Source organism: Mastigocoleus testarum BC008 (genome assembly GCF_001456025.1).
In the GTDB taxonomy this organism is placed as follows: Bacteria; Cyanobacteriota; Cyanobacteriia; order Cyanobacteriales; family Nostocaceae; genus Mastigocoleus; species Mastigocoleus testarum.
This window is the reverse complement of sequence record NZ_LMTZ01000035.1, coordinates 115,344-173,014: the sequence shown is the minus strand read 5'-3', so window position 1 is coordinate 173,014 and position 57,671 is coordinate 115,344. Positions and strand designations below refer to the sequence as shown.

At 37.8% G+C, this 57,671-nt stretch carries 41 protein-coding genes (2 of these 41 cut by a window edge); 19 read left to right on the top strand and 22 right to left on the bottom strand.

Annotated features, from left to right (window positions below; translation table 11 throughout):
- Positions 1 to 675, top strand: the 3' portion of a protein-coding gene (locus tag BC008_RS07520) for a WG repeat-containing protein (protein WP_058183386.1). The gene continues 498 nt to the left of window position 1, outside the view; the window shows 675 of its 1,173 coding nt (coding positions 499-1,173); its start codon lies off the left edge, out of view; its stop codon occupies positions 673 to 675.
- A 140-nt stretch (positions 676 to 815) separates the two neighbouring features.
- Here BC008_RS07520 and BC008_RS07515 read toward each other — a convergent pair whose 3' ends face one another.
- Positions 816 to 1,652, bottom strand: coding sequence for a CPBP family intramembrane glutamic endopeptidase (locus BC008_RS07515; protein WP_027840940.1), 837 nt, complete (start codon positions 1,650 to 1,652; stop codon positions 816 to 818).
- Between the two features lie 140 nt (positions 1,653 to 1,792).
- Positions 1,793 to 2,074 carry an ATP-dependent Clp protease adapter ClpS gene (clpS, locus tag BC008_RS07510; protein WP_058183385.1) on the bottom strand — a complete coding sequence of 94 codons (282 nt, stop codon included), beginning with the start codon at positions 2,072 to 2,074 and terminating at the stop codon, positions 1,793 to 1,795.
- 358 nt (positions 2,075 to 2,432) lie between these two features.
- Between clpS and BC008_RS07505 the strand changes: the two genes are divergently transcribed.
- Positions 2,433 to 2,798, top strand: a complete 366-nt coding sequence (locus tag BC008_RS07505) for a hypothetical protein (RefSeq protein ID WP_036264485.1) — start codon at positions 2,433 to 2,435, stop codon at positions 2,796 to 2,798.
- 402 nt (positions 2,799 to 3,200) lie between these two features.
- Here BC008_RS07505 and BC008_RS07500 read toward each other — a convergent pair whose 3' ends face one another.
- A complete protein-coding gene (locus BC008_RS07500; protein ID WP_027840938.1) occupies positions 3,201 to 3,395 on the bottom strand; it encodes a hypothetical protein in 195 nt (64 codons plus the stop codon).
- 430 nt (positions 3,396 to 3,825) lie between these two features.
- Between BC008_RS07500 and BC008_RS07495 the strand changes: the two genes are divergently transcribed.
- From BC008_RS07495 to BC008_RS07480, 4 genes are all read left to right on the top strand, one after another.
- The gene (locus BC008_RS07495; protein WP_027840937.1) at positions 3,826 to 4,155 is read left to right on the top strand and encodes an STAS domain-containing protein; all 330 of its coding nucleotides are present in this window, start codon (positions 3,826 to 3,828) and stop codon (positions 4,153 to 4,155) included.
- Positions 4,156 to 4,312: 157 nt separating this feature from the next.
- Entirely contained in the window at positions 4,313 to 6,916 is a 2,604-nt protein-coding gene (locus BC008_RS07490; protein ID WP_027840936.1) for a TIGR03960 family B12-binding radical SAM protein, read from the top strand.
- 572 nt (positions 6,917 to 7,488) lie between these two features.
- Positions 7,489 to 9,564, top strand: coding sequence for an Rne/Rng family ribonuclease (locus BC008_RS07485; RefSeq protein WP_027840935.1), 2,076 nt, complete (start codon positions 7,489 to 7,491; stop codon positions 9,562 to 9,564).
- 28 nt (positions 9,565 to 9,592) lie between these two features.
- On the top strand, positions 9,593 to 10,282 hold the full coding sequence (locus tag BC008_RS07480) for a ribonuclease HII (protein WP_058183384.1): 690 nt from the start codon (positions 9,593 to 9,595) through the stop codon (positions 10,280 to 10,282).
- A 37-nt stretch (positions 10,283 to 10,319) separates the two neighbouring features.
- On the opposite strand, the gene BC008_RS07475 is transcribed toward BC008_RS07480, so the two are convergent.
- Positions 10,320 to 10,907: a DUF1997 domain-containing protein gene (locus BC008_RS07475; RefSeq protein WP_027840933.1), complete on the bottom strand. Its 588-nt coding sequence runs from the start codon at positions 10,905 to 10,907 to the stop codon at positions 10,320 to 10,322.
- 635 nt (positions 10,908 to 11,542) lie between these two features.
- Between BC008_RS07475 and BC008_RS07470 the strand changes: the two genes are divergently transcribed.
- Together BC008_RS07470 and pheA are read left to right on the top strand one after the other, a co-directional pair.
- Complete coding sequence (locus tag BC008_RS07470) at positions 11,543 to 13,264, top strand: glycosyltransferase family 39 protein (RefSeq protein WP_058183383.1); 1,722 nt, start codon at positions 11,543 to 11,545, stop codon at positions 13,262 to 13,264.
- A 284-nt stretch (positions 13,265 to 13,548) separates the two neighbouring features.
- On the top strand, positions 13,549 to 14,454 hold the full coding sequence (pheA, locus tag BC008_RS07465) for a prephenate dehydratase (RefSeq protein WP_027840931.1): 906 nt from the start codon (positions 13,549 to 13,551) through the stop codon (positions 14,452 to 14,454).
- A gap of 37 nt (positions 14,455 to 14,491) precedes the next feature.
- Here the strand turns inward: pheA and BC008_RS07460 are convergent, their stop codons facing one another.
- The 9 genes from BC008_RS07460 to BC008_RS07420 form a co-directional block, all read right to left on the bottom strand.
- Positions 14,492 to 15,148 (bottom strand): LON peptidase substrate-binding domain-containing protein, encoded by a 657-nt coding sequence (locus tag BC008_RS07460; protein WP_027840930.1) that lies wholly within the window; start codon positions 15,146 to 15,148, stop codon positions 14,492 to 14,494.
- Positions 15,149 to 16,117: 969 nt separating this feature from the next.
- Positions 16,118 to 16,438 carry a 30S ribosomal protein S10 gene (gene rpsJ, locus BC008_RS07455; protein ID WP_027840929.1) on the bottom strand — a complete coding sequence of 107 codons (321 nt, stop codon included), beginning with the start codon at positions 16,436 to 16,438 and terminating at the stop codon, positions 16,118 to 16,120.
- 294 nt (positions 16,439 to 16,732) lie between these two features.
- Positions 16,733 to 17,962 carry an elongation factor Tu gene (gene tuf / locus BC008_RS07450; RefSeq protein WP_027840928.1) on the bottom strand — a complete coding sequence of 410 codons (1,230 nt, stop codon included), beginning with the start codon at positions 17,960 to 17,962 and terminating at the stop codon, positions 16,733 to 16,735.
- A 27-nt stretch (positions 17,963 to 17,989) separates the two neighbouring features.
- A complete protein-coding gene (fusA, locus tag BC008_RS07445) occupies positions 17,990 to 20,068 on the bottom strand; it encodes an elongation factor G (protein ID WP_027840927.1) in 2,079 nt (692 codons plus the stop codon).
- 162 nt (positions 20,069 to 20,230) lie between these two features.
- Entirely contained in the window at positions 20,231 to 20,701 is a 471-nt protein-coding gene (gene rpsG / locus BC008_RS07440) for a 30S ribosomal protein S7 (RefSeq protein WP_027840926.1), read from the bottom strand.
- Between the two features lie 531 nt (positions 20,702 to 21,232).
- Positions 21,233 to 21,607: a 30S ribosomal protein S12 gene (gene rpsL, locus BC008_RS07435; protein WP_027840925.1), complete on the bottom strand. Its 375-nt coding sequence runs from the start codon at positions 21,605 to 21,607 to the stop codon at positions 21,233 to 21,235.
- 243 nt (positions 21,608 to 21,850) lie between these two features.
- Positions 21,851 to 22,177, bottom strand: a complete 327-nt coding sequence (locus BC008_RS07430) for a HesB/IscA family protein (RefSeq protein WP_027840924.1) — start codon at positions 22,175 to 22,177, stop codon at positions 21,851 to 21,853.
- A gap of 251 nt (positions 22,178 to 22,428) precedes the next feature.
- On the bottom strand, positions 22,429 to 22,848 hold the full coding sequence (locus tag BC008_RS07425; protein ID WP_027840923.1) for a phosphomannose isomerase type II C-terminal cupin domain: 420 nt from the start codon (positions 22,846 to 22,848) through the stop codon (positions 22,429 to 22,431).
- 338 nt (positions 22,849 to 23,186) lie between these two features.
- Positions 23,187 to 25,328, bottom strand: coding sequence for a phosphodiester glycosidase family protein (locus tag BC008_RS07420; RefSeq protein ID WP_058183389.1), 2,142 nt, complete (start codon positions 25,326 to 25,328; stop codon positions 23,187 to 23,189).
- Between the two features lie 986 nt (positions 25,329 to 26,314).
- Between BC008_RS07420 and gltB the strand changes: the two genes are divergently transcribed.
- Positions 26,315 to 31,024 carry a glutamate synthase large subunit gene (gene gltB / locus BC008_RS07415; protein WP_027840922.1) on the top strand — a complete coding sequence of 1,570 codons (4,710 nt, stop codon included), beginning with the start codon at positions 26,315 to 26,317 and terminating at the stop codon, positions 31,022 to 31,024.
- 297 nt (positions 31,025 to 31,321) lie between these two features.
- Here the strand turns inward: gltB and BC008_RS07410 are convergent, their stop codons facing one another.
- On the bottom strand, positions 31,322 to 32,236 hold the full coding sequence (locus BC008_RS07410) for a polysaccharide deacetylase family protein (protein WP_027840921.1): 915 nt from the start codon (positions 32,234 to 32,236) through the stop codon (positions 31,322 to 31,324).
- 1,216 nt (positions 32,237 to 33,452) lie between these two features.
- Here BC008_RS07410 and BC008_RS07405 point away from each other — a divergent pair.
- The gene (locus BC008_RS07405) at positions 33,453 to 34,649 is read left to right on the top strand and encodes a 1-deoxy-D-xylulose-5-phosphate reductoisomerase (RefSeq protein ID WP_027840920.1); all 1,197 of its coding nucleotides are present in this window, start codon (positions 33,453 to 33,455) and stop codon (positions 34,647 to 34,649) included.
- 696 nt (positions 34,650 to 35,345) lie between these two features.
- Positions 35,346 to 35,579: a hypothetical protein gene (locus tag BC008_RS07400; RefSeq protein WP_321170070.1), complete on the top strand. Its 234-nt coding sequence runs from the start codon at positions 35,346 to 35,348 to the stop codon at positions 35,577 to 35,579.
- A gap of 457 nt (positions 35,580 to 36,036) precedes the next feature.
- Here the strand turns inward: BC008_RS07400 and BC008_RS07395 are convergent, their stop codons facing one another.
- On the bottom strand, positions 36,037 to 36,534 hold the full coding sequence (locus tag BC008_RS07395; RefSeq protein WP_027840919.1) for an acyl-CoA thioesterase: 498 nt from the start codon (positions 36,532 to 36,534) through the stop codon (positions 36,037 to 36,039).
- A 350-nt stretch (positions 36,535 to 36,884) separates the two neighbouring features.
- Between BC008_RS07395 and BC008_RS07390 the strand changes: the two genes are divergently transcribed.
- The 6 genes from BC008_RS07390 to BC008_RS07365 all read left to right on the top strand — a co-directional run bounded on the left by BC008_RS07390 (position 36,885) and on the right by BC008_RS07365 (position 43,754).
- Positions 36,885 to 37,808: an energy-coupling factor ABC transporter permease gene (locus tag BC008_RS07390; protein WP_027840918.1), complete on the top strand. Its 924-nt coding sequence runs from the start codon at positions 36,885 to 36,887 to the stop codon at positions 37,806 to 37,808.
- Positions 37,801 to 38,460, top strand: coding sequence for an energy-coupling factor transporter transmembrane component T family protein (locus BC008_RS07385; protein WP_036264478.1), 660 nt, complete (start codon positions 37,801 to 37,803; stop codon positions 38,458 to 38,460). The genes BC008_RS07390 and BC008_RS07385 overlap by 8 nt, the downstream gene beginning before the upstream one ends.
- Before the next feature lie 362 nt (positions 38,461 to 38,822).
- Complete coding sequence (locus BC008_RS07380; RefSeq protein ID WP_027840916.1) at positions 38,823 to 39,575, top strand: energy-coupling factor ABC transporter ATP-binding protein; 753 nt, start codon at positions 38,823 to 38,825, stop codon at positions 39,573 to 39,575.
- 303 nt (positions 39,576 to 39,878) lie between these two features.
- Positions 39,879 to 40,355: a hypothetical protein gene (locus BC008_RS07375; RefSeq protein WP_027840915.1), complete on the top strand. Its 477-nt coding sequence runs from the start codon at positions 39,879 to 39,881 to the stop codon at positions 40,353 to 40,355.
- 163 nt (positions 40,356 to 40,518) lie between these two features.
- Entirely contained in the window at positions 40,519 to 42,525 is a 2,007-nt protein-coding gene (locus BC008_RS07370; protein ID WP_027840914.1) for an iron uptake porin, read from the top strand.
- A 119-nt stretch (positions 42,526 to 42,644) separates the two neighbouring features.
- A complete protein-coding gene (locus tag BC008_RS07365; protein ID WP_036264476.1) occupies positions 42,645 to 43,754 on the top strand; it encodes a hypothetical protein in 1,110 nt (369 codons plus the stop codon).
- A 39-nt stretch (positions 43,755 to 43,793) separates the two neighbouring features.
- On the opposite strand, the gene BC008_RS07360 is transcribed toward BC008_RS07365, so the two are convergent.
- The gene (locus BC008_RS07360; RefSeq protein ID WP_058183382.1) at positions 43,794 to 44,006 is read right to left on the bottom strand and encodes a hypothetical protein; all 213 of its coding nucleotides are present in this window, start codon (positions 44,004 to 44,006) and stop codon (positions 43,794 to 43,796) included.
- A 71-nt stretch (positions 44,007 to 44,077) separates the two neighbouring features.
- Positions 44,078 to 45,643 carry a hypothetical protein gene (locus BC008_RS07355; RefSeq protein WP_027840912.1) on the bottom strand — a complete coding sequence of 522 codons (1,566 nt, stop codon included), beginning with the start codon at positions 45,641 to 45,643 and terminating at the stop codon, positions 44,078 to 44,080.
- Positions 45,644 to 45,955: 312 nt separating this feature from the next.
- On the opposite strand from BC008_RS07355, the gene BC008_RS07350 reads away from it, so the two are divergent.
- Positions 45,956 to 46,792: a DUF1361 domain-containing protein gene (locus tag BC008_RS07350; RefSeq protein WP_027840911.1), complete on the top strand. Its 837-nt coding sequence runs from the start codon at positions 45,956 to 45,958 to the stop codon at positions 46,790 to 46,792.
- Between the two features lie 112 nt (positions 46,793 to 46,904).
- Here the strand turns inward: BC008_RS07350 and BC008_RS07345 are convergent, their stop codons facing one another.
- From BC008_RS07345 to BC008_RS07325, 5 genes are all read right to left on the bottom strand, one after another.
- Positions 46,905 to 49,352, bottom strand: a complete 2,448-nt coding sequence (locus BC008_RS07345; protein ID WP_027846325.1) for a putative PEP-binding protein — start codon at positions 49,350 to 49,352, stop codon at positions 46,905 to 46,907.
- A 306-nt stretch (positions 49,353 to 49,658) separates the two neighbouring features.
- The gene (locus BC008_RS07340; protein WP_027846326.1) at positions 49,659 to 50,075 is read right to left on the bottom strand and encodes a hypothetical protein; all 417 of its coding nucleotides are present in this window, start codon (positions 50,073 to 50,075) and stop codon (positions 49,659 to 49,661) included.
- 254 nt (positions 50,076 to 50,329) lie between these two features.
- Positions 50,330 to 51,448, bottom strand: a complete 1,119-nt coding sequence (gene recF, locus BC008_RS07335; RefSeq protein WP_027846327.1) for a DNA replication/repair protein RecF — start codon at positions 51,446 to 51,448, stop codon at positions 50,330 to 50,332.
- Between the two features lie 234 nt (positions 51,449 to 51,682).
- On the bottom strand, positions 51,683 to 54,988 hold the full coding sequence (locus tag BC008_RS07330) for an AAA-like domain-containing protein (protein WP_058183381.1): 3,306 nt from the start codon (positions 54,986 to 54,988) through the stop codon (positions 51,683 to 51,685).
- A complete protein-coding gene (locus BC008_RS07325; RefSeq protein ID WP_027846597.1) occupies positions 54,981 to 57,089 on the bottom strand; it encodes an AAA-like domain-containing protein in 2,109 nt (702 codons plus the stop codon). The genes BC008_RS07330 and BC008_RS07325 overlap by 8 nt, the downstream gene beginning before the upstream one ends.
- Positions 57,090 to 57,347: 258 nt before the next feature.
- On the opposite strand from BC008_RS07325, the gene BC008_RS49315 reads away from it, so the two are divergent.
- Positions 57,348 to 57,671 carry the 5' portion of a transposase gene (locus tag BC008_RS49315; RefSeq protein WP_161938087.1) on the top strand. 105 nt of this gene lie beyond the right edge of the window, so the window shows 324 of its 429 coding nt (coding positions 1-324); the start codon lies at positions 57,348 to 57,350; its stop codon lies beyond the right edge, outside the window.

Below are 57,671 nucleotides of genomic sequence, written 5' to 3'. Positions count from 1 at the left end.
CAAATAGTTATTAAGCCCAAGTTTAAAGCCGTAATGTCTTTTGCTGTAGATAACCAGGCAAAGGCTGTAAACAGACAAGCATTAGCTCCAGTCAAATTAGAACAGAAATGGGGTTACATCGACAAAAGCGGTAAATTTGTTATTCTTCCCAAGTTTAATCAAGCTTCTTACTTCTCTGAAGGCATGGCAGAAGTTAAATTAGGCGATAAATGGGGTTATATTGACCAAAGTGGTAAGTTAATTGTTCAACCTATATTTACTCAAGCATGGAAATTTTCTGAAGGCTTAGCCTTAGCTAGTATCAATCACCACTGGGGTTATATTGATAAAACTGGTAAATTTGCGATCAAGCCAGTATTTCAGGATGCAGGAATATTTTCCGAGGGGTTAGCCTACGTATGGAAAGAAGGCAAATATGGCTACATTACTAAAACAGGTCAAATGGCTATTCCAGCTAAATTTGACGATGTTGGTATTTTCTCCCAAGGATTAGCACGGGTAAACATAAATGATAAATGGGGATACATTGATACTACTGGTCAAATAGTTATCGAACCCCAATTCGATCATGCCACTGATTTTACAGTTGATAGATTGGGTGTTGACCAAAAAGTAAAACTTGCGTGGGTCAAAATTGGTTCCCAATGGGGTTACATTAGTACTTCTACAAATTAAAAATAGCAGAAAAGAAGCTAAAACTAAATTTTGAAGTTTGTATGCAACTATTAAATTGCAGCAAATCTTAATTTACTATTTTGATTACTAAATTAAGACTTTTGGGATTTATCTTAAGAATTTTATACCCAGTTAGGAGCTTAAAGATTTGAGAGTTTTGAGCGATAGCTCATTCTCATCCACAAAGTCAAAATCGTCAGACCTACCAAACCCATGATTCCAGCCAAAGGGTTATTATTAACGCCTGTAAACCATGTTGGTACAGAACCAGAGTATTCGATTAGTTTGCCAACATTAATAATGTAATAACCCCAAACTAAACCTCCATGAATCCCTATTGATAAACCGAGACGTCCTCGAGAACTTCGTTTTGCAAAAGCAGAAGCTAAACTTAATAGAAGTAAACCTAAAAATTGTGGCGAACTTTGGATTACTTCTGGAAGGGGCTTGATAAAATGAGCAACGGCAAATATAAGAGAACTACTCCAAAGCACCACAGAAGGTTTATAGTCTCTTTGGAGTTCATCATATATAAATCCGCGAAAAAATAACTCCTCTGCGAGCGCTACCCCTAAACCAGTAAGCGATCCTTCTAAAATAAGTTTTAGCAAGGAAATAGATGGTTCTTGCCATACTAACCAACCCATTATCCCTTGCAAAGAAAATAAAATTAAAATATTGATTACCCCAATAGCCAAACCCCGTAACAACTCAACACCATTACGGCGACTAAACTCTAAACCGTAATACTCAAATATACGTTTTTGTTGGCAAACGTACTTACCCCAAATAGGCAAAAACAGAAAAAACCAAATTGCCAAGGGTACCATTGTTACAATCGTTTGCAGGTTACTGTCATCAACCAAAAAATAAATTAATGCTGCATATGGTAACCATGGCAAACATAGAAATAAAATAAAACTACCCAGTCTGATCCCAAAAGAGCGCTGGGCTAAAATTGCAAAGTATTTTTTCATGACAAGTTACAGCGATCGCAAAACTAATAATAACGAAATCAATAAACATTAACGCTTATTTATTAATGATTTTTTCTTGGCATGTTTTAGCTTGACGCCAAGGAAGTTATTACAGTTTCACAATCCCAAGCAACTAAATCCTAATCTTCCGGTTCGATCGTACTAGTCAAACCATTTTCTTTTAAAGTCTCACTGTAAAACTCCGCATGCTCCAGTGCGCAAGTAATTACTAATGCTACGCCACTAGTATGAGCTTCCATCATTATGCTTACTGCTTGTGGCTGAGTGAGACTTGGTACTGTCGTTAACAGTACTTGGACCACATATTCCATACTATTAAATGGATCGTTATGAAGCAGAACGCGGTACCGAGGCGCTATCTTTCTCGACGTAGAACGCTTTTCTATAGTTTCGACTGACACGGCTCTTTACTTTTTTTTCAGTAGATGTACGACAAGAAGGCTGATGTTTTATGGTTACTTAACACTTTTTAACTTATCTTATAACATTTTAACCATGAATCTTGTTTTCACAAAATGTATCCACTGTCTTGAAAATTTGTGTTTTCTCAATATAGCGATAAGACTAGAATATTATGACCTCGAAGTTTGCTTCAAACCACATATGCGCAAACAAAAATTTCTAAAACTCAAGGTACAAAAGCAGTTCCCAGCACTAAAACGCTAGCAGATTTTTTTATTTTCACTCAAACACCTTACTTAGCCTATCTAAAATTATTAATATTTCCTCGCGATATTTAGTAATAATACAATTAATAATATGACCCAAAAATTTCAAGCGGGACAAATTGTGTATTTACAGGAAGGTGATACTCGTCTGTATGCAGAGGTCATTCAGGTTGTTGCTTCCCGTCAGTTGTGTTGGGTACGTCCTTTGTTTCTAGAAGTAAAATCTGGTGATGAGGAACCACAGATAACTGGCCTTCAAGAAGCTTTTGACTTATTATGGTCTATCAGTTTATTTTATCCTGCTTTGGATGTAGAAGTAATAAACTCGATCTGTCAAATTTCCCAAGAAGGGTCAAAAAGCGAAATGACTCCCAGCATTTGCAAGCAAAAACTCAACGAATTTATTCATCGTGTTTGGCAAAGCCAGAAAAATGCTAACCTCTCTGACGAAAAATGATTATCGAATTGACCTATCGCTGTAGTTCCAGACTGCTAAATGCAATTACGATGAAAATAGATATTATAAATAAGCCTAAAATCAAATTATTATTTTTGTGTCTATTTAAACCGAAATAATATTTTTAAATTTTATTCAACTCTCTTTCTAAATTAAATGTAGAATGAGTAAATAAAAATGAAACTAGAATAAGTAAAATATCATCTAGCATACAAAAATTATTAGACAGTAAGTATTTAACAATTTTACAAAATATGTTGATAAATATATTTACTGAGAAAATGTCTCATATATTATAACAACTACTACATATCTGATATATATATTATCCCAAAATATAATTTAATAATTGTTCCAGAACTTCAACTAGATTCGGATGATTTAAATTCATCTAAATCTTCCTCAAATACTTCTGCATAGAGCTATTCTACCAGCATCCATCTCTGCCATTAATAGCTCTAAAGCTTCGTAGTCAACGTCAGAAATATAACCCCGAGTAGTCAATTCCAAATTAATCTCATTCTCGATTTCTAGTGTTAATTTTTTGATATCTAGTGCTCTAGCAACTAGTTGACGAATAGCGTATTTAGTTTCCATAAAAAATAAGTAAAGTGTATTTAATACTAATTATCCAAGCATGACTTCAGTATAAAACGCGATCGAGATCTCAGATAAACAGTGACATGAATCACAAACAAGACGAATATACTTGTAATACTTAGGTTTATGCAATTACGATTTATCCTTGACAGCAGCAGATTTTAGGCTTTCTTAATCTTAATTTAGCTATGTGTTTAACTAGAATAATATGTTACACCCAATCATTTAAATTTGTTTCTACTCAATCTAACAAAAAGTATACGGTAATACTTTTGGGGATAGAATTATAACAATCTTTAAACAGAGCCATTAGACTAATAAAGATTCCGCAAAGAGGTGTAAGACGAATGGTCGATGTGAACATAAAAAGATTATGGTCAAATACATCTAACCTGTTTTTTTTTGACGCCTCTGATAGGAATTGACTATGCAAGCAGTACTTAGCCATACCACAGTTGCAATTATTAAACCCCAAGATAATTTAAATGCTGTTAACGCTTTGGAATTTGAGCGTGACTTAACAACAGCTTTAAGACACGAGAACAATCAAATTTTGCTAGTAAATCTAGAAAAAGTGGAACTATTAGATAGCTCTGGATTAATGTCATTGGTATCTGCACTTAAGTTAGCTCAAAACTTGGGAAAGCGTTTGGGTTTATGTTGCGTATCCCCATCTATCAAAATTATTTTTGAACTTACTCAATTAGATCGAGTGTTCGAAATTTTTGAAAACCAAAAAATATTATTCAGTGCATAATTCACAGATATCACAATGATATTTGCGCCGTTGTGTAAACATCAACACCTAAAATAAAAAAAAACTCTGGAATTTAACTGATTTCCATATCTTCAGACACTTAATAAATGCTAAGGTTGGTAGTGATTAGCTGTAAGTTAGCACGCAGATTAGCACAGTGTCTGTTGCAGTAGAAAAATTAATTACACCGGATATTGCGAAGCCAGCTCGCTATTTAGGTAACGAGCTTGGGTCAGTACACAAACCTTGGGATGAAGCTGAAATTCGCTGGGTTTTAACCTACCCAGAAGTTTATGAAGTCGGTGCATCCAATTTGGGTCACATCATCCTCTATAACATCATAAATTCCCAGCCTCGGCAGTTGTGCGATCGCTCTTACCTACCAGGAAAAGACCTGGCGGGTAAATTGCGAAGCACGAATACACCTTTGTTTGCTGTCGAATCGAAACGAGATTTAAAGGAATTTGATATTCTTGGCTTTAGTCTCAGTTATGAACTGGGAGCGACAAACATCTTAGAAATGTTAGATTTAGCGGGAATCCCTTTAACATGGGAGGAACGAAATCAGGGAAATCATTTCCCCTTGATATTTGCAGGTGGACAAACCGCAACATCTAACCCCGAACCCTATGCCGACTTTTTTGATTTCTTTGCCTTGGGAGACGGTGAAGAATTATTACCAGAAATCGGCTTAATTTTAGAAGAAGGTAAAAGAGCTAAAATTAGCCGCAAAGAATTATTATTAGATTTGGCACAAGTCCCTGGCGTCTACGTTCCGCAGTTCTATGAAATGAACCCTGACGGGTCAGTTACTCCTAAGCGCCCCGATGTACCAAAGCGAATTATTCGCCGTGTTGCAACCCCAATACCGGCTTACTCTATTGGACTGGTCCCTTATGTAGAAACAGTCCACGAACGCTTAATAGTTGAAATTCGCCGGGGTTGTACCCGTGGTTGTCGCTTTTGTCAGCCAGGAATGCTTACCCGACCTGCACGGGATGTCGCACCAGATAAAGTGGTTGATGCGATTGAGAAGGGAATGCGCCAAACAGGTCATAGAGAATTTTCCCTACTGTCTCTGAGTTGTTCTGATTATTTGTCCTTACCTGCGGTAGGGACGGAAATTAGAAATCGCCTCAAAGATGAAAATATTTCTCTTTCTCTTCCTTCTCAAAGAGTTGATAGATTTGACGAAAATATTGCTCGTATTCTTGGCGGTACCCGACAAGGAGGACTAACTTTTGCTCCAGAAGCGGGAACCCAAAGAATGCGCGATATCGTTAATAAAGGCTTGACCAACGAAGAATTACTCAGGGGTATCAAAACTGCCAGGGAGCAAGGTTGGGATAAAATTAAGCTTTATTTTATGATTGGTTTACCTGGAGAAACAGATGTTGATGTATTAGGTATAGCCGAAACAGTAAGATGGCTCAGAAGAGAATGCTGGGCTAAGGGTAGAAAAACACTTTCGTTTAATTTGACTGTCTCTAATTTTACTCCTAAACCCCATACGCCATTTCAATGGCATTCGGTTTCTACTTCCGAGTTTAAACGCAAACAAGACATCCTGAGGCAAGAATTTCGCCGCATGAAAGGAGTAAAAGTCAACTTTACCGATGTACGGATTTCAGCGATGGAAGATTTCATTGGTCGAGGTGATCGCTCCTTAGCTCCAGTCTTAAAGCGTGCTTGGGAATTAGGAGCAGGTATGGATTCTTGGTATGAAAGTCTAGATAAAGCTTTTGCTGCTTGGGGAGAAGCCATTGCTGAATCTGGATTGGATTGGAAATATCGCCAAGTTGAAAATGGTGAATGGAATGTAATGGAAGGCGAAGGTAAAGATTCCGACCATCGGCTTGATGCACCTTTACCCTGGGACCACATAGATACAGGAATTGATAAAAGGTGGCTCAAGGAAGATTTGCAACGTGCCTTAGAAGCGATCGTAGTACCCGATTGTTCCTTTGATGGTTGTTCCCATTGCGGTGTTTGCAGTCCCGAATTTGGTCATAATATTGCGATCAAGGCACCACTAATCCCAGAATTTTCCGGTGATTTTGTGCCCAATACAACTAAAGCTCAAAAAATACGAGTTTGGTTTGGCAAGCAAGATGATATGGCGTTGATTGGTCACCTAGATTTAATGCGGTTGCTTGATCGAGCCGTGAGACGTGCCAAATTACCCATATCTTTTACCGGCGGGTATAATCCACAACCTAGAATATCTCCAGCTAATGCTTTACCTTTGGGTGTTACAAGTAGCGGCGAAATTGTTGATTTTGAATTGACTGAGGCAATTGATGTAGAAGTATTTCGTCAAAAACTAACTCAAATACTACCTGTAAATATTCCGGTATATAAAGTTATCCAACTGGATGTAAAATCCGAAAAAGCAGCCCAAGTTCTAGAATCTGCTGAATATCAAATAACAATAGCTGCTCTCAATACACAGCCAAATGTTACACAATGGCAAAATTGGGTTGACATAATTAACAGTAAGGACGAAATATTATGGGAACAAACAACTAAATCAGGCAAAACTTACTTGGTAAATCTGTGCGAACGCTTATTGGAATTAGAATTAATCCCAGAGAATAGTAACTTCTGTGATTCAACAGCAGTTTTACGCTATTTAGGAAAATGGCGTAACGATGGCACAATGTTGCGTCCCAACCAAATCTTGTTTATGCTAGAGCAAGTAGCTTCCGAAGAATTTCAACTGCTACACATTCACCGCAATCGGCTAGTTTTAGCGGTTTAAGGTTTACTGAGGGCAATTGGAACTAAGTTGCCCTCAGGTAGTGCATAAGCAAATAATTGATTTTTGACAAGGTTGCGTTAGAATGATATGAAGAGAAATTTTCTGGCGCTGCATTGAGTAAGCTGATTCACTAACCTGACATTCAGGATACGGAAGCAAAATATTAGAGTGCAAATTCCCGGATTTGACCCCAGGAAACTTGAAGCAGATTGACAAACACTCTTTAAAAATAGCTACGAGTGAATCGGCAACCAAACAAGCGACTGGGTCGGCTTCTCTAATTATTTCTCCGAGTATATGCTTTTTCAAACAACAGTGGAAAGCTCTGGCCAAAGATTGGAAAGAGCATTTAATCAAAAATTAACCACGGACGGGTATTTAATTGCTTAGAAAATTTTATGCAGCCGTTGTGGAATAATCAAGCGTGTGAGCGTCAAGACAACGTCAACCGCTTGCCAAATTTGAGAGCAAAAAAGTGTAATTTTTACTACCAGCAGAACCAGGCTTGTAAGGGCGAACTCGAACAATCAACCCCCATGTCTATTTGTGCTGCCAATTTTTGAGGGAATTGAATGACAAAACAAATTATTATCGCCGAACAGCATCAGATTGCTGCTGTATTTTCTGAAGACCAAATACAAGAATTGGTTGTTGCTACGGGTCATCACCAAATTGGTGATATTTACTTAGGTGTAGTAGAAAATGTATTACCTGGGATAGATGCAGCCTTTGTAAATATAGGTGACCCAGAACGTAACGGTTTTATTCATGTAACCGATCTCGGACCACTCAGACTTAAGCGCAGTTCGGCTGCAATTACGGAATTATTGGCACCACAGCAAAAAGTTCCAGTACAGGTAATGAAAGAGCCAACTGGAACCAAAGGTCCAAGATTGACGGGAAATATTACTTTACCCGGGCGTTACGTTGTTCTCATGCCTTATGGACGCGGTGTAAATTTATCCCGTCGAATCAAAAATGAAAATGAACGCAACCGTTTGCGAGCACTAGCAATTTTGATTAAACCTGCTGGCATGGGTTTGTTAGTACGAACTGAAGCCGAAGGCAAGCCAGAAGAAGCGATTATTGAAGATTTAGAATCTTTGCAAAGACAATGGGAAACCATTCAGCAAGAAGCTCAATCTACCCGCGCACCAGCATTACTCAATCGAGATGATGATTTCATCCAAAGGGTACTACGAGATATGTACGGTGCCGATGTTAACCGAATTGTGGTTGATTCAAGTACTGGGTTAAAACGAGTCAAACAATACTTACAAAATTGGAGTGGCGGACAAACACCACAAGGTTTATTAATCGATCACCACCGCGATCGCAGCGATATTTTGGAATATTTCCGCATTAATGCTGCAGTTAAAGAAGCTCTGAGACCGAGAGTAGATTTACCATCTGGAGGTTATGTAATTATTGAACCGACAGAAGCACTAACCGTAATCGATGTTAACTCGGGTTCCTTTACACGTTCTGCAACAGCAAGAGAAACAGTTTTGTGGACTAATTGTGAAGCTGCAACGGAAATTGCCCGTCAATTACGCTTGCGTAATATCGCCGGTGTAATTGTTGTTGATTTTATTGATATGGAATCGCGGCGCGACCAACTGCATGTCCTAGAGCATTTTAATAAGGCACTCAAAGCAGACAAAGCCCGTCCCCAAATCGCTCAGCTTACAGAACTGGGTCTAGTAGAGCTTACGCGTAAGCGTCAAGGACAAAATATTTATGAATTATTTGGTAAGACTTGTTCCACATGTGGTGGTTTAGGTCATATTGTCAGACTACCTGGTGAAACTGAAACTCCAGAAGTTGTAGCTCCAACCGAAGTACCGCCAGAACGTTTTGTTTCCTTACCCCATAAAGAACCCCGCTTACCTGCTGCTCGCATTAATGAACCACGGGAATCTTACGAAGGATTTAATGACGGATTTGATAACGAATCTGAGTTAGCAGCCTTGAATTTGGTTAACCATCCGAGCTATCACGAACTTGGTGATAGTAGTAAACGTCGCGTCCGTCGTCGTCGTAATGGTGTCAATGGGACTAATGGCAAAGAGGAACTACGGCTTAATAATAATTCTCCAATCTTGGCTAATGACCAAGATGGGGACATAGATGCAGAATTAGCTTCAGAAGCTACTTTTGGTAAAGCCGGTTGGGGCGATCGCCTCCCCCCTGCTAATAGAGTAAGTAAAATAGAATCTGTTAAATCAGTCGTCGAACCACCAGAAATTGTTTCTGTGGAGATGTCATCGGAAGAACAAGACGTTTATGCGCTAATGGGAGTATCACCTTTAGTACTTTTAAATCGTGAAGTAAAAAATCCCAAGTCTGTAATTATCAATGTAACCCAGCCCGGACAAGCTTCTACAGCAACATCAGAAAATCCAGAACCTACTATTGCGCCAAAACCTGTAAAAAATTCCGATGAAGTAGAAACCCCAGCACCTACAAAGGTTGAATTGGAAGAAAGTAGTACAGCAGAGGTAACTCCGGTAATTGCTTCAAAACCAAAACCAGAACCAGAACCAGAACCTGAGCCAGAACCAGAACCTGAGGTTATTAGTGCATCTAGCAGTACCGGTATCAAACGTCGCCGTCGCCGTCGTTCATCTGCTACAGAAAGTGAATAAAAATCGGCTTGAAGCATAAATAATTCTTATGGCTGATAGGCAAAAATCTGTTTTTGGCATGGGCTCCCAAACATCCACAAGCGATTCCCAGTGGCTGGAGTTATCCCCTTCATCTAAATTGCCTGAAATTGTTGCAGGCGTTGATGAGGCGGGAAGAGGTGCATTATTTGGACCTGTAGTTGCTGCTGCTGTCGTACTCCCACAAACTGCTTTTCCGGAGTTGATTAGTGCAAAAATCAATGACAGTAAAAAGCTGAGTGCTACTCGTCGAAGTAAATTAGCTGAGCAAATTTATGAGTTGGCATTAGATTGGAAAATTGGCTGTGCTTCTCCCACAGAAATTGACGAAATAAATATTCTGCAGGCATCTTTATTAGCCATGAGACGAGCAATCACGAGGCTCGAAATTCAGCCGGAAATTTGTTTGATTGATGGCAATCAAATGATAAAAGATCTACCCCAACAACAGCAACAAACAATAGTTAAGGGAGATTCTAAATCGCTCCAAATTGCTGCTGCTAGTATTGTGGCGAAAGTTTGGCGCGATGAGATAATGATAAAAATGGCATTGAAATACCCCATGTATGGCTTAGATAAGAATAAGGGATACGGTAGTAAAATTCACCTGATAGCATTAGAGCAACATGGGCCTTCGCCTTGGCACCGTCATTCTTTCAGCCCTTGTCAAAAACAAATGAAGATAAATCTAGAGATATAGCTAATTGCGATGCTTCAAATCAAAAATAAAGTGATAATTATTCCAATTTCAAGCTAGAAAATTCAGTGCTGTCACTGTCAATTCTTTGTCCCTGTGTTTGAGACTTAACCCAGGAATGATAATCATTCAAAAGCTGATTGAGTAATCTTTGCTTGATTGTCATTAAGACGCTTTTGAGCAGGGCATTTCCAGTTTTTTCCATAATCAATTGGGGAGTGAAAGAAAATGGCGGTGGCAGTTCTAATCTAACTTCTAGATTGGCATTGCCCTTAAGGTAAGTAACACCATTGCGCTGTATAGGTAATAAATATCCTTTTAAATTTAGGTTAAAACGCTGGTTAATGTAATCTAAACCAAGGATTTTACAAGCAATTGATTCTAGGTTGATTGTGCCGTTTGATTGTGCCCATACCTTCATGTCTACGGTTGGTTGAATTTTTACAGACATAAAATGTAAAGGACGCATTTTTAAACGAAAAACTTCTCTACTCAGTTGTTCAACCCGCTTTTGATCGACTAAAGCATTAACTAATCTTTGTGGCTGACGCAAGTAATGCTCAACGGGAATAGCTTGCCGGGTAACAGTAATTTCTACTGACTCGGAAGCAAAAAACTTGGTCGCCATAATTTAATAACCATAACTATTTAATTATTCTAATATTTTTTAATACATGATTAATAAAAAATATTTAATGTATTTTTCACTGTTGAAATGTGATGTTTTGCTATACTTTGTCATTAAGTAGATGCTGAGATAGCATTGCTCTAAAAAGCTGCAAATATCTTTATCTTTAAAATTAATACCTCAGAATTAAAATACTAATAAATATCTGGAAATTTTGTCACAAGTAGTAATAAGTGATTTATGTAATGTCTGGATACAGTTAAATGCTCGAGCAAAAAGTTTATATATACTATTTAAATAATGCATGTTTGCAACCTTGATTATATTTACAATTTTCGAAATATATATAAGCAAAAAATACTAAGGAAAAAATAAGTAATAGTGAGTAGGGCGATAATTGTTCATTACACTGGAACTACTTTTCTATAGTTATTTTCATATAAATGGCTAACAATTATTCCATAACCTGTTCACAAACTGAATATGATTGTTGTAATATTCATTTTGAATTTGGGAAAAAAAGTGGAGATTTTGTAATTGAAAACTCAATGAAAATATTTCAAGATCCGAGGTTTGTATCGGCTCCACTCCAAGATAAGTAATCAAAAACTGCTAAACATTTCATAACTATAATAATGAACAAGCGCATTCATCTATTGTTATTGTTGGCATGGATAATTATTGGTAGTTGTCTGCGCTTTATCGGCTTAGAAAAATTACCACCTTGGACTGATGAATGTGCCACCATAGTTTTCAGCTTGGGTAACACATTTCGTCACGTACCCCTCAATCAAATTATTAATGCGGATGTCTTGTTGCAACCATTGCAAGTAATATCCAATACAGAAATTAGTGATGTTACCGAACGCTTATTTAGTGAAAGTACACACCCACCTATATATTTCATTATTAATCACTTGTGGATGAAAATTTTTTCACCACCAGGAGAATTAGCATCTATTTTTGCGGCGCGATCGCTGAGTGCCATATTAGGAATTATATCCATTCCAGCAATGTTTGGTTTCGGATATATAGTTTTTCGTTCGGCTTTAGTAGGACATATAGCGGCTGCGTTAATGGCTGTCTCTCCCTACAATATATTTTTAGCTAGGGAAGCACGTCATTATACCCTAGTTATTTTGTTGCTAATTGCTTCTTTGTCTTGTTTCATGAAAGCAATTGAAGTGACTCGTAATCATCGACGCCTACCAATTTGGGTGGGGTTAACTTGGGTTATAGTCAATGCTTTGGGAATTGCAACCCATTTTTTCTTTAGCTTGGCACTGTGCGTTCAAGGTTGTGTATTGCTCTTATACATTGCAAAGCAAATCAAAAGTAATAAGTGGGTGTCAATACGTTTAAACTGGTTACGTATGTTGGGAGTTGCTTTTGGAACCTTTAGTGCTTCTATAGTATGGTTACCAATTTTAACAAAGATTCGTGGAAATGAGCTTACCACTTGGGTCTCTGATGGAAGTCCGCATTTCATAGAACCGATTTGGCGACTTTTTCTATGGATGATAAGTATATTTGTATTGCCTCCGTCAGCAATTTCTATTGTACCTATTTGGATTGTGGTAATTTCTGGTGTATTTACACTACTGTTTTTAGGTTGGGTAATTTATAACATCAGATGTACTTTACAAGCTCAACAATTAAATTCAACATCTGCCGTTATTAGTAATTCCTTAAAAGAATACATTATCGGGGCAATATTTTTATTTTTAAGCTTTAGTTACTTTCTAGGTATAGATTTAACTTTAGCACCGCGCTTCCAATTTATTTATACACCCACAGTTATACTTGTCTTTGCAGCGGCTTTAGCTATTTGCTGGCAGGAAGGAAAAAACTTTCATTCCCAAAATCATCAATTCTTTTCGGCTATTAACAAGAGAGTGTTGGTGGGAATTATTGCTTTTATGTCCCTTTTGGGAGGAGTAACAGTTGTTGGGAATATTGGCTACTTGCAGCATCATCGTCCCGATATCCTTGCTCCAACGATCTACAAAGCTTCCCAATCCCCAGCTATCATCGCTACCAGTCACAAACATCACGGACAAACTGGAAGAATGATGGGTTTAGCACTAGAATTTAAACGCTTATCTGGTGATAAATTTTCTAGTAATGATTGGCAGTTTTTCTTAGTACACAAAGATTTTCAAACAGACTCTTACAGTGAGGGGATGGAAATACTTAATAAACAACTTACTCAAGTACCTCGCCCTTTGGATTTGTGGTTAGTTAACTTTCGCACAAAAATGGATTTAGAATCTCAAAATTGTTTTCTTGACCCTAAATATAATTCATATGCTGGTGAATACAAATATAAGCTCTACCGTTGTGCTGCCAATAATTAATGCTTTCATATTGTGATATTTAGTAGTTATTTATAGCACCAAAATTGATTAATTATTCGAAAGATTTTTGGCCAATCTGTAACATGAATTTAGGGCTCAAATATATTAGTGCATCTGGCGAACTATTAAACTTTGAATATACCCGAGAAAAACATTCCTGAGAATTGTAAAGTTGAGATGGATTTTAAAAAATTCTTCTTGTGAAAAATTATTTTTAGGAAAACTTGTTTTTATTTGCGACTGCTAACTACTGATAACCACTAATTACTAGCTACCAATTACCCATGATAAGTGACGAACCGAAAACTTTACATATTGCCCATTTAGGACCATTAGGTACATATGCCGAAGCTGTTGCTATTAATTATACTAATTTCCTGAAAGAAAAGGCCGAAGTGAAAACTCAGTTGTGTCCTTATCCCAGCATTGCTGAAACATTATACGCTGTAGATTCTAAGGAAACAGATTTAGCTGTGATACCTGTAGAAAACTCTATTGAGGGAAGCGTGAGAGTCACTATGGATACATTATGGCAATTAGATGATTTACAAATTAATCTAGCCTTAGTTATGCCAATTTGTCATGCTCTTGTCTCAAATGCTAAAAGCTTGGAGACAATTGAAAAAGTTTACTCCCATCCCCAAGCTCTTGCTCAATGTCAGAAATGGCTAAATGCATTCTTACCTAATGCACAGCTAATTCCGACAAAATCTACAACTGAAGCATTAGGAATACTAGATCAAGAATCGACCACAGCAACGATTTCTTCCAAGCGTGCGGCGCAAATATATAATTTACCGATTCTAGCCAGCAGCATTAATGATAGTCCAGAAAACTACACTCGTTTTTGGATAATTAGTAGAGTTGACGTTGACGTACCTGATATTTATCCCCATTCTTCTGTTGCTAAAAGCACTCACACCTCATTAGCCTTTAGTCTACCTGCAAATATTCCTGGCGCTTTGGTTAAACCCTTAGAGGTCTTTTCTCAACTTGGTATAAATCTCAGTCGCATCGAGTCTCGACCTACTAAACGCTCCCTAGGAGAATATTTATTTTTTATAGATTTAGAAGCTGATGATAGCCAATCAGAAATACAATTGGCACTCACCGAACTTAGTAAGCATACAGAAATACTGAAGGTTTTTGGCAGTTACAATGTCCTGCAGATTAGCAAGTCAAGCAACTAACTGCTAACTAGAATAATTAGCCAGTACTTAGTATTAACTAACCCCTATAGTTTTGATTTAATGTGTCTTTAAGAACTGTACGAGCAGCTAAATGATTGCGAGTAGAAGTTAAAATTTCTGCTTCCCGTTCTAAACGAGCAGCAGTATCTTGTATTTCTAAAAGTGCTTGTTGCTCCAAAGGAACACTTCTCAGATTATACGCAACCCAATATGAAAGCTCTAAAGGTAACTCTGGCAAATCGTCTGGTAGTTCAATTGGTTGTTCAGTGAGTTTTGCTGATAAACGAACTACATCTTGCAGCAATTGTTCCACTTCTGTTGCAACTGTTCGCAAGTCTTGACTGGGTGGCTCGTCTTCTATCCATTCTACTAACCCTACGTAATAAGGCTTTTCTCGAATGTACTCCAAGACGCGAAATCTTTGCTGTCCTAAAGTTACCATTTTCATCCGATCGTCTGGATAACGTTGATAGTGAACAATTTCAGCACAGCAACCAACATTCGCAATTGAGCCTTTTACTGGATCTACCATCAGCACACCGAACCTTCGATCGCTTTGCAAGATCGTGTTCATCATCATCCGGTAGCGAAATTCAAATATATGTAGGGGTAAAGGTCTGGAAGGAAATAACACTAACTCCTTTATGGGGAATAGAGGTAATTCGCGAACCGCAATATTAGAAGAAGATGACATTGTAACCTTGGTATAAATTTAATCTTTATAAAGTTATTTTTAGATTCCCCGTATTTTGCTATTCTAGCATTTTATGATTCGGCTATAAAAAACCTTGAGGAAATCTATATCAAACACTAGTAAAGATTGAAACATCATAAATAAGAATATTTTTATAAGAAGATTAAAAATCTTCGTACCTAAATATCAATTCAATATCTACAAATTTAAACCCATGACTTACAATTAAGTATCTTTTATTACTTTATTTTTGTTGGTTGTATGAAGTTATTAACTCAATATTATTTGCCCAATTGAGAATACATAATCAAGTGTGATTAAGATTTTTAGATCTAATGAATTAGCTATCTGTAGACAAAGACAAGTTAATTAATGTTAGATATTAATTAATCTTAGATAGCATTCTTTTATTTCTAGATTTTTAAATTAACAATTATATTTCTGATAGAAATCATAAAAAAAAATTACATATAATTTCCACATATCAAGGACTATATTTTTGCCTCAGGATATTTTTTGCTTCCTATCCCCTTTATAGCAAAATATAATTTTCTGACCCATACACTTACTGCTATAAAAACTTAATTTGCTAAAGCTTAAATCAACTCAATTCATTACATTATTTAGATAAAGATTGAAGATTTTGTATTGAATTTAAACTTATAAAGCGATGATAGAAATTATTGTGAAACAAATTCATATCCAGAATCACAAATATGATTCCTAGTAGACAGGGATTTATTAACAACATTTTTGTTCAAATACAAATTCTGCGGGAGATAATTCCCCGCAGATATGACGTAACAGTGCAATCTTAACTGTTACGTGGTTTATTTATTCGTCTCACTACTCACTTTGATGCGATTGACTATTAGTTGTTATTATTATGTAAGTTTTCAGTATTTAAAATCTTACTCAGCCACAAATAAAACAACAAAGCAAACTAATAACTAGTAAAAATATAACTGATTACAATTTGACTTCAATATCCACACCAGATGGTAAATCCAATTTCATTAGAGCATCAATAGTTTTAGAAGATGGCTGATAAATATCGATGATACGGCGATGAGTACGTGTTTCAAAATGTTCCCTAGAGTCCTTATCAACGTGAGGCGAGCGCAAAACACAGTAAATTCGACGTTTTGTCGGCAGGGGTATAGGACCAATAGCTGTAGCGTTGGTACGGTTTGCTGTATCAACAATCTTCTCGCAAGATGTATCTAGTAAACGACGGTCAAAAGCTTGTAAGCGAATTCTGATTTTTTGCTGTTGTTGTAAAGTGGCCATTTCTTTAGTTTTCCTGGTTCAGATGAAAGAAGCTAGTAAAGCTTATTTGAAAAATTAGAGTATCGTTCGGCTTATTAAAGCAGCTTGTGCTTCTACATATTAATAGACGAACAATAATAATTATGAGCTAGCGGAAATTAAATAATTACTTGAGTAGCAATGTATAGCTCTTCTAGAAAAAGTAAATTTACGATCGCTCATAATATAGTTCGAGAAATACAATTCAAATGATGGGAAAAGAGCAGAGAATAATTTCAGCATCTCTGCTCCTCCTTCATTTAAGGTAAACAGGTGTTACTTTACGATCTTGGAAACAACACCAGCACCAATTGTACGACCACCTTCACGAATAGCAAAACGCATTCCTGTTTCAATCGCAATTGGGTTGATTAATTCCACATTCATTTTAATGCGGTCTCCAGGCATTACCATTTCTGCAACGCTACCATCATCTGCAGTAAAAGATTTGATGGTACCGGTTACGTCAGTGGTTCGCACGTAGAACTGAGGGCGATAACCAGAAAAGAATGGAGTCTTACGACCACCTTCTTTATCAGTTAAAACATACACTTCACCTTCAAATTCAGTGTGTGGTGTAATGCTACCTGGCTTAGCAAGAACCATACCGCGTTCTACGTCAGTTTTTTGCAGACCGCGCAATAATACTCCAGCATTATCCCCAGCCATACCTTCATCAAGACTCTTTTTGAACATCTCGATTCCAGTTACGGTGGTGCTGCGGGTATCTCTAATTCCAACAAGCTCTACCTGATCGCCAACTTTAACAACACCACGCTCAATTCTACCAGTCGCTACGGTACCACGACCTGTGATAGAAAATACGTCTTCAACTGCCATCAAGAAAGGCTTATCTACAGCCCGCTCGGGAGTAGGAATATAAGAATCTACCTTATCCATCAAGTCATAGATTTTATCTACCCACTCGTTATCGCCCCGTTGTGTTGAGGGGTTAGCAATCATATGCTCTAGTGCTTGCAAACCAGAACCTGCTATCACAGGAATTTCATCACCAGGGAAGTCATAACTGCTCAGCAATTCTTGGACTTCTAATTCCACCAATTCCAGCAGTTCATCATCATCCACCATGTCTTTCTTATTTAAAAAGACAACGATGTTGGGCACGCCCACTTGTTTTGCTAAGAGGATGTGCTCCCGGGTTTGGGGCATAGGACCATCAGCTGCGGATACTACCAAAATAGCACCATCCATCTGAGCAGCACCTGTGATCATATTTTTCACATAGTCTGCGTGTCCGGGACAATCTACGTGAGCATAGTGACGATTTTCAGTCTCATACTCCACGTGAGCAGTGTTAATAGTAATACCCCGAGCTTTTTCTTCTGGGGCGTTATCGATTTCATCATACTTTTTGGCCGCAGCTTGACCTAAAGCCGATAAGGTCATGGTGATAGCTGCTGTTAAAGTAGTTTTACCGTGGTCAACGTGACCAATAGTACCAATATTAACGTGGGGTTTATTTCTTTCAAACTTTGCGCGTGCCATGAGTACTCGTTTTTTTTCCTTTTCTAGTTATGCGTTCCCTTTACTTTTAGCGATGATTGCCTCACTGACGTTGCGAGGCACTTCCTCGTAACTACTAAATTCCATGGAGAAGACGCCCCGACCTTGGGTCTTGGAGCGGATGTCTGTAGCATAACCAAACATTTCCGCCAATGGAACTTTAGCAGTCACTTTTGAAAGACCCTGTTCGGATCCCATCCCTTCAATTTGACCCCGACGAGAGTTCAAATCGCCCATCACATCCCCAAGGAAGTTTTCTGGTACTTCTACCTCAACTTTCATCATGGGTTCTAATAGGACTGGTGAAGCCTTCATTGTGGCAGCTTTCATCGCCATAGAACCAGCAATTTTGAATGCCATCTCTGAAGAATCTACGTCGTGGTAAGACCCATCTATCAATGTTGCCTTGACGTCAATTAAGGGATACCCTGCTAGGATACCCGATTCACAGGTTTCTTTCATTCCCTGCTCTACTGGCGCAACATATTCTCTGGGTACTGAACCACCGACTATTTTAGAGACAAATTCAAAACCGCTTCCCGCTTTTCCTGGCTCTAAGTCGATTACGACATGACCGTACTGACCTTTACCACCACTTTGGCGGATGAATTTACCTTCTACCTTAGTAACAGCTTTGCGGATAGTTTCGCGATAAGCTACCTGTGGTGCGCCAACATTTGCTTCAACTTTAAATTCTCGTAACATTCTATCTACGAGAATCTCTAAGTGTAACTCTCCCATTCCCGCAATCACGGTTTGGTTAGTTTCAGGGTTGACGCTGACACGAAAAGTGGGATCTTCTTCCGAAAGCGCTTGTAACGCTTTTGAAAGCTTTTCCATATCGTTCTTGGTTTTGGGTTCAACCGCAACCGAGATCACAGGTTCTGGAATAAATAGGGATTCCAAAATTACCGGCGAATCCTCATCACAAAGAGTATCACCTGTCAAGGTCTCTTTCAATCCTACTGCTGCTCCCAAATCCCCTGCTCGCAGTTCATCAACATCCTGCCGATCATCTGCCTTCATTAAAACTAGGCGGGAAATTCGTTCTTTCTTACCTTTTGTCGCATTATAAACATAGCTACCTTTCTTGAAGATGCCAGAATAAACTCGAATAAAGGTTAAACGACCGTAAGGATCGGCCATCACTTTGAAAGCAAGTGCAGCTAAGGGGGCTTCGTCGTCGGCAAATCTTTCGACTGTTTCGCCACTTGGTAATGTACCTTGAATTGGGGGTACATCTATAGGTGCTGGCAGGTAATTTACCACAGCATCCAAGAGCAACTGCACACCCTTGTTTTTAAATGCCGAACCGCACAGCATCGGTACAATCGTACCGTCTATAGTTCCTTTTCTCAGAGCTAGCTGGATCTCTTCTTCTGTGATTTCTTCTCCTTCGAAGTACTTTGTCATCAAATCATCAGAAGTTTCAGCTACCGCTTCAATTAATTTTGTACGATATTCTTCAACTATTTCTTGTACTTCGGCGGGAATATCTGTTTCTTCAATATCAGTTCCTTGGTCGTTGTTGTAGATGTATGCACGCATCTTGACCAAGTCGACTATTCCACGAAACTCGCTCTCACTACCAATTGGTAATTGGATTGGAACAGCGTTGGTTCGCATGCGATCGCATACTTGCTCGTGAACCTTGAAGAAATCCGCACCAATACGATCCATTTTGTTTACAAAAATGATCCTTGGTACTTTATAACGATCTGCTTGTCGCCATACAGTTTCGGTTTGGGGTTGTACACCACCTACTGAGCATAGAACTGTGATAACACCATCTAATACCCGCATGGAGCGCTCAACTTCGATGGTGAAGTCTACGTGACCGGGAGTATCAATTATGTTTATTTGATGATCTTTCCAACTAGTGCTAATAGCAGCAGCAGTAATTGTAATTCCTCGCTCCCGTTCTTGAGCCATCCAGTCGGTTACCGCTGTTCCCTCGTGAACCTCACCAATTTTGTGAATAATCCCGGAGTAAAACAGTATTCTCTCAGTCGTAGTTGTTTTGCCCGCGTCTATATGTGCTGCGATGCCAATATTACGCACCTTTTCCAGCGGGTTAGTACGTGCCACAGCTGCCTCCTATACCTTTCGCCTCATGATATCTTGTATATTACACTTTGTTAAGAATATATACTCTTACGGGAACCCGCCTTCTTTATATAAAGATTTGATATATTCATTCGCGGCAATTATCAGTTAACTGTCAATTGGTTAACAGTTAACTGTTCATAATTAGTAACGATAGTGGGCAAAAGCCTTATTCGCTTCTGCCATTCGATGTGTTTCTTCCCGTTTACGAATAGCATTACCAGTTTCGTTAGCTGCATCCATTAATTCATTGGCTAACCTATTCGCCATTGTTTTGCCGGGACGTTCCCGAGAGAATCTTACAAGCCAACGGAGTGCCAATGTTGTACCTCGATCGGAACGAACTTCCATTGGTACTTGGTAAGTTGCACCACCAACCCGTCGAGCTTTAACTTCTACCAAAGGAGTAACATTTTGAACTGCTCTTTCAAATGTTTCCAATGGATCGTTTCCTGTTCTCTGCTCAATTGTTTTCATCGCATCATAAACAAGTCTTGCAGCCAGTGATTTTTTCCCATGACGCATAATTCGTCGAATCATCATGCTGACTAAACGACTGTTATATACTGAGTCAGGAGGAACTGGACGTCTTTGAATAACACCACGACGAGACATAATTAACTCTTAAATTTATGTTTGGCAACGAGATTATATGATATCTAAGAATTGAGAATTTGTTAGCGCAAACCATCGAAATAAGCTTACTATTCGACGAATCAGGCTTTTCACTCTTTTCTTAATTTTGGCTTTTCCGAAAGCAGTGCTACTTCCTACTGTTGTCTTTTACTGGACATATAAGGCGACAACATTATATACCTTATTTGTGATATCTTCGCCCTTCGAATAAGTAGAGAATTGTAAATAACTCTCAAAATTAATGCTTATCATCAGTAATACTTGTTAACTGTTCGGATAAGCATTTCCCATTCAAAACACTCAATGTTAATCACAGACTTAAAAAGAGTTTATCTGCAGGAAATCATCTGTTTCTAGGAAATTAGCCAACTGGAAATCATTAGCAAATTAGAGCGGCGTAAGCCCTTGCATGGACTATTGCCGCTCAGAAAGCCTTATTCGGGTCAATTTGTTTTAGATTCATCTGACACTTTTGGCGATTCATGGGGTAAGCACAATAGGAAATTGCATTTATCCCTTAGGACGTTTTGTCCCATATTTGGAACGACCTTGTTTGCGATCTTTTACTCCCGCCGTATCTAAAGTGCCGCGGATAATGTGATACCGTACACCAGGTAAATCTTTTACCCTACCGCCACGAATCATGACAACCGAGTGTTCTTGTAAGTTGTGTCCAATCCCTGGGATATAAGCTGTTACCTCAAATCCAGAAGTTAACCTTACCCTTGCTACTTTACGTAGTGCTGAGTTAGGTTTCTTCGGGGTTGTTGTATATACCCTGGTGCACACTCCCCGACGTTGGGGGCATCTTTTCAGAGCTGGCGATTTAGTCTTTTGGCGCGCCAGTTCGCGTTCGTTTCTAATTAGCTGCTGTATGGTTGGCATGAGTTACAGCCCATGAAGCTGCGTTTAATCTTAGTTTTAACAAATCGATATTATACAGTTTGCCATTGGTGGCTGTCAAACATAATTTTAGATGCAAAATTTTCAAGCTTGCTTCAACGACCACAAATTTGATTGCACAATGATGTCAGAAGCTGCAAGCAAGAAAACTAAATTTCTGAAAATATATTTGGTAGATAATAATATTCGCCTGATAACTTTGGCTAATAACTAAAAAATTTTTATTTATTCTTGAGAGAAGGAATTACCACAACCACAGCTAGAAACAGCTTGAGGATTTTGAAAACGGAATCCCCCACCCATTAAATCCTCAGCGTAATCTAGTTTTAGTCCCTCGACATATTTCAAGCTACCTGCATCTATAGCAACTTTAATTCCTTGTGATTCATAAATGACATCTTCTAGATTGTGGTTTGAAATAAAAGATAAATCATAGAATAAGCCAGAACAGCCACCTTGTTTGACAGATAGTCTAAATAAAAGCTCGGATTGAGAACGTTTTGATTTTAACCGTTCAATTTCATTAGCTGCGGATTGAGAAATATGAATCATTGATTCCGTTATTTTAATATTTAAAACCCCATCTCTAATATCTTACAGATGGGGTAAACACAAGAATTTTGGTTGGTAATCTATATATTAAATAAAAATATAGCCAAACTTAAAGTAAAAATTTACCAGAATTTGGGGTGAATACTCGCGTCTTCCCCTATGAAAACGGTGTGAGTTCTCCCAAAGGTAGACGCGACAGGAATGCTTGTTTAATAAAAGCTCGGTGAGTTTCACCAAATACGGCGAAGATTCTAGCTATTTGTACGAGAGTAATCGTCTTGGAAGCGAATAATATCGTCTTCTCCTAAATATTCGCCATTTTGAACTTCAATAAGTACTAAAGGAATAACGCCAGGATTTTCCAAGCGATGTTCTGTACACTGTGGAACATAGGTTGATTGATTGTTGCTTAACAGAATTTCTTCTGAGCCACAAACTACTTTTGCTGTGCCGGATACAACAATCCAGTGCTCGCTACGATGATGATGCATCTGCAGGCTCAAACGATGTCCGGGTTTAACCTCAATACGCTTGATCTTGTATCCGCGACCTTCTTCCAGAACTGTGAAAGAACCCCAGGGACGCAACTCCGTAGCAGCAACACCTCTAGGAGTAACAGCAGGAGGAAATGTCAAGGATTCAACTTCTGTAGCTTCTTGGAATTGAGACATAATTACCTCTTTTTGTTGGTAAGCAGGATAAATCGGTTGGTGACCTTAACCATTGATGGAAAATATGCCGTAATTTTGCAACCGTGGAAATCAGCAATTCGTAGCACCCTTGCCAAACATAACAAAAACTCGCAGGCCAGTGTATTAAATAACTTTGCCCATCTGAAAATCTACATCAACTCTTTATTAAGCAAAAGTCAAAATCAATCTTAACTTCATTAAACTTGAAATTGCAGGTCAACAATTATACCAAGCATTTATTTGCTTTTCTTGGCTTGGGAGATCGATTCTATCTTCACTACAAGCAACTGTGAATATAACCCTACTTAGCTTTCTATTTACTTGCTTTTACTAGTTGGTTGGAGAAAAATTCCAATTCCGTTGTGTACCCTTGCTGCGGTATTAGGAGAACGGTCAACTAATTGACCTCCAAGGTAAAGACTAGTTGAACTACCCCCATCCAAATTTAAAGCATTGATACACCCCATTCGCTGCATTAACTGGGCATGTTCTGCTAACGTTGGACCTTTACCACCTACACGATTGTGTACTGCAGCAATTATTAAGCGACCAGATGCAGTAGTACAAATAGCACTACGAACAGCTTTTTGTCTTGCAAAAGCTTTACTGAAGTTTTCCCGAGTTGCATCTAGCACAATGCGACGATTTTGCAACAGTAGTGGCCCAGCTCCGAGAATATGCGGATAACGATTAAATTCAACAGGAAAACTCGAACTAGCAATACGCAAAACAGAACCCACAGTCAAATTCAGGAGTTGATTGTTACCTGCGCCACGAGAAGTAATTAAATAACCATCTCTAGGAATGGGAATAGATTGCTCCCCTGCTTTGTTTGTTTGTAACTTGCTAAAAATTCGGTTTTTACGGACAACTAAAACCACTTCGTTGTCTGTTAAAGGTATATATGCCAATCCCCAAACTGGCGTATAGCGGGCAATTCCTGTTTGCACATAGCCACTATTAAGGGTAGAAATAGTTAATTTTTGTTGATTTGGAGCGATTAAAGTTTCCCTTAAACTCAAGCGACCCATATAAAATTGTCCGGAATCATTCCACGCGATCGCACCTCTATTAAGAATAGGACTTGATAACCACTGTCCATTTTGTCTAATTGCACCTAGAGGTAAGCGATTTTTGCGATTAAAGAAACCTCCATTAATAGCAGCCGCAGCAACATAGTTTTGGGCAGTTTTAATTAATGGTGCTGTGCCTACAAGGGTGCTGGGATTAGACCAAATCGGTCTAAGCTGAATGTTAAAAGAACGGGGATTTACTTCTAACCATCTAACAGCAAAGCTTTCTGTGGCTAAGTTAACAAATTGTTGTCGCCAAAGCAATCCTGGAGCCCAAGTTATATCTCGGGCTACCATTGCATCTGGTCTGACATCAATAATTAAACGATTAGGATTACCCACGCTACTAACCCGGGGTTCGTAACCAAATGGTACGCTCAAACGAATTAAGGTTTGGTTCTTAACGACTTCTATTTGTTTAATTAGTGGTTCAGGAGCGTTGATGTTGATGTCGTCAGAACTTGAAGAAACTGGGTTGAGATTTTCTTGAGAAGAATTTAACTGTAAAGCTGATGATAATACTGGACGAGGCGCGTAGCGTTTTAGCAAACGAGGATTAGCATTTCCGTGTAGAGTAATTGTCCAATCTCGATTTAGTGGGGGGAGTTTCGGTTGATTTTTTTGAGTTTTAGGCGTGGAATTTGTGAGTTTAGGAGTTTTAAGTTTGGGGTTTTTGAGTTCAGGATTTTTAAGTTTAGGATTCTCAATTTTAGGATTCTCAAGTTTAGGAAGCTGAGGACGTGGCTTTCTTTTTCTGGGTGCTTCTTGTCTGATTTGCCAAGGTGTCGGGCGATCCAAATCCACTATTACCTGTTCAATGTCTCCTCGCTTTCCCTGAAGAATATTTTTAATATTTGCTGTTCGAGTATATATACTTAAAGTGCTGCCATTATTTTTTATTTGCCACCCTTTACTTGCAGCTAAACTTGTAATATCTAAATATCTATATCCTGTTGTTAGCCAACCAGATAGAATAAAAGGCTGTTTAAATGAAGAAAACCACTGAATAGGTTGTCTAGCTGGCTGTTGACTATTTAATAAATCTATCCCAAAAATTTGCTTCAGCGCTCCATCACTAAGATAAGTAAGTGTTGATTTTTTGTTTCCCTGACGTTGCAACCAAGCTCCAGAAAATTTCTTTCCATTAAGAATAATTTGATAACCTGAAGCAACTACACCCCCGCGATTAACTATGGAATGAGAATTTCTTTCAGAAGATAATTTTAGTCCAGAGGTTGAATTTGCTGATGCAACAGAATGGTTAGTAAAGAAGAATAGTCCAAACAAAAGCAGTAAAGACAAAGAATCCTTAAAACGCTTATAATTACAACTATTCGTGATGTTACAGATTGATAAAAACAAGTAGTTATTGACTTTTTCTACCATGATTTTCATTCACTCTTAAAAACTATTTTTTAGGTATCTGCGAAGTTTTGGTTTACAAGTATCATTTTCAGCAAAATGATCGTCGAGACTTATTTTTATCCCTCTTCTCCAGGAAACATGCAATTCAGATTCTTTTTTAGCAGTCGAAATTTAAAAGTCATGAAATGATGAAGTTTTTACTTACAACTTCCCTCGCACTATGAAGGTATAAAATTAAAATTTTTTGTTGGTGGAATAAAATGTAAGATGGGTTTTAAAGTCTGGCATGATAAGGTATATATAGTTAAACATCCTTTTGCAAACATTTAAACAAGTTTTTTTTTGACATAAATACTGAAAATTTATGTGAAACTTCTTACTAACTAACAGTCAACTTGCTGCAAATAATTGCAGAAAAAAATAGAACTCAATATTGATAGCTTAGTCTTAGGATTATTTGCTACTTAAGTGAGGTGAAAATGGTAGCAGCATTAACTGAAACGGCTTATGTGCGAACAAGTGAAGTTTTGGAATTGTCAAATGGCCATATAGTGTAATACGCTGATTTGTAATGCGCTGATTTTAGTGCAGAAACACTTAAACAAAATGTATACAAATTGAAGGTCGGTAAAGTCTTTAATTCTAATTACTCTCACTGAGATTGAGAATCTTAATGAAGTATTGAATTGAAAGTTGGAGCCGAGCTAACTTTTTTGTCTAAATTTGTCTAAAACGATGAATTGAGATAATAGACACCTTCAAAAATATTAAACTGTTTGTATAAGCTCATCAGGATAAGCTGTAACTCATTTAACCCAGTATAATTTTTTCAATTTATAGATATTAACGCGGGTAGAACAAGATGATGATACCCGAGGTAATTTTTTTTCTTTTTTTTAATTGCGCTCATGCAGTCATTGCAATGTATCTCCTAAATCATAATTAACAAATTTCAAATTTACTGCGGAGTGGTAAAAATAACGACTCAAAATCTCAGGGTATAGTTTATGAAAAACAAACAAAACAATCAAGAACAAAATATGGCATTTATCAATAATTCCTCCGAAAGTAACAGCCAGGGACAAAGGTGGTTAGTGGAGGAAAGGGATGCCTGTGGTGTAGGCTTTATTGCCCATCGTCGAAATCAAGCCAGCCATGGAGTATTGCTAAAAGCTTTGGCTGGGTTAACCTGCTTAGAACACCGTGGGGGTTGTAGTGCAGATCGGGATTCTGGTGATGGGGCAGGCATATTGACTGCTATCCCCTGGGACTTGTTCCAAACTAATTTAACCGCAGATAACATAAAACTTCCACAAGACTTGAGCAAAGTTGCGGTAGGAATGATATTTCTCCCAACCGACAAACAAGCAGCACAAATAGCAAAAACAACTTTTGAAACAGTTGCATCGGAAGAGAAATTAACTGTTTTGGGTTGGCGAACTGTACCTGTCGACCCTCAAGTTTTGGGAGTACAAGCAAAAGAAAACCAACCCCAAATAGAACAAGTTTTTTTATTAAGTAATGACAAAAGCGGCGATGACCTAGAAAGGCAGCTATACATTACTCGCGGTCGCGTTGTCAAAGAAATTCGCAGTTTAAATCAAGAATCTTTAACAGACTTCTATGTTTGTTCGCTGTCAAGTCGAACAATTATTTACAAAGGTATGGTTCGTTCTGCTGTATTGGCAGAATTCTATGCCGATCTAAAAGATCCACAATATATAACTGCTTTTGCAGTTTACCACCGTCGTTTCAGTACTAATACTTTGCCTAAATGGCCACTTGCCCAACCAATGCGTTTATTGGGACATAATGGTGAAATAAATACTTTGGTGGGTAACGTAAACTGGATGATGGCAAGAGATACAACACTCAATCATCCTGTTTGGGAAGAGCGTTTAAATGAACTGAGACCTTTTGTGCGGATGGAAAATAGTGATTCCGCAACTTTAGATAATGTATTCGAAGTTTTAGTGCGTTCCGGACGTAGTCCCTTGGAAGCTTTGATGATCATGGTGCCGGAAGCTTATCAAAATCAGCCGGAATTGAAAGATTATCCAGAAATTGTTGATTTTTACGAATACTACAGTGGGATGCAAGAAGCTTGGGATGGTCCAGCTTTACTAGTCTTCAGTGATGGACGAAAAGTTGGAGCAGCCCTAGATCGTAACGGTTTAAGACCAGCTCGTTACTGCATCACCAAAGATGACTATATCGTTGTTGCTTCAGAAGCCGGCGTTGCAAACTTTCCAGAGTCCGAAATTGTTGAAAAAGGAAGACTTGGACCGGGACGCACGATCGCGGTAGATTTAGAAACCCAGGAAATTTTAAAAAATTGGCAAATCAAACAGCGCATAGCTCAGAAATACCCCTACAGGGAATGGTTGAGTCAATATCGCCAAGATCTTAATGGCTTAGTTGAAAGTAAACACAAAAATAATGGCAATGGTAATGGTAATGGTAATGGTAACGGTAGTCGAGGAACATTACATCCCAATATCGACCGAAAAACTTTACTGAGAAATCAATTTGCCTTTGGATACACCACAGAAGATGTGGAAATGACGATCCAAGAAATGGCTACAAATGCTAAGGAGCCTACTTTCTGCATGGGTGACGATATTCCCCTAGCGGTATTATCAGAAAAACCTCACTTACTATATGACTATTTCAAGCAAAGATTTGCTCAGGTAACTAATCCAGCCATCGACCCACTACGGGAAAAGCTGGTGATGTCATTAAAAGTAGAAATTGGTGAAAGGGGCAATTTACTGGCTCCAAAACCAGAATACGCCCGCAGAATTAAGTTAGAGTCACCAGTAATTTCAGAAATTGAGTTAGAAGCAATTAAGAATTCAGATTTTACAACAGTAGAACTGTCAACATTATTTGATATTACTGACGGTCCCCAAGGCTTACAAAAAGCAGTTGAATCGTTGCAAGCGAAAGCAGCAGAAGCAGTACGCTCAGGAAGTAAAGTACTTATCCTCACAGAGCGTGTCGAGCAAAAATGTGCTATTGATGCCGATCGTACTTATATTCCACCCCTACTAGCTGCAGGTGCAGTGCACCATCACTTAATTAGGGAAAGACTACGAATGCAGGTATCTTTAGTTGTTGATACAGCTCAATGTTGGAGTACCCATCATTTTGCTTGCTTGATTGGCTACGGTGCAGCAGCGATTTGTCCCTACATGGCATTAGATACAGTTCGAAATTGGTGGGAAGATCCAAAAACCCAACAATTTATGGAACGTGGTAAAGTACCGACTTTAAGTTTGGAAGAATCTTTGAGTAACTATCGTCAGGCTATCGAGGCTGGATTACTCAAAATTCTTTCAAAAATGGGAATATCACTACTTTCCAGCTATCAAGGAGCACAAATTTTTGAAGCTATTGGTATTGGAGAAGATTTGTTAGCAATGGGCTTTCGGGGTACGACTTCACGGATCGGAGGTTTAAGTATTAGTGACTTAGCCCAAGAAGTATTGAGTTTTCATCGTAAGGCTTTCCCCGAACTAAGTCTGAAAAAATTAGAAAATCTGGGTTTTGTTCAATATCGTCGTGGTGGTGAATATCACATGAACAATCCAGAAATGGCAAAAATGCTACATAAAGCTGTCGCCACGAAAGATTACGACCATTACAGCGTTTATAAACAATCTTTACAGAATAGAAAGATTACTGCTTTGCGGGATTTACTAGATTTCCAAAGCGATCGAGATTCTATTCCTTTGGAAGAAGTTGAACCGGTGAGTGAAATTCTACGTCGCTTCTGTACGGGTGGAATGTCTTTAGGGGCACTTTCAAGAGAAGCCCATGAGACTTTAGCGATCGCTATGAATCGAATTGGCGGTAAATCTAATTCTGGGGAAGGTGGTGAAGACCCGGTACGTTTTAAAGTTTTAGATGATGTGGATGATTCTGGAAACTCCCCCACATTACCCCATTTAAACGGTCTACGGAATGGAGATCGAGCTTGCAGTGCCATTAAACAAGTTGCTTCGGGACGTTTTGGTGTTACCCCAGAGTACCTAATGAGCGCCCAGCAAATTGAGATTAAAATTGCTCAAGGTGCTAAGCCAGGAGAGGGAGGACAGTTACCAGGTAGAAAAGTCAGCCCTTACATTGCCATGTTGCGGCGCTCTAAGCCGGGTGTAACGCTGATTTCACCACCTCCCCACCATGACATTTATTCCATTGAAGATTTAGCACAGTTAATTTTCGACTTGCATCAAATTAATCCCCAAGCCAAAGTCTCGGTGAAGTTAGTAGCAGAAATTGGTATTGGGACAATTGCTGCTGGGGTTGCGAAAGCAAACGCCGATATTATCCAAATTTCCGGTCACGATGGTGGAACAGGTGCTTCGCCCTTAAGTTCAATTAAACACGCTGGTTCTCCTTGGGAATTGGGACTAACGGAAGTACATCGCGTTCTAATGGAAAACAATTTGCGCGATCGAGTAATTTTGCGGGTTGATGGTGGTCTTAAGAGCGGTTGGGACGTGTTAATGGGTGCTTTAATGGGCGCAGAAGAATTCGGTTTTGGTTCCATCGCCATGATTGCTGAAGGGTGTATTATGGCGCGGATTTGCCATACCAATAATTGTCCTGTGGGTGTAGCTTCCCAGAAAGAAGAATTACGCAAGCGTTTCCCTGGACTTCCCGAACAAGTTGTTAACTTCTTTTACTTTATTGCTGAAGAAGTTCGTTCTTTACTTGCAAAATTTGGTTACCGTTCTCTCACAGAAATCGTCGGACGTGCAGATTTATTGGTACCTCGTTCGGAAGTTGAGTTAACCAAGACCCAATCCCTTAACCTTAACTGTTTATTACAGTTACCTGAAACTAAAGCTGATCGTAGCTGGTTAAAGCACGAAGAAGTACATAGTAACGGTGATGTATTAGATGATAAACTACTCAAGGACGCAGATATTCAAGCTGCAATTCAAAATCAATCTAGCGTCACCAAATCATTTGTTCTAGTTAATACTGATCGAACTGTTGGTACTCGTTTAGCAGGAGTAATCGCAGCGAAGTATGGGAACGATGGCTTTGAAGGAGAAATTAATTTGAACTTCAAAGGTAGTGCGGGTCAAAGCTTTGGTGCTTTTAATCTTCCGGGAATGATTCTTACTCTCGAGGGTGAAGCCAACGATTATGTTGGTAAAGGTATGAATGGTGGTGAAATAATTATTAATCCTCCAGTTGATGTCACTTATGATCCCTCACAAAATGTAATTATCGGCAATACCTGTATTTACGGGGCTACCGGTGGTATGTTATTTGCTCAAGGTCTAGCAGGAGAAAGGTTCGCTGTACGAAATTCTAAAGGAACAGCTGTAATTGAAGGAGCCGGGGATCATTGTTGCGAATATATGACTGGTGGTGTAGTTGTGGTTCTAGGTAAGGTTGGACGTAATGTTGCTGCAGGAATGACTGGTGGTTTAGCATATTTTCTAGATGAGGATGGCAATTTCCCTGAATTAGTCAATCAAGATAATGTCAAAGTTCAAAAGGTAATTACCGCTGCAGGTGAAAAGCAACTCAAAGATTTAATTCAAGCCCATTGCAATCGAACAAACTCCGCCAAAGCCAAGAAAATTTTGCAAAATTGGCAAGAGTACTTACCCAAGTTCTGGCTTTTGGTTCCGCCTTCCGAAGCTGAAAGACCAGAAGTAAATCCTCAAAAAGTCAAACAGTTAAGTTCTGTGTAAAGTAGCTAAAAAACTAAGAGAGACGTAGAATTACTACGTCTCTACGAAGTTTTAATACAGGAATCTACCCTTAAAGAAGAAGTTACAACGATTATTCAATCAAAGTATTACTGCTTGTTTTGTTTTTCCAAAAATGTTGTAAGTATTTTTACATTGGGAATAATCAATCGAAATCAGTGGTTTAATGTATCAATAGGGAACAAATTGTTTATATTAAATTTCGCTTTCTTGCAATTAAAAATCACAAAACAAAATCACAAAACAAAATCACAAAATTTTAATAAATCGAAGTAATCTTTATTTTTTTGTAGATGCTACTTGTTGATGTTTTTCTTTAAGTTCTAATAATTCTGGAATAGTCACGAAACGGTAGCCTTGCTCCTGATATTTTTTAATCATCGTCGGTAGAGCAGCTACAGTATTAGAGCGATTTCCACCACCATCATGCATTAATACTATCCCACCAGGAGTAGACTGTCCCATTACGCGATCAATCAAAGTTGATGGTGATTGACGTTTGTAATCTATCGAATCAGCAGACCACATAACTACGGTATAGTTTTTACTTCTAGCATAAGCTGCTAAACCATTGTGTAATTTTCCTCCTGGTGGTCGAAATAAGGTTGTTTTCACACCAGTGGTTTCATAAATCAAATTACTGGTGCGGTCTATTTCAAATGCAGCAGCCTGTTTATTAAAATAGTGATACCAGTGGTGCCATGTATGATTTGCGATCGTATGACCTTCATCTACTATCCTTTTACCCAAGTGCGGGTAAGTTTGCAACATTTGCCCGACTACAAAAAATGTACCCTTAACCTGATTTTTTTTTAGAATATCTAGTATTTGTGCAGTATATCCCGGCCAAGGTCCATCATCAAAAGTTAGAGCAATTACTTTATGTTCGCTAGAAAGTTTTGCTGAATTAATAGTTTTGCCAAAAAAAGTTTTTGGTACGGTGTGATATAAACCTTTTCCTCGTGCTTCTTTTTGCCAAGTAGCTAGCATTGCTAACTTGAAATATTCAATTTGTTTCTGAGTTTGTGGCTTAGCTAACAGCTTTTCTGGGCTCGCATCTACAGCATTAGTACTCCCCAGTTCAAAAAGACTTGGTTTAATTGGCATAATCCAACTTAAACTAAGAGTACCACCTAATGCTGCCAGCCCAATTAGTATACTTTGGGGCCAAGCAAAGAACTTATTCTTCTCCACTTCATAACTCCTTCAAGGGTGTAAACGTCAGAAGTTTGACTGGCGGTTGGTGATAATTACAGATCCATATAGATAAATACTCATTGATTGTCTGATAATCCAGAAATTAACAGATTTCATCAACAAAGAGCACAAAAGGAGGTTAGTTGATTTTACGGACTTTGTTTATGTCTAAGCATCACAAAAAGTGAGATTAAAGCAACGGAAAACTAATATTTTTTGAGAGGATATTAAATATTATTGAATGCAAAATATTACCTTCATCATTGACAATGTATATTTTAGTATTACCTCAGAATATTACTGTTAAAGACAAAGTTAAATTTATACCTAAAGATAATTTGATTTTTCTTGATTTAAACTAAGCAAAAGTTAACTATTAGCTTTATTATTCTTAGTACTAATACTCTCGAAATATCATTATTTTTACTTTATCAACATCAAATAAATTAGTACTAAATAATGCATTATTAGTACTTGTTTTTTTATAATTGATGAATGGTTCAAAAAACTAAATATTTGAACACGACAAGAACAATTTTTAAGGAAATATTAAATTATTAGTTTATATTTCCAGGGTTAGTTCCTTACAACCCTACATTATTGATATTACACTCTAGATATTTGTGTTGACAGTATAAATACTGAAGTTTATCTCGACTGACAACCCTAGCGTTCCACAAGATAATTATAACAAATAATATCATGCTTGTATAATTAAGCATAAAATACAATGTGTCTAATACAACATTTTATTCAGTATTTACTTAACATCAAGTCAGTATAAACTTTGTGTGTAATTTTGAATATTATACTGTGTGCCACCAGTATAATTAAAGACCCAAAATAGGAAAAATAAATAATAAATTAAAGTAACTTTCTACAGGCAAATATTTCGCTGAAAAACATTAATTTTAAAGATTCTTCAGTCAGTTTTAATGGGATGCGTATTTAACCTTAGGTATTGTAAATTCTACGAATAGGTAATAACTCCGGTAACAGTACAAACATTCTAGCGGGAAAACTGCAAAGTATTGAAATAGCTAATAATGATGCAGTTTGTAATTGGTTTATGAAATAACTTTTATAGATAGTAACCATTGTCAGTGGGATTGTAAGTCTCCGATCCCCGAATTCTAGTCCTCAATCCCCTGATTCTTCCTTGAGTGTCCCAAGCAATTTATAGTGGAGTTGTCTTTTCATCTGATAAGCAATTGTGAAAGCGATTACACTTCTTGGTTCAACAGGTTCTATTGGTACCCAGACGTTAGAAATTGTAGCTCAAAATCCAGAAAAGTTCAGGATTGTGGGAATAGCAGCCGGACGGAATGTGGAAATGTTGGCTGCTCAAATTAAGCAGTTTAAGCCCATTATTGCAGCAATTTTTGCTGAAGAAAAGTTACCCGAGCTAAAAGAAGCTATTAAAGATGTCGATCCGCAACCTATTTTACTTGCGGGAAATGAAGGAGTAATAGAAGTTGCCCGTCATGGTGATGCAGAAACTGTAGTTACAGGAATTGTTGGTTGTGCGGGTTTGCTACCGACAGTTGCTGCAATTGAAGCTGGTAAAGATATAGCTTTGGCAAATAAAGAAACCTTAATTGCTGGGGGTCCAGTCGTTCTACCTTTAGTAGCAAAGCATGGTGTTAAACTATTACCTGCAGACTCCGAACATTCAGCAATTTTTCAATGTTTGCAAGGTGTACCGGAAGGTGGTTTGCGGAAAATCTTATTAACTGCTTCTGGTGGTGCTTTTCGCGACTGGGAAACTGAAAAATTAGCACAGGTTACAGTTGCAGATGCCCTTAAGCATCCCAATTGGTCAATGGGGCGAAAAATTACTGTGGACTCTGCCACTTTGATGAATAAGGGTTTAGAAGTAATTGAGGCACACTTTTTATTTGGGTTGGACTATTCTAACATTCAGATTGTTATTCATCCTCAAAGCATTATCCACTCCCTCATTGAATTACAAGATACTTCTGTTTTGGCCCAGTTGGGTTGGCCGGATATGCGCTTACCTTTACTATATGCTTTATCTTTCCCCGAACGTATTTATACTGAGTGGGAAAGGTTAGATTTAGTAAAAGCTGGAAATTTAACTTTCCGCGAACCCGATCATCAAAAGTATCCTTGCATGAATTTAGCTTATACTGCGGGTCAAGCAGGTGGTTCAATGCCAGCAGTATTAAATGCTGCAAATGAACAAGCAGTAGCCCTATTCTTGGAAGAAAAAATTAAGTTTCTAGATATTCCCCGCAGTATAGAATTAGTTTGTGACCGTCACCGCGATCGCAATCGTTTGAATCCAACCTTAGATGATATTTTGACTGCAGACCGGTGGGCAAGGCAAGAAGTTTTACAGGTTACCCAAGAGTTAAAATCTTCGAGCGATGTAATTTCTTTACGATGAATTCTCGATTGCTGACAATTGTTGAGAATTTTGAGGAAATTTAATATCCAATTTGTTATTTGGTTTATAGTGCCGGAGCGCTACATCCCACGACCTTTAGGGCGCGGGAGTGTCGACCAACCATAATATCCAAACATCAATTTTTAATGTAGAGACGTAAAGCACTGAGGGTGACCGTAAGGTCATGGTTTTGCGTCTTTACAAAAATTATACAGTCGGTATCATAACGCACAAGACAGATAGGGTATTTTAGAAGTAATATGGCTTTACGCTTTAGAACGAGGAAACTACTTGTTTTGTATTCTCTGTTTCAGTTGGAATTCCCAATTTGTGTAGTGGATGGGCTTAACAAGCCGAAAATATAAAATAGATCGGCACACTCAGTAACCGAAAAACAATAGCAGATACTTTTTGATTTCGAAGTATATCTATGCATTGAAAAGTATTTGACATAATATAGTTTTTTACATCATTTTTCTTATTTATCTGAAATATTATTCATTACATATAAAATATCCCAAAAATTGCTATTTTATCGTATATATTAGTACTTGAATTTAAACTCCTAATTCTAGTGATGGCGAGCTGTATACCAGCCACATTATTTTAGATTGATGTCTCCTAGCCTAAGAGCGACAATATATAGCTTAGTGAGCAGGGCGATTATTGGGGCTATTATACAAGGAATATAACTCTATGATTATTCTGACTTTCATAGTCGCTTGGATTGTCTTTACAATATTGGTTAAAGTAGTTAAGACTACAGTAAAACTAGCTCTAACTGTTGCTGCAATTATTGTTTTATTAAAGATTGGATTTGATATTAGTCCTTTTGATGTTGTGGGTTACGTATTTGAATTCTTACAAAAGGTATCCGGAGCAATTGAAAACAACGATGCCATTAAAGACTTAATAGACACTAATAATTAAATTACTCCACAATACAAGTACTGAGGTAAAATAATCTATATATTTAGTATCAAATGACATATAGGTTCCCTATGAATATTTCTTATTCCTAATTCAATATTCCTGACTCAATATTTTGAATTCAAAATTGTTAATTAATTTCACTCAGATACCAAAATGAAATTCCAAAATGAAACTGCCAGAATCCCAATATACAATTAAATGCATTTATTCCAAATTGTAGTTAATAAACAATCACTTTTCCATAATTCATAATTTTGCACCACAATAATAATTTAAGGGTATAAAATTGTGTCTTAGTACCGAAAAACACATCCAAAGTAATATTTTTTTTGTAAAGTGGGCACAGCCCACACCACATCATTTGAGAAAGTTCCCTTACAGTAAATTTTTCAGGAATTAGGGACTAAATATCTAGCCTATTAAATTATTTAGCCAATGAAGTTTAGCAAATAAATTATTTTTTTGTGGTTCCTGAAATTCTTGCAAGTGCATCCTTTACATTTGCAGGTAACTGACGCATAATTTTACCCTTTTCGCGATCTAAAGCTACCAAGGTTACCCGAGCAGTTAAATATAGTTCTTGTATATCGGCAGAAGTAATAGCATAATCCCAATTAATCCTTACACCCGTTACTTCAGCCATACGAGTCTTAACCATAGCAGTAGTCCCTAGTTTTAAAGACTGGTGATAGCGTATAGAAAGCTCAACAACCGGTAGATCGCAGCCCAAAGCAACTAGATCTTCATAATTAACCCCTATCGAGCGCAAACATTCTATCCTTGCTTCCTCCAGCCAAGCAACGTAAGTACCATGCCAAACAACACCAAGGTAATCCGTATGGTGAGGTTGTACTCTGATGGGATATTCAAACCAGTCATCAAATGCTTGATGTGAAATACGATCTATGGCGCTAGTAGGTAATTTTGGTTGCTCTGTTTTTTCTTCCAACATAGTTAAGTTGATTGATAAGTGCTATATGTATTTAACAACTAAAATATTAAACAACAAGAGAGTTAAGACTAACAAATTTCATTCCTAAAGTGAACTTTATATTTACAGAAATTCACTACACCTAATAATGACTTTTAGACAACAAATTAAAGTAAGTTACATAAAGTTTACATCGCGAAACACAAGTATATTTAGCAACATATAATAAAGCACTAGTATTGATGAAAAAACTTATAAAATGCCCTATAGGGGTATTGAAAAAATAACTCAAACAATATTTAATACATAGAAGATTGCGTATTAGCTACAGTATTTTTTGTTGGTTTATATCACTAATTAATCGAAAAATTATGCATATACCAGATGGTTTTGTTTCTCCATCTGTAGCAGCAGCTACAAGTTTGGCAAGTGTAGCAGTATTAGGTTTGGCATTAGGACGCTCCAAAGAGGCTTTTGGTATTCGTCGTGCCCCTGTATTAGGTTTAACTACAGCCTTTATCTTTGCAGCGCAGATGATAAATTTTCCTGTAGCTGGCGGCACTAGCGGTCATTTACTAGGTGGAGCATTAGCAGCGATTGTTTTGGGTAGTCCTTGGGCTGGTGCATTGTGTATTGCTACTGTTTTAATTATTCAGGCGGTATTATTTGCTGATGGCGGTATTACAGCTTTAGGAGCCAATATTTTTAATATGGCTGTAATTGGAGTTTGGGTAGCATGGATATTAACTCAAACTTTGCAACGATTGCTGGGTGGGTCTAAAAGTCGTTTACCTCTTGCTGGTGGAATTGCGGCTGCATTAAGTGTAGTCGCGGCGGCAATTTTTGCAGCAATTGAACTTAGCATATCCGGTACTGGAAAGGTAAATATTGTTTTACCAGCGATGACTGGTGTTCATATCTTGATTGGTATTGGAGAAGGATTAATCACCGGTGGAGTATTAGCCTATCTTTCTCAAGCTAGACCGGACCTATTACCAGGAGAAGAGAAACAAGTTCGCGGTTGGGTAGTTCCAGTTATCAGTATTTTATTGATTGCGGGAGTGTTATCTTTGTTTGCTTCGGCTTGGCCCGATGGTTTAGAAAGGGTGGCTGAGGACAACGGATTTATAGGTCTAGCAGATAACGTGCGAGTATCTTTACCCACACCATTTTCAGACTATACATTTAATGGTAATGAGGGAGTAGGTACTAGCATTGCTGGAGTTTTAGGGTCGGTTGTTTGTTTTGCTGTAGCTTTTGGAATTGCCAAAATTGTTAAACCAAAGAATGCTTGATCGAGTCTCTCTATCATTAAAATTACATTTGTCGCTGATTATCGTAATTGGAACAGCTTTACTAAAATTAGGAGCTTGGTACTGGCTCCTATGTTATGGGGTAATAGCAATTTTATGGGCTATTTTCTTGCAGGCTAATATCCGCAAATTAACAGGATTGTTAAGTCTAGAATTAGTCTTTCTATCTGTAATGGCTTTACCTTTAGGGTGGGAACGAGCAAGTTTTTTACTGGTTCGTTCTTTAGTTTGTCTGGTAACTATGAATAGCTTTTTGCTAACTTTACCTCCCCATAGCTTTGGTATCGCCCTTAAAGATTTGCCACTACCCAAAGCCTTCAAAGAAAGCTTACTTTTAGCTGGGCAGTACTTAGAAATATTGTTGTTAGAAGTAACTCGAATGCAGCGTAGCGCTAAATTACGTGGTTTGGGAGGTACAGCTGGCTGGATTCGTTACACCAGTGCGGCGATGATTGGAGCCTTTTTTCTTCGCAGTTTAGACCGTGCTGAAAGAGTTCATGCTGCTATGGTAGCTCGCGGTTACAATGGTCAACTTCCAGTAAATTCTGGACTAAGAACAAAAGAACGTTTTACTTTGTTTGTCAGTAGTACAATGGCAATTAGTTTAACTGTAGGTTCTTATCTCCTCGATTGATTACGAATTCACACTCGAACAGCAATCAAGGCTTAGGATTTAGGGTCACTACTTCTGAGGACTTACTTTACTCTTCCCAAGAATTTAGAGTTTATTAGAAATTTTCTGTCAGTTTTGGCGATCGCACATCACTTTTACGGATATTCTAACCACATAAACTGTTATTTTTTCTCAATTAGTGGTTTATTTTCTAATTTCTTGTTTTTCTATTTTCGAATTTCAGGATTAACTGGTCTTCAGACTCTTGCTTTCGAGTTATTCATCTTCATTGTTATTTGTCTTCGCATTACAGGAGCGCCCTTTCGGGGGCGTTTTGTCCTGATTAACTTCACCTCATTAGATCGATCGAAAGAAAACTCAAAATGTCACAATTAACCACCTCAAAATCAATCACCTCAAAACCAGAAGTGATAGTAGAAAAATTAGTTTATGCTTATTCCAAACAAGAGCCTATCTTAAGGGAAATTTCTTTCAACTTGTATGCAGGGGAAAGAGTCGCGTTAATGGGTGCTACTGGCTCTGGTAAAAGTACTTTGTTAGAAAACCTTATTGGCTTAAAAGAACCAACTTCTGGAAAAATCTGGATTCGCGGTACTCCTGTAGAAACGAAAACTTTACCAGAAATACGGAGTTATATTGGCTTTTCTTTTCAAGATGCTAATGACCAATTATTTATGCCGACAATTTTAGAGGATGTGGCATTTGGACCCCGGAATTATGGGGTACCAGCAGCTGTTGCTGTGGATAAAGCCAGAAAGTTATTAGCAGATTTTAATTTAGAAGCTTATGCTAATCGTTCGGTACATGAACTTTCAGGGGGACAAAGGAGATTAGCTGCTTTAGCAACTATTTTAGCTTTAGAACCAAAAATTCTCATATTAGACGAACCAACTAATGGTTTAGATCCTAAATGGCGGCGAAATTTGGCTGAAGTGCTGATAAATTTACCAGTAGAAGTAATGTTGATTGCCTCCCACGATCTGCATTGGCTTGGCAAAATTACACAGCGAGCTTTAGTCCTATCGAGAGGACAAGTTGTTATAGACAAAGACATAAAATTGCTTTTACAAGATGGTGAAAGCTTGGAGGCAGTAGGTTTACCCTTAGACTGGTAGAATTACTCGACTATAAAATTACTATTTTTTTATCATAGGCAGTAAAAATACTGATCTAATAAGGTGGCAAGGAGCAGGGGATAGTATGGGGGATAAAGACTTTTTGCCTAATTTGTTTCTCAAACCTCTTCCTGCTCCCAAGCTTCCTTTTGTCTGCCCATAAAAGTGAACATTTATTTTAAAATACACATTTTATCAACTCGACACCTAAAACCGAGGTAGATTAAATACATGAGTGCTAATGTGTAAAATTACTCTACTCTTGGTTATGATAATTTCAGTATTATTTAATATAGAAAATTAATGTCTATTCGGATTTTATTTAAAATTATCACTCCCCTGAGTTTAAGTCTGACCTTATTAGTTGGCGCATGTGAAGAGACTAAAAAAGCACAATGCCAACGCTTAATTCAAACAGTAGAAGAAGGAACATCCTTAGTACAAAGCAAGAAAGGATACCAAGTTGTCACCAGCTTACAACTAGCTCAAGATTTAGATAAAGTCGCTGAGAAGTTGGAAAGGCTTAATCTAGAAGACCCAAAACTCCGAGAATATACAAATAGTTTTGCTCAGGTTTTTAACAATATGAGTCGAGAAGTGGATAAAGCTGGTAAAGCATTAGGTGCTTCAAAAGTAGCAGAAGCTTCAAAATCTGGTCGAGGGAAAATACGTAAGGCACGTAAAGATATTAAACTAGCATTAAATACTGCATCAAAATATGCGAAGCAATCAGATAGGTTGGAAATAGAGATCGGAAATTATTGTAAGCAAGAAAAATAGTTTCTTAGATAATTCTTGAAGTTTTTTCAGTATTAATACCCTCGTCATAAACTAGCACTATCGCTAGTATCATTTGCAACATTTTTATGTAATATTTTCCTGATGAATACTAATTTTATCTGTCACAGGAAATAGTGGATGTTAGTAAATTGAAATACAACTAATGAGCAATATTGGCTTGTTGATTGCGAGCGTGTTAACAACAGGAATCCCATCAGCAAAGGAATTACCATATTCACCACAAGTAGAAGCTTCTTTTGAGGAAGTATCAGAACAGCAAAATCAACAATTAGAACATAAAGAAGTAAAACAAGAACAAAAAAAACCAGAGATTCAATCTTCTCAAATAGCTCCTCCGGAAACACTCGAGCCAGATATGAGTGGTTCCAATATCACCTTGAAAATTGAAGAGGAGGAAAATTTACCTCAAATCATTACTCCAGAACAAAATTTACTACACAGCACACCTCCAGTGAGTGGGGTTCAAGAGTTGAGACAAAGAACTAATGGTGATGAGTTTTCTGTTTCTAACTCTTTCTCTTCAAGAAAAGTTGAAATTCAAGAGAAAATACCAGAAATATCAGATTTTGAACGGGTATCAGAAGTCAAAAGTCAAGACCTAAGAGCTAAGAACGAACATTCAGTACTTAAAACAGAAAACCCAAAATTCCTAATTTCTAAACTTACATCAGTATCACAGCTAGATGATGTACAACCTGATGATTGGGCTTTTGGTGCTTTGAAGTCTTTAATAGAGCGTTATGGTTGTATCTCAGGGTATAAAGATAGAGCTTATGCTGGAAATCGTGCGATAAATCGCTATGAATTTGCTGCTGATTTAGCAAATTGTACGGAAAAAATTAATCAGTTGATAGCTGACAATACTAACGAAGCTGTTACAGAAAAAGATTTACGCTTGCTACAAAGACTAAAAACAGATTTTCAACGAGAGTTACAACAGCTAAAAAAACGGATCGAATATTTTGAAGAAAGAGTTACACGCTCAGAAGAAAATAATTTTTCTCCTACCACAAAGCTATTTGGACAGGCAATTCTTAGTTTACAGGGTAACAATAATCCAGAAGTAGATTTATTTCCTCGGGATGGGGAAACAGAGCGTCAAGCAAAAAGCAGCCTGAGTTTCAACAATAGCGTACAACTAACTTTAGCTACTTCATTTACTGGTAAGGATTTACTGCTGACTGGCTTATCCACAGGTAATTTAGGTTCCTCAGCACCTCTCGTATTTAATAACATGGGACGTTTGGGTTATGAGTCTGATACTGATAATGATGTAGTTTTAAACGAATTATCTTATCGCTTTGCGGTCTCAGAAAATCTAGGGTTTGTTATTGGAACTGCAGGAGTTAATTCTATTTCTACATTTAGGGGAATTAATCCTTTGGAAGGTTCTGGAGAAGGAGCTATTTCTTTATTTGGTCAACGCAACCCAATTTTGACCATTGGTAATGGTAGAAGTGGAGTTGGTTTTGATTGGCAAATTAGCGATCGCGTGAGTTTGCAAGCTATTTATAACACTGAAGTTGCATCTTTCCCCGGAGCTAATAGTGGTGGTTTATTTAATGGTAGATATAGTGCTGGAGCTCAATTAAGTTTAGCTCCTACCAATAATTTAAATATTGGAATACATTATCTCTACTCCCATTCTCCCGATGCTCTATTAGGTACGGGAATTGGAGACGCTCAGTTAATTTCCCCTTTTGCACCTGTGACAGAGTTTGATACTCAAGCAGTCGGTGCGACGGTAGCATGGCGAATAAGTCCAAACTTGGAGGTGGGAGGTTGGGGTGGTTGGACTTATTCAGACCCGCAAAATATTTCTGGTAACGTACAAACAACTAATTGGGCTATTTTTGCAGCTTTACCTAACTTGGGAAAAAGCGGTAATTTAGCTGGTGCGATCGTTGGACAACCACCAAAAATCACTTCCAGTTCTTTACCTGATGGTTTTAATTTTCCGAATTTTTCTGATGGTGGTACGGTTGGTGGACGCAAAGATACATCACTTCACCTAGAGCTTTTTTATCGCGCCCAAGTGAACCAAAATCTTTCTTTAACTCCTGGCTTTTTTGTAGTTTTTAATCCCGACCATAACAAAAGTAACGACCCTCTAGTGGTTGGTGCACTCAGAGCGACATATCAGTTTTAGAGCAGTTAACAGTTGTCAGTTAACAGTTAACAGTTAACAGTTAATAGTTAAAAATCACTCGTTACTCATCACTGATTACCCATTACCAATTACCAATTACCAATTACCAATTACCAAAAATGCAAAAAACATCAGCGCTTACTCGCACCATTTTATTCGGTACTGGTCTAACTAGCTTATTTTTAGGGCTAAATTCATCAATCGTGTCAGCGCAAGTAACTCCATTTACTATTCAAAGTACTGGTACATTATCTGGAACTCTCGAACTTCCTGCATTTAATCCAAACTTCAATAGAGTTACTACTCGGGTGGACACCGATCATAACGGTACTTACTTCCGTCATGGGAAAGCAGTTTACAGTTCTGATTATGTGAAAATGAAAACTGGTACTGATGGAAGTCTTCAATATTATGTTGACTTTAAAGGTATTCCGGTTATTTCTAAAAATGGTGCGATCGCTTCACCGGTACTTTCGGGTGGTGAATTACAAGATTATAAATATCAAGGAAAAATAGATGGAACTAAATTTCAAGCAGTTGTTCAAGATGAGTTTGGAATAAAAGCAGGTTTTTATAAAGGTATTGTTACAGATCCAAAAACTGGAAAGCAGTACGAAGGAACTTTTAAAGTCACAGGACAAGGACCAAGATACAGCGATCCTAATGGTGGTGAAAGTCCAACAGTATTTGATTTTAAATCCGATCTTCCTGGGAAACCAACCGTAACTTCATTGGAAATGAAAAATTCACCTTTGGTGAAGTTGTATGTGGAGGTACCTGCTGATGCTGTTCCCATAACAACAACTGGTGGGAGTTCTACGACTGGTGGTGGTTCCAGTTCCAATACCAATACTGGTGGAGGTTCAACAACTGGTGTAAGTTCTACAACTAGTGGTAGTTCCAGTTCCAATACTAGTGGAAGTTCTGCAAATCATGGAAGTTCTAACACTGGTGCTAGCGGAAATTCCGTAACTAATGGAAATTTGACAAACAACAATTCAAATTCTATTGGAACTGACAATCAAATAATTCCACCTTCTCCTATCAATACTGCTAACAATAATATTAATTCTTTTGATAGCTTGTTACCTTCGACCATACCCGATATTGAATTTAGCAGTGGTAATTATTCTAAACTCAATCCGAAGGTTGGAAGTTTGTCAAAGGAAAGGGAGGTAACCATAAGGAAAAAACTTATTGGTCCACGTAGTCGCGTTTTGTTACGTTAGTGATTGAATTTTAGTAATTGAATTTTATTTGATTAGTAATCACCGATCTGATTTATTTGAACGCGAAGAAAAACCTGTTAAAGTATCTTCTGTGCGTAAAACTACATCTTCCACCAATCTTTCACTAAATCCGGCGACAAAAGCTATAGCCATATAAAGATAAACAGCGCGATTTTCAGTTTTACTAGTTCTAAAAACACCAGAAAATATCCCAGATTCAATCAATGCTACTGTGAAAATAGCAAACGACATACCAACAATAGGACGGAAAAATCCAGTAATAAATAAGTCTGTGTGCTTTTCCTTATTTGAATTTAATTATCTCATTTAGTATTATGCTGTCTATTTTGTAATAATCTAAAAGGATTTAATTTAAATCTGGTTTTTCTAATAAGTTGCTCTTCAATATACCACCAACTAAAAAACCACGATGCTCCTTGCCATGCAATAAAACCAATAACCATACTTATACAGAAGGAAATCGTAAAATGAACTGAGTCAAAAGGTATTCCCAAAATATCAGGGTAATTGCCTTCGTCGTTCTCTGTTATTGAACCCGCTTCATAACTAGATGCAAAATTCCCTGCAACAGCAATACCAATACCTAAGCTTGTAATTGTAGTTTGTAACTGGCGTTCTCTATGTGCCTGTTCGATTTCAACTTGACCTCTAATTGAGTCTATGGCATTGTTGATTAAATTAGTATCAAGTTGAAAGAAGTTGACTGCAGCTACTATTCTATCTTGAAAAGGATAGCAAGTTCTATCAGTAAAAAGCTCTAAAAATGAAAAATCCTCTTCATCTGAAAAATTACTCCTTATTTCATAAATTTTGTCACTATAATTTTTAGTGTAGGATACTACAACATTTTGAAATTCCTTTATTATACGTATCTTTTCTGTATACTCTAACGACAAAGATGGTAGTTCAATTAACAAGTTTTTTAATTTATTCAAATCTAATTCATTTTTGGTTTCTCTATACTGATTAAATATTTTATTCTTATTATAGTTTTCTTGGGTTTTTTCAATTTCTAATTGTATATCTTTAGATTTCTTTTTTGCTTCTTTTTCAATCTTTATTATTTCATTATAGGCGTGAATTATTTTAGCTCTAAAAAAGAATAAGTCTAATAATTGTTGATAATATTTATCAAATCTTTCTTCTGAAGAATCATCTAAAATAAACCAAATTATAATATGACTGTAACTTTGAGATGCTCTGATGATACCATATTCAAATATTGGAGATCCGAATAAACTTCCAGCACGATTGAAGGGAGGTTTTCTGACATAATCAGGTAATAAAGATTCTATGTAATTATCAGCAATATTTTTAAGTTTATTTCTATTATTTTTATATTTTAACTTTTGCCTATTTTCCAAATTAATAGTAATGAATAAGGTTTGACCGAGAAAATATTGATTATCTTGCTCTAGGTCTAGCATCAAACAATTGTTTGGATTAAATAATGCTATCTCTTTATCATTCACCCCTTTAGAATATTCATTATTTGGATTGATCAGTTTAAGACCGAAGCCATAACTATCATAAAGTTGTACTGGGTAAAGAATAGAAGTTTTACTATCTAAATCCTTTTTGCGACTATTGGGGTCAAAAAAACAATTATGAGGCTGTATATATATAGGATGGTAATCATCAGTTTTTGGAAAAAACTTATTTAAATTAGCCCATGCTTCTTCTGGTTTGTTTTCTAAATCAAGATATTGTTTAACGTTAAAATGAAATTCTGTTTTTAAAGTTTTAGCAATTATTTCATCACATTTATTCCATAGCCAATCTGGTTTATATTCACCTAAACTGTTATTACTTTCGCTAAGATAATAAGCAAACAAGTAAATATTGTGATTGTATAATTTAAAAGTCATCTAATCCTCTCCATAAAATTTTTAGGAGATATTTATTTCTCCACAAAACAACGCATCTATCACATCTACAAGTAAGTAGATTAATTATTACCTAACTATGTTGTTTATTGCTGTATAAAAAATACTTGCGTTCATCATATTTTAAAAAGGTAGGGAAAAGATAAGATAATTTAATAGGCAATTTTTTGTTCCTAACCGGTACAAATAAGTAATTTGTATAAAGCGAAACAAGAGCGTGCATTTTTTTGATTAATTAGCTAGTTTAGAAGAAAGTAAATCGTATTAGTTTACACGTCTTCTGTTGAAGCACCTATGAAACCAGAACTAATTGACCTCACAGACAGAGTTGTCCAAGTTTTGCGAATCAATATGAGTTGGATGACTTGGAATTTATTTTTGGCTTTTATTCCATTGGCTTTAAGTGTAATACTGTTTCGCAAGCGCCAAGAATACACTTGGTTGTGGTGGTTGAGTGGTTTAATGGTTCTGGGTTTTTTACCGAGTATCCCAAAAATTTTCCAAAAGGTACTTGGTTTTCAAAATAATGTAGAGCTAATTCAACTGGTATGGCTTTCAAGTGCAGCGTTAATTGCTGTTGGGTTAGCACTGTTTCCCGGTCGATTGGGTTTCCGTTTGAAGTGGTGGTCGGGATTTTTAGTTTTCTATGCTTTTTTACCTAACGCACCTTATTTATTAACTGATATTATTCACTTAATTGATGATATCCGGACAATCCAATCTGTTTGGATGATTACTTTAGTTTTGATTCCCACTTATATTGTTGTAATTTTGGGTGGATTTGAAGCTTATGTTCTATCCCTAATAAATCTTGGTTACTACTTACACCAAATTGGTAAGAGTAAATGGATTTTCGCAATGGAAATCACTACTCATATCCTGTGTGGAATTGGTATTTATCTGGGAAGATTTTTACGTTTTAATACTTGGGATTTAATTACCAAACCAGACGAATTATTAACTCAAACAATCGCAGATACTCTGGGTAAACAACCAATAGTAATTATGGGTATTACCTTTATAGTTCTTTGGGGTTTGTACTGGATAATGAAGCGGGTGACTCTAGGAATTACAAACCAAGGAAAAAATCAAGTATCTGTTCCCTCACAACGTATGAATTCTAATGGGTAATGGGTAATTGGTAATGGGTAATTGGTAATGGGTAATTGGTAATGGGTAATTGGTAATGGGTAATTGGTAATGGGTAATTGGTAATTGCTCATTTGTTGTTCATCAAATATTTTCAATTTTTTCTGGTTCGAGCAGCTTCTAAAATCAGGCGCTTTTCGGCGCGAGCGATTGCGCTATGAGTACGCTTTAATGCTTCTGGCTCTACAGAAATTGAAGTAATTCCCCATTCTACTAATTTGTCAATTACTTCGGGATAAAGTGCTGGTGCTTGACCGCAAATTGAACAAGGAATCCCCCCTTCTTTCGCCATTTGAATTAATTCAGAAATAGCAGTCATCACCACAGGATGTCGTTCGTCAAATATCGCTGCTAGCTGTCCTTGTTCTCTGTCTACTCCTAAGAGTAATTGTGTGAGGTCATTTGTACCAATTGAAATTCCCTGGACTCCTGCTTTGATGTACTCAGGTAAGAGAAATAATACACTGGGAACTTCTGCCATGATCCACAACTGAAACTTTTGCGTTCGAGTTAAACCTGCTTCTTCTACTTTGTGACGACAGAAAGAAAACTCCTCAACTGTACGAACAAAAGGTAATATCAAATTAACATTGCTATAACCGGCTTGTTGAATATTAGCTAAAGCTTCCAGTTCCAATTCAAATAATTCTGGATTTTGTAAGTAACTTAAGGTTCCTCTTTCTCCCAAAATCGATTGGGAAGAAGATTGAGAGTGATGTTGAAGAGATGGTAATTCGTGCGATCGCCAATCTAAGGAACGATAAAAAACTGGTCTGGGATTAAAATTACCCACAAACTGCAGAATTTCCTGACACCAACACTCCAATAACTGCTCCCTACGACCAGAACGTAACCAATTACGGGGGTGTTGTCCTTCTAATATTTTTAACACCATTAATTCTGAACGGATTAGTCCAACACCATCAACAGCAAGATTTTTTACCTCTTCGATGAGATGGGATTGACTGAGATTAACTAATAGTTGAGTAGCAACAATAGATTCTTCGAAGTTAGGAGAACTAGATCTGGGCAAATCTTTTGGGAGTAATAGGTTTCGGTCATTTGGTACAGAATTATGCTGCATAGATACAGCTACCGCAGTCGATAAATTTCCTGGCTGATTTTGATTGCTTGCTAATTTTGTGTTCAGGGAGAATTGATGATTTTTGCCATTATCCAGTGTTTGTTCCGTATCTGCACTCAAACGATAAATTTCCCCATTATCCCCATCAATTAATATTGGTTCGCCTTGTTCGAAAATACTTGTAACTTCAGGAACGTTAACAACTGCTGGAATCCCTAACTCTCTAGCTAAAATCGCTGCATGGCTAGTTAAACCTCCCCTTTCTGCAACGATACCAGCAACATTCCGTAAAATTGGTAACCAGTCGGGAGTAATATTAGGAGCAATTAAAATTACCCCTTGGGGTAATAATTCTGGTCGTGGGTCTGAATTATTTATGATGAATGTATTGGCTTTAACTTTACCTGTGGATGCTGCTAATCCCCTAATCTTATTCAATCTATTAATGCTGGATAAGGGATTATTTACTTTTGTAAGGTAAATTCTGCCGGTGGGAGTTTCTGGGAATATAGTCCAGTTAAAACTAAAATTACTGCCAAATTCATCAATTAGTTGACCAGTAATTTGATTCAATTGATGTAAATATTGTGGTGATAAGGCGTATTGTTGTTGCTTGATTTCTTCTAAAATGTAGGGTAGAAGACAATTATTATTTAATACGATCGAAGAAGTTGCTATTGCTGGAGAGTTCTCCGTAGATTGGTTATCCCCAATACGGTAAGCTAAGATTTTATTGCCAAGCTGCTGCTTTTGAATGTTGAGTGTTTCGCCTTCAATGGAATAAAAGTCTGGCAGTATATCACCAAGAGTGATACCAATTCCTAACCCGTAAGTAGCTTCAATTTCCCATCCCCAATGGTAGGAATTGAGTGTACCACTGGCGATCGCACTTTCGATCGGTTGTACTAATACTGCAAAATTTACTTGTTGTAGATCAATTCCAATTCGTTGCCAGTAAAATAAGCTTTTAGCACGAAATAACTGACTCCAAACCCGTTTTAGTGTTGAAGAAATTGCTTCAAACTCATTGCAGCAAAACTGAGTTTCTAATACGCTTGATATATTTTCAAGCCTCAGGTTGTTTGCATGGGGTATCGCAATAGAAGGGCGAAATACTAAATATTTACTTTCCCATTCTTGAGCAGCACTAGTAATATTTTTAACCCACTCTGGTGAAACTGTGGCATTGATAATTTCTTGACGCAAGTTCTTTGCAACCTGTTGTAGCTGACGCCAATTATCAGCATCCAAATGTAAAGAAGAATGGGGTAAATCAGCAATCAGAGCTTCTGAAGTGTTGAGAGATTCAAGAAATTCTTGCATTACTTCAGCCTCAAGCACAAAACCCGGAACTACGGGGTAGCCAAGCTGCTTGATAGTGCTTAACTTAAATGCTTTTTCACCAACTTTGGTGCGATCTTGCAGTTGAATTCGGTCAAGCCAGTAGAGTTTGTCCACTTGGGTCGTTGATTTATTACTTGATTTATTACTTGTAAGTTATCAATTATTTTAGTTTTATTAGCGCTCAGGGGAGAGTATCCTGACAACTAGTGAAACCTAATTATCAGCAAAAATACTCATTAAAATAGTATTTATGAGCATATTTACAACTTTGCTTTAGACCGATAAATATCTAATAAAACTATGGTTGTATTGTGCTGTAGTTTAAAGTTTCAATTGGATAACTGTAACCTGACCATAACTATGAAGTTTTAAGCTATTGCCTATGAATTTTAACCTTTAATCTCCCCTATTTTTTACTTTTCAAGAATTAAAAAGTGCTAGTACTTTAATAAAAACAGCTTGGTCAGTTCTAGTTGTCAGAATTAATTTTACTAAATTGATAAATTCCCAATCAATTGCACTGTCATTATCAATCGTCTTACTAGCTGCATAAAAACTGACATCGTTGATTTTTAATTCGTCAGTATTACCGGTTTGCCATCCAGATCTATCTTTATCCCAAGATACAGATTTACCACGCAACGTAAATTGAAACCAGACAATTTCATCATTAATGAGTTCGCAAAAAACATCAAAGTATGGCTCTTCTCCTTGATACCAAACTCTTGTGGCTCCTTTTTTATAGCCTTTTTTGAGAATTCCTGGCTCAATTTCTTGCAAAGATGCACCTAAGGATGAGATCTCTTCTTTTTCTACTAAGTCATTACTGTGAGACATTGCACAATTTATATAAATTCTTATTTGTTGACCGAAGTAATACGAAAAATGTGTAATTTTTAAACTGGTATTACAGGTGAAAGAATCACAAGTTAAACAATAACCTGATCGGACGGGTATAATCCGCGAACAAAATTCAACGGCTCTGTAACTACGCAATTTACGTTGATAGTTACTAATTTCTTAAATTATTCCTCTCCAAACTTATACTTAGCCAATCTTAGCTACAAGTAGAATTTTTGACAAAGCTAACCCTATCCAGGAAATATTTCCCCAGCTTTGACGTGCAGAATTTGCGATGACTTGAGCCATTGGGAATCAAATGAACCCAAATGAGTAGTAGTGATTAAAGTTTGAAACCGATCTTGAATTGCATCTAATAATTGATTTTGCCGAGAAGGATCTAATTCTGCTAAGACATCATCTAACAGTAATAATGGTGGTTCTCCAACCACTTCTTCAATTAACTGTAATTCAGCTAATTTAAGTGCTAATACCAAAGTCCGTTGTTGACCCTGGGAACCGTACTGACGGGCTGCTGTTTGATTGATTGTCAATTCTACTTCGTCCCTATGGGGTCCCACCAAGGTTGTACCCTGATGTAACTCAGCTACACTCCGTTGTTCAATTTTGGTGAAAAATGCTTGCTGTACCTGTTCTGGTTCGTTTTCTTCCAAGGGAATACTCGGCAAATATTTAATTCGTAATACTTCTGTAGAATTACTGATACTGGCGTGCCAATTACTAGCAATGGGGGTTAGTCTTTGCAAAGCGCGATCGCGCCTTCGGATTACTTTTGTTCCAGCACTGACAAGTTGTGCGTCCCATACAGCCAGTTCTTTGGGGGGAACCTTTAATTCAGATTGCTGATAACTCTTTAAAAGTGCATTGCGCTGTCGTAAAACTTTATTATATTGCTGCAAAATGTGGGCATAAACTGGTTCTAGCTGAATTAGAAGGGTATTTAACCAGTTACGTCGTCCATCGGGTCCTCCCCTAACTAATTCCAAGTCTAAACTGGAAAATTCAACTGCATTGAGAACCCCAAGGAAATCCATCTGACGGCGAAGATTTTCACTATTGAGATTAACGGTTCGCCGTCCGTTACGCCGCAAGGTTAATTTTAAGTCGCTGATACCCGCTTCTCTTTGTAGTGTTGCCAAAATCAAAGAAATATTTTCCCCATCACGAACTAAATCGCGATCGCGGGCGATCCTGTGAGTTCTCAAAGTTGCTAATAGCTCTACAGCTTCGAGTAAATTGGATTTTCCCTGAGCGTTATTACCCAAGAGTATGGTTTTGGGAGCAACAAAATCTACTCGTTGCTCTTGATAATTACGAAACTGTTTGAGGTGAAGAGTTTTGAGAAACATAAAGCGATCGACTGGGAAACGATAGCACTACGTATTTAGGTTAAAAGATTAATTAATTCCTTAAACCTTATATCTTAATGCTCGTATATTACTCTTAATGGCGACGGTGCGTTATGCCGTAATTGAAAGTTATCTCATAAATCCCCGATTTATTTTTGACTTTCCCTTGTGGAGCGCTCACATCAGAATTATTGTTCAGATAATTGTCAATACAATTACAAATGCTGTAAATTTTCATCCTTCATTCCGCAACTTCTCCAATACTTCCTTGGTAAATGGATTCTTACCTTCTCGCAAGGCTTTTACCCACCCCTGGCGTTGTGCTTTATTTTCTTTGTTATTAGTCTGAGCGATTAATATTTTAAGATCGGCGATAGCTCCTTTATAATCCCCTGTTAATGCTCTGGCTAATCCCCTGCTATAGCGAATATAACCATGATTTGGGGCAAGTTTAACGGCATTTTCACAGGCAAACATCACCTCTTTGGCAGATCCATTTAAACCACCTTGTCTACAAAGTTGATTCCAAGTATCAGCATTAATTTCTACTGTGGGATCGAGTTTTTGTGCTTGCTTGTAAGTTTTAATTGCTTCTTTGATCTTCTTTTGTTCAACAAGAATATTCGCATTATTAACTAAACCTTTGGCAACTGCTTTGATGTCTAATTTGGGGTCTAGTTGTAGTGCTTCCTCAAACTTCGCGACAGCATTTTCTATTTCACCTTCTTGTGCTATGGATTGACCTTCACTAACCAACTGTTCTGCTTTACCTTGATTCTCAAACAATTGCGCTTTTTTCTGGGGGTCAAGCTTTAATTGACGGTTCCATTTTAAAGCAGTCTTGAAAGTAGCAACAGCATCCTCAAAATTACCAGCTTTGGCTTCTTTTTCTCCTAATTGCACCAAAAACGGTGCTGCTGCTTTGAGATTAGATTTGTTTTGACATACCTCTAATTTTTGCAATTTTTTGGGATTGATTATCAAATAATTATTCAACCATTCACAACCAATATTTAACATTTCCGTTAAATTCTTCACATGCCATACCTTGGCGGTGTTGTCCAGTGAAGCGGTGATGATGGTCTTGCCATTGGGGCTAAAATTGGCGTCAGAGACCGAGCCTGTATGGCCTTTGAGAGTGGCAAGCAACTTGCCACTGGTGTCCCATACCTTGGCGGTGTTGTCATCTGAAGCGGTGACGATGGTCTTGCCAATTCCCTTTGGGGACGCTGCGCTAACGGGGCTAAAATTGGCGTCAGAGACCGCTTCTGTATGGCCTTTGAGAGTGGCAAGCAACTTGCCAGTGGTGTCCCATACCTTGGCGGTGTTGTCATCTGAAGCGGTGACGATGGTCTTGCCATCGGGGCTAAAATTGGCGTTTCTGACAACGGATCTATGGCCTTTGAGGGTGGCAAGCAACTTGCCAGTGGTGTCCCATACCTTGGCGGTGTTGTCATCTGAAGCGGTGACGATGGTCTTGCCATCGGGGCTAAAATTGGCGTTTCTGACAACGGATCTATGGCCTTTGAGAGTGGCAAGCAACTTGCCAGTGGTGTCCCATACCTTGGCGGTGTTGTCATCTGAAGCGGTGACGATGGTCTTGCCATCGGGACTAAAATTGGCGTTTCTGACAACGGATCTATGGCCTTTGAGAGTGGCAAGCAACTTGCCAGTGGTGTTCCATACCTTGGCGGTGTTGTTTCGTGAAGCGGTGACGATGGTCTTGCTATCGGGGCTAAACTTGGCGTTGTAGACCAAGCCTGTATGGCCTTTGAGAGTGGCAAGTAACTTGCCACTAGTGTTCCATACCTTGGCGGTGTTGTCGTGTGAAGTGGTGACGATGGTCTTGCCATCGGGGCTAAAATTGGCGTTGTAGACCCAGGATGTATGGCCTTTGAGTTGATTACGCTCCTTGATGCTATCTAAAATGGTTCTTAAAGCTTCTACGGGACGGACAGTTGGATACTGTTCCCAAGAGCGACCATCCTTTACTATTCCTTTTAATTCTTGCCCTGCCTGAATTGCTAATGCCAATACTCCGGGTTGGTTTATATCCCACTCATACTGCGCTAAAATTTTATTTACTTCCCGTTCCAGTTGCGACCCAGTTTGTGCATCATACAGCAGTTTTTGGGCGTTTTGGTATGCACCTATGGCCCCGATCGCACCAACAATTGCAACAGCCAAAAGACCCAAACTAATGCGGTTAGTGCGCTTGGCTTTTGTTTCTGCTTTGCTGACAATCTGCTGTGCTTTTTTCTCAGTTGCTGCTAAAGCAAATTGGATTTCTTGCTTATCTAATTCCTGACTAGCAGCAAAAAACTTATAATCTACATTACCCAAGCTTTTATCCTTAGCCCAAGCCAAAGCATCCTGTAAAGCTTGTCCTCGCAACAGGCGCGATTCATCTTTCTCTTCTGCTTCTAACCAAGCCATTAAAGCCTGGGAGTAGGGACGCTGTTGAGCCAGTTCATTTTCTACCCACTGCGTATTAAATACTTCTTGGTAAATGCGGTTACGTATTTGTAAAACATTATCATCACGCCGCACTACCCCAGATAACTTCAGGTGTGACTTAATCAGTGACTGTTCTTCATCGAACACAGGATTTTTAGCCAGATAAATCTCTCGATAAACACTTAACACCCGATCTTGATTTGGTGCGCGTTTGGTAAGCATATCCCGCACAAACAGCAGGTGATTATCCTGTTGATTGGGAGATCCAAGAAAAGTAGTGTTAACCACCTGAAGAACTTCTTTTTGTGACCAACTGTTTTTGTCTTGTTGGCTGAGAATACTACACAGACGCTGAGTTAAATATGGATGTCCTCCCGTCCATTCCAGTACACATTTTAATAATTCTTTTGCCGGTTCTCCTTCTAATCCCAATCCTTCTGACAGAGGTATTGCTTCCTCAAAACTAAAATCTGTTAAATCTAAACGTTGTCCAATATTAAAAGGCGTTCGCTTGGGGTCACGGATTAAATCCCCTGGTGTTGCTACCCCTATTAACACAAAGGAAAGTCGCTCAAAATTTGTATCAGTAGCGCGAGCAACATATAGATAGCGAATCGCCGCAAAAAAATCATCTGTAAAATCTAAACTGAGGGTGGTATCAATTTCATCCACAAACACAACTACAGGTGATGTCACTTCCTCTAGCAACACATACTGAAAGAAATTGGTTAATCTTTGAGTTACACCTACATTGTTATTTGCTTCCCACCATTCATCGACATCCGTATCCAACATTAATTGTTCTTCAATTTCCAGCAGTAAACCCAGATACCACTGTTCCACACTCACCTGTGTACCAATTTTCGTCAGGTCAATAATTACTGACTTCACCCCAATCTGTTTCAGCTTGGATGCTGTACTAATCATCAAGCTCGATTTTCCCATCTGCCGCGAAGTCAGGATATAGCTAAACTCTCCTTGCTGACATAACTCTAAAAGTTCAGCATCCGCTTTCCGACTAATATAAGTTCCCTTACTAGCCTGAACAGTACCGCCCAAAGAGTAAATGTTTCCTTTAACCACGCAGATGCTCCCGCAAATAGTTCGCGTAAAGTTTACAACGCGGTATTACTGATTGCCCATCGGAACGTACCAAACCCGAACCCCGCAATTGCCAAAATCTGTATTCATCTCCACATTTATTTTGCTGAATCACTTGTAGTAAAGCTTGTTTTAATTCTTGTCTGTGATGTAACAATGATACTAAGCGACGTAGATGATCGCCAAATGGACCCCTGGTATTATTAGCATACTTAAATAACTCAGTAGTTGTGATTTGTCCACTGGTAACCAAATACAGTGCTTTCCTTACTAAATAAGGATGCCCGTTCAATAATTTCATCAATTCTACTTCAGCACTACTGTTAAAAGGCGAACCATGAAGCTGGTTGAGTTCTCTTACCTGTTCTAAGATAAAATCCTCTAGTTCAATTACCTGACCCACATTAAAAGGGGATTGATTTAGGTCATCAATTAACTGATACGGTTCAGTAGAAGTAACTAAGACAAAATCCAAATTATTCCAAATCTCGCTCATGGCACGACTATTGTGCCAATTGCGCAGCATACCAAAAAAGTCATTGCGAAAGGCTGTATCAAATACCTTATCCACTTCATCCATTGCTAAAACCAATGGACTATTCAATTCCTTTAATATGTAACGACTGATGTAACGGGTACAACGTTGGATATGACTAATCTTTTTGCGCCAATATTGATCTACTCGGTCTTCTATATCTAGTTCTTCACTTATCCAAGAACAAAACCGACGTAGAAAAATTTCATCTGAAGCGAGGTCGGCTTTACCTAAAAGTTGAAAATCCAAAAATAGTACTCGTTTACTGTTGTCCCTTGCTGCTTTTAAGATCCGATTTAATAAAGAACTTTTACCTACTTGACGTGGTCCCTTTATCGAGATTGTTACACCCTCCTGAGCAATAGTACTCAGGGCAATGTTGTCAGCCCGTCGTTCGATGTAAAAAGCAGACTTGAGTTTCATTGTTCCTTCTGGAATCTCCAATGCACCTGGCTGTGCAGAAGGAAAAGGACGTGGTAAATCAGATGATTTATCTAATGTCAATAAATCTACTTGATTTTTTCTGGGAAGACTTAAATTATTACTATAAATAGCTTGCTTTAACTGTGCTATTAAATCTGCTGTATCCTGCTCATCATTCCAATACGCCCAGTTAATACGATTCAAATAAGCGCTTAGAGGATACTGAAATGGCTGACGGTATGCTAACCGCACTGGGAGGATAGCAGGTTTTCCTGACTGCTCTTGAGCAAATTGCTGCGCCATGCGGATTTCCGTTTCCACCATCTCACTGTGGACTGAATGTTCGCTAAGCAAGACAATCAGGAAATCAGCTTGGCGAATTTCTGCTTCAATCATTTCAGCCCAGGGTGTACCTACAGAGATATTCTGGTCAATGAAAACTTGATGTTGTGATGACAGTGCTTGTAATATTTGTAGCGCAACAGGCTCATCCGGATTTACATCCCGTTTGTAGCTAATGAAAATACGTTTACCTGTACTCTCTTTAAAAGTTACGTTTTTATTTTTTATATTTTTACTTTTTAAGACTGGAGTAGAAGATTCGGGAATCTTTTCTAAATCAAGTGACGCACAACCAAACTCAAATCCATCTTCAATACTTCTACCTGCTCCTAAAGCATCATAAAATCCCACGGCAAACTTAATTGCAGCATTATCGCCTATTGCTGTATTCATCCCAATCACATAATTAATGTGTTGGTAAATGGCTTCAGCTTGCATCTCTGAGTAACATGCATTGAGTACTACACACTCAACCTTAGGAAACAATTTAAACAATCTCGCCAAAGCTTCTGCGCTTACCAATTGCATTTGTCCAGAATTATTCTCTAGGACTAAACCCTGACTACCGTCACCATGTCCTGAGAAATGTACAATTTCTGGTTCGTGATCCAATAAAGCACGACGCAAGTCATCGGCTCGTACCGCCCATTTGGAGATAATTTCAAATTCCCCTCGACGCTTAGAACGCTCTAAACCTGCTTGGATTTCGCGCACTTCTAGATCCAAGCGTAGCTTGGATGTATCTGTAGGATTTGCTGATAAAAGCAGGATTTTTTTAACCATGCGTTCAAAGAAAGGAAAAGTGTAACTAATTCTCTTATAGGTATTGTAAAATCGTTTTTTGCAAAAACTGGTATCACACAACTTTAAGGTAAATATAATCAAATATAGACATTTATCACATGATTTTTGACTGATTGGCTAAAAATGATAATATCCTCATACAAATACCTATGTTGTTGAATAAAAATGCTTCTGGTTGAAAAGCACGTAATCAAAAAACATAATTCCTATTTTAAGGAGATAGATAATTTGTGCTTTTTGGCAAAAAATCTTTATAATTACGCCAATTATTTAATCAGACAGAGCTTTATTTTTGAGGAAAAATATCTCAACTATAATGCAATGGAGAAACTCTGTCAGGTTAGTGGTGATTATAAAGCTTTACCAGCAAAAGTTGCACAGCAGATATTGATGCGATTACATGAAGCATGGCAAGGATTTTTTAGCTCTTTAGCTTCATATAAGGATACAGGGGGTTGTAGTTCCCCCAATGAGGATTACTCCTCACAAATAAATTTTATAGTCGATGTTATATTTGACTACAAAATTTACAACTATTTATCTACACATATTAATTTTTCA

Coding starts and splice junctions, on each gene's coding strand:
- BC008_RS07515 (WP_027840940.1), bottom strand. CDS start 1,652: ATGAAAAAATACTTTGCAATTTTAGCCCAGCGCTCTTTTGGGATCAGA.
- BC008_RS07505 (WP_036264485.1), top strand. CDS start 2,433: ATGACCCAAAAATTTCAAGCGGGACAAATTGTGTATTTACAGGAAGGT.
- BC008_RS07500 (WP_027840938.1), bottom strand. CDS start 3,395: ATGGAAACTAAATACGCTATTCGTCAACTAGTTGCTAGAGCACTAGAT.
- BC008_RS07495 (WP_027840937.1), top strand. CDS start 3,826: ATGCAAGCAGTACTTAGCCATACCACAGTTGCAATTATTAAACCCCAA.
- BC008_RS07485 (WP_027840935.1), top strand. CDS start 7,489: ATGACAAAACAAATTATTATCGCCGAACAGCATCAGATTGCTGCTGTA.
- BC008_RS07480 (WP_058183384.1), top strand. CDS start 9,593: ATGGCTGATAGGCAAAAATCTGTTTTTGGCATGGGCTCCCAAACATCC.
- BC008_RS07475 (WP_027840933.1), bottom strand. CDS start 10,907: ATGGCGACCAAGTTTTTTGCTTCCGAGTCAGTAGAAATTACTGTTACC.
- BC008_RS07470 (WP_058183383.1), top strand. CDS start 11,543: ATGAACAAGCGCATTCATCTATTGTTATTGTTGGCATGGATAATTATT.
- pheA (WP_027840931.1), top strand. CDS start 13,549: ATGATAAGTGACGAACCGAAAACTTTACATATTGCCCATTTAGGACCA.
- BC008_RS07460 (WP_027840930.1), bottom strand. CDS start 15,148: ATGTCATCTTCTTCTAATATTGCGGTTCGCGAATTACCTCTATTCCCC.
- rpsJ (WP_027840929.1), bottom strand. CDS start 16,438: ATGGCCACTTTACAACAACAGCAAAAAATCAGAATTCGCTTACAAGCT.
- tuf (WP_027840928.1), bottom strand. CDS start 17,962: ATGGCACGCGCAAAGTTTGAAAGAAATAAACCCCACGTTAATATTGGT.
- rpsG (WP_027840926.1), bottom strand. CDS start 20,701: ATGTCTCGTCGTGGTGTTATTCAAAGACGTCCAGTTCCTCCTGACTCA.
- rpsL (WP_027840925.1), bottom strand. CDS start 21,607: ATGCCAACCATACAGCAGCTAATTAGAAACGAACGCGAACTGGCGCGC.
- BC008_RS07430 (WP_027840924.1), bottom strand. CDS start 22,177: ATGATTCATATTTCTCAATCCGCAGCTAATGAAATTGAACGGTTAAAA.
- BC008_RS07425 (WP_027840923.1), bottom strand. CDS start 22,848: ATGTCTCAATTCCAAGAAGCTACAGAAGTTGAATCCTTGACATTTCCT.
- BC008_RS07420 (WP_058183389.1), bottom strand. CDS start 25,328: ATGGTAGAAAAAGTCAATAACTACTTGTTTTTATCAATCTGTAACATC.
- gltB (WP_027840922.1), top strand. CDS start 26,315: ATGAAAAACAAACAAAACAATCAAGAACAAAATATGGCATTTATCAAT.
- BC008_RS07400 (WP_321170070.1), top strand. CDS start 35,346: ATGATTATTCTGACTTTCATAGTCGCTTGGATTGTCTTTACAATATTG.
- BC008_RS07395 (WP_027840919.1), bottom strand. CDS start 36,534: ATGTTGGAAGAAAAAACAGAGCAACCAAAATTACCTACTAGCGCCATA.
- BC008_RS07390 (WP_027840918.1), top strand. CDS start 36,885: ATGCATATACCAGATGGTTTTGTTTCTCCATCTGTAGCAGCAGCTACA.
- BC008_RS07385 (WP_036264478.1), top strand. CDS start 37,801: ATGCTTGATCGAGTCTCTCTATCATTAAAATTACATTTGTCGCTGATT.
- BC008_RS07380 (WP_027840916.1), top strand. CDS start 38,823: ATGTCACAATTAACCACCTCAAAATCAATCACCTCAAAACCAGAAGTG.
- BC008_RS07375 (WP_027840915.1), top strand. CDS start 39,879: ATGTCTATTCGGATTTTATTTAAAATTATCACTCCCCTGAGTTTAAGT.
- BC008_RS07370 (WP_027840914.1), top strand. CDS start 40,519: ATGAGCAATATTGGCTTGTTGATTGCGAGCGTGTTAACAACAGGAATC.
- BC008_RS07365 (WP_036264476.1), top strand. CDS start 42,645: ATGCAAAAAACATCAGCGCTTACTCGCACCATTTTATTCGGTACTGGT.
- BC008_RS07360 (WP_058183382.1), bottom strand. CDS start 44,006: ATGTCGTTTGCTATTTTCACAGTAGCATTGATTGAATCTGGGATATTT.
- BC008_RS07355 (WP_027840912.1), bottom strand. CDS start 45,643: ATGACTTTTAAATTATACAATCACAATATTTACTTGTTTGCTTATTAT.
- BC008_RS07350 (WP_027840911.1), top strand. CDS start 45,956: ATGAAACCAGAACTAATTGACCTCACAGACAGAGTTGTCCAAGTTTTG.
- BC008_RS07340 (WP_027846326.1), bottom strand. CDS start 50,075: ATGTCTCACAGTAATGACTTAGTAGAAAAAGAAGAGATCTCATCCTTA.
- recF (WP_027846327.1), bottom strand. CDS start 51,448: ATGTTTCTCAAAACTCTTCACCTCAAACAGTTTCGTAATTATCAAGAG.
- BC008_RS07325 (WP_027846597.1), bottom strand. CDS start 57,089: ATGGTTAAAAAAATCCTGCTTTTATCAGCAAATCCTACAGATACATCC.